We start from the raw sequence: 43545 nt of genomic DNA, 5'->3' as shown, positions 1-43545 counted from the left end.
GGGGTGGACTGGGTCTCGATGGCGGAGCTCTCCGAGCCGGGGCGGTACGCCGGCGGGGCGTCGGCGCGATGGTGACGGCGCTGCCGGGCCTGAGCCCGGCGCAGGAGGACGGCGTCCGGGAGGCGCTGCGCGCCGCGGGGTGCCGCAGCGGCCTGCGCTTCGCCGCCTACCTCGGCCCGGCCGTCGGCCCGCGCCGTCATTTCTCCGAACGGCTGCACGCCGCGCTGGGGGAGGAGGCGGCCAGGGCCGTGCTCGTCTTCGTGGATCCGGGAGACAGGGCCGTGGAGATCGTCACGGGCCCCCACGCCAGACGTAGGCTTCCTGACAGGGAGTGCCGCCTGGCCGCGATGTCGATGGCGGCCGCCTTCGGCGAGGGAGACCTGGCCGACGGGCTCGTCGCCGGACTGGGGCTGCTCGCGGATCTGGCTTCCCGCCGTAGGTGATCTTCTCTCATAATCGGGTGGTGCTGGAGATCGTGGGTGACACGCCGGCGGGTCACGTCTCGGGGGGAGACACGGTGCGGCAGGAGCGGGACGAGGCCCTCGGCTACATCACGACGGTCCTCGCCGATGTGCGCGCCGACATCGGCAGGGCCGACCGCAGGGCCGTCGCCCTGCTGGTGGCGGCCGTCCTCGGCGGGCTGCTGGGCAACGGCTGGCGGCCGGAGGCGCTGCCGAGCCAGGTGGAGTGGCTCTGGTGGACCGGCGTCTTCTTCTGCGCGATGGGAGTCCTGATGCTCGCCGGCGCGCTCTACCCCCGTAGCGCGCGGCTCGCCGGGCAGACGGTGGAGCGCCGCCGCTCCTACGCCGGCCTCGCGCATGCCGAGAGCCCGCATGACGGCGACTCCCCGGTCGAGGACTCCCGCGCCGGCGCCTTCGCCCGCAGCGCGCTCGCGGACCTGAGGGCCCGCATGGCGAGCCAGGACACCCGGGTCCGGGCCGACGAGCTCGTGCGGGGGATCAGGAGGCTCAGCGCCCTCGCCGACGCCAAGAGGCGCTACGTCCGGAGGGGGACGATCCTGCTGGTGGTCTCCGTCATCTGCTGCGCGCTGTCGGTGATCGTCGGCCAGGCCATCACGTCGTGGGACTTCTTCGGCAGGCCCATGGCCCCGGCGGTCCAGCCGACGCCCGCAGCGGGCCACTGCGCCCCGTCCGCGGCCTGCGACGCCCCCTCCTGAGCCTCGGCGGACCTTCCGAGTCCCGGCGGACCCCTGTTCTGAGCCCGCGGCGGCCCCTTCCGAGCCCCGGCGGACCCCTGTCCTGAGCCGGCGGCGGAGCGTTGCGAGCCTCGGCGGATCCTCCACCCCGGAGCCCGCGGCGGGTCCTCCCCAGCCTCGGCGGACCTCCCGGTCAGCGCCGCAGGAGCTTCACCAGATGGGTGGTGATGTCGGTCAGCAGCGTCGAAGGGGGCACGGGCGCGGCGGCGACGGCGGAGAACAGGCTGGGCAGGCCCGGCAGGGGGAAGCCGTCCTCCCTGGTGGCCTCGTCGCCCACCTCGTTCTTGCTGAGGATCGCCCGGCTGCGCTGCCAGGCCTCAAGGACCTCCTCGGGGGAGGGCACGCCGAACCCGTGGCCCACCGGGGCCGCGTGGCGCAGCCGTACCAGGGGGGTGTCGGCGAAGGTCAGCGCCACCCGGGCGCGCGTGGCGAGGTCCTCGCGGCGCTCCGGGGCCACCCAGTCCATCGCGGTGCAGGGGGTGCGGCAGCCGGCCACGCAGGTGGCGAGCGCGCCCGCCACCTGGCTGTGCTGCCGGTCGAAGTAGGCCCGCCAGCCCTCGGCCGGCTCCCCGGCCACCCGCAGGGTCCGGTTGACGGCCGACTGCTCCGACTTGGTGTGGTCGCACTCACGGTCGCCGATCACGCCGAACCTGCTGCCCTCCGCGCTGAGGCCCTGAGGCCAGCGCGCCGGGTCGCCGGCGTTGCCCAGCAGCGGCTCGAAGGCGAGCAGCGGCAGATACTCGCTGGCGATGTGGATGGCGGCGACCATGGGGCTCAGCTCGCGCCGGTGCCACCGGACCGCGATCGTCTCCAGCAGCAGCCCGTAGGCGGGCCGCAGCGACTCCAGCGCGCCACGCGGCTGCTCCCGGGGGGTCTGCGGCATCGTGCACGCCCGGGCCCGGCGCCTCAGATCGTTGGGCACGGCCCGCGCCTCGGCGGCGAAGTCCTCCGCGTCGAGCGAGAGCAACCGCTGCCCGAACTCGCACACCGCCTCGATGTCACCCGCGTCCTCGACGACGTCCGAGGCCAGTGCTCCGAGGTCGGCGAAGGCGTATCTCCGCGCCAGGGAGACGAGTAGATCACGTGCCGATTCCACTTGATCACCTTCTCACGGCGTGCGGATGCTGGAGGACATTGTCTGTGCAAAGTGGGATTTCAATACGTTCCCGCAGGTAGAGCCTATTTTTACCATCATCTGGCCGTGGCAGCCGCATCGATCGCGACGTCCCGGGTGGCCGCCGGCAGTCCGGCGGCGGGGACGCGAAGACGCCCCCCGCCGCGATGGCGGGGGGCGTCAGGGATGGCCGGGTCAGGCCGTCCGGGTGTCCTTGGCCTGGGCGCGCAGGGCGCGGCTGATGCCGTCGGCGCCCTCCAGCAGGAGGCGCTTGAGGGCGTGCGGAGGCTGGTCGGCGGAGATGAAGTCCTGGGTCCTGGCGACGGTCTCCGGGGAGATGGCCAGGGCCGGGTAGCAGCCGTTGGCGAAGCTCTGGGCGCTGTCGAAGGTCCAGGTCTTCCAGATCCGGCCGATCTCCTCGAAGTACTTCGCGGCGTACGGCTCCAGCAGGTCCGGGTGCCGGGGGTCCATGAAGCCGATGACCGTCGAGCGGAGCAGGGCGCCGCTCAGCTTGCCCTCGGTGATCGTGCTCCAGGCCTTCGCCTTGCCCTCGGCCGTCGGGAGGGAGGCGCGGCAGAGCGCGGCGGAGCGCTCGCCGGTGGCGGTGGCGTCGCGCAGGAGCTCCTCGGCGATGTCCTCCTCGCCGAGCACGCCGCCGGAGACCAGGGCGTGGATCAGCGTCCAGCGCAGGTCGGTGTCCACGGTCAGCCCGTCGAGCGCGGTCGAGCCGTCCAGCAGGCCCTTGAGGAACGACAGGTCCCCGGCGGAGGTCGCCACGCCGGACAGCGCGTTGACGTAGGCGAGCTGGTGGTCGGAGCCGGCCTCGGCCCCGGCGACCAGGGAACGCAGGGAGGAGGCCAGCAGGGCCAGACCTTCGGCGCGCCAGGCCGGGTCGGCGTACTGCTGGACCGCCTGGCGGGCCTGGCGGAGCACCGTCTGCGTGACGGTGATGTCCTTGATCGACGCGATGCCGGAGACGACCAGGGCGACGTAGTCGCGGGTGGACATCTCCGCGTCACGGGTCATGTCCCAGGCGGCCGACCAGCACAGGGCGCGCGGCAGCGACTCGTTGAACCTGGCGATGCCGCCGTTCACCAGCGTCTGCAGCGAGCGCTCGTCGAGCCGGACCTTGGCGTAGGTCAGGTCGTCGTCGTTGATCAGGATCAGGTCCGGCTGGACCTCGCCGACCAGCTCGGCCACCGCCGTGCGCGCGCCGACCACGTCGAGCTCGACCCGCTTGGTGCGGACCAGCTCCTCGCCCCGCAGGGAGTACAGGCCGATGGCGACGCGGTGCGAGCGCAGCGTCGGGTAGTCGGCCGGGGCCTCCTGCAGCACCTCGAAGGAGAGGAAGCGGCCCTCGGGGTCGGTGGTGAACGACGGGCGCAGGGTGTTGACCCAGGAGGTCTCCAGCCACTCCTTGGACCAGGAGGACAGGTCGCGGCCCGAGGTGCGCTCCAGCGCGCCGAGCAGGTCCGCCAGCGTGGTGTTGCCCCACGCGTGCTCGTTGAAGTAGTCGCGGACGCCGGCCAGGAAGTTGTCCAGCCCCACGTAGGCGACGAGCTGCTTGAGCACCGAGGCGCCCTTGGCGTAGGTGATGCCGTCGAAGTTGACCTCGACCGCGTGCATGTCGACGATGTCGGCGGCGATCGGGTGGGTCGAGGGCAGCTGGTCCTGGCGGTAGGCCCAGGCCTTCTCCACGTTGGCGAAGGTCGTCCACGCGCCCTGGCCCCAGCGGGTGGCCTCGGCCTGGCAGAGCACCGAGGCGTAGGTGGCGAACGACTCGTTCAGCCACAGGTCGTCCCACCAGCGCATGGTGACCAGGTCGCCGAACCACATGTGCGCCATCTCGTGCAGGATCGTCTCGGCGCGGCGCTCGATGATCGCGTCGGTGACGCGGGAGCGGAAGACGTAGTCCTCCAGGAAGGTCACGCAGCCGGCGTTCTCCATCGCGCCCGCGTTGAACTCGGGCACGAAGAGCTGGTCGTACTTCCCGAACGGGTAGCGGACGCCGAAGACCTTGTGGAAGAAGTCGAACCCCTGCCGGGTGATCTCGAAGAGGTTGTCGGCGTCGAGGTGCTCGGCGAGCGAGGCCCGGCAGTACAGGCCCAGCGGGATGCCGTCGTGCTCGGAGGTCACCTTGTGGTACGGCCCGGCGCACAGGGCGGTGATGTAGGTGGACATCACCGGGGTGGCGGGGAAGTGCCAGCGTCTGGCGGCCTGGAGCGCGCCGTGGCGGCCGCGGTGCTCCTGGAGCTCCTCGGCGGAGTCGGGCGCCGCGTTGGAGATGACCTCCCAGTAGGAGGGCGCGAGCACGGTCAGCTCGAAGGTGGCCTTCAGGTCGGGCTGGTCGAAACAGGCGTACATCCGGTGGGCGTCGGCCGTCTCGAACTGGCTGTGGAGGTAGACGCTCTTGTCGACCGGGTCGACGAAGCGGTGCAGGCCCTCGCCGGTGCGTGTGTAGGAGCAGTCGGCGTCGACGCGCAGCTCGTTGGTCTCGGCCAGGGCGGGCAGCGGAAGCCGCCCGGTCTCCGGGTCGTAGCCGCTCACGTCGAGCTCGGTGCCGTTCAGCACGGCCCTGCGCACCTTCGCGTCGGCCAGGTCGATGAACGTCTCCGCACCCGCCTGGGCGCTGGTGAACCGGACCGTGGTGACGCTCTCGAAACGCTCCTCGCCCTCCGTCAGGTCGAGCTCCACCGCATATGACTGCACACTGAGCAGACGTGCGCGCTCGCGGGCTTCGTCACGGGTCAGATTGCCTGCCACTACCGCTCCCTCGTCACAACTTCCCCCGCTCCGTTGCGCAGGGATCCCTGAATCCTGCCATGTGAGACAGAAGATCGCCGCCCCGGATGCCGGGGGACGGGCCGCCCGCTCCATCCGAGGATAAAGCCGCTAGTCAACGTGGTAATCCCCACGCGGAATAGGAAACTCGGCCTCCTGGGTTGTCGTTATGCGAAGAAGCTTCACGATCAGAAAGCTGAGAGATGACTGAGCGCACCCCGGTGGACCTCTGGTTCGACCCCTTCTGCCCGTACGCGTGGATGACCTCCCGATGGCTGCTGGAAGTGGAGAAGATCCGGCCGATCGAGCCGCGCTGGCACATCATGAGCCTCAACGTGCTCAACGAGGGCAAGGATGTGCCCGACAAGTACCGCGAGCAGATCGCCAAGGCCATCGGCCCGGTCCGGGTGGTCGCCGCCGTGCAGGAGAAGTACGACTCCGAGACGGTCGGCCGGCTCTACACCGAGCTCGGCACCCGCTTCCACAACCAGGGCAGGCTCAAGGAGCTCGACAGGCTCCGCGAGACCGTCGAGGAGGCGCTGGAGGCCGCGGGGCTCGACCCGGCGTTCGCCGACGCGATGGACTCGGAGGAGTTCGACGAGGCTCTGCGCGCCTCGCACAACGACGGCATCGACCGGGTCGGCCAGGAGGTCGGCACCCCGGTGATCGCGGTGGAGGGCGTCGCCTTCTTCGGCCCGGTCGTCTCGCCCGCGCCCAAGGGCGAGGAGGCGGGCAAGCTCTGGGACGGCGTCCGCCTGGTGGCCGGCATCGACGGCTTCTTCGAGATCAAGCGCTCCCGTACCCGGGGGCCGATCTTCGAGTGACCGCCGGACCCGCCCTGCCACCTGCGCGTCCGAGCGGGGCGGGACTGGTGTGCGAGGCGTGCGGGGGATCCGGCGGGGCCGTCCTCCGCGCGCCGTCGCGTGACCGAGACTCCCGCCGGGCATAACCTCTCCTCGCTTATCCGGATATTACGAGTTTTTAAGTATCTAGGTAATTCGCCGTTTATGAGCGTGCTTCGTCGTACCCTCCTCACAGAGGGCGGCCGAGGGCCCGCCGCAGCGAGGACGGCATACGCCTAAATTGCGATCTTCATGCGGTTGGGCAGGTATCCCGTGACCTGCCGGGCTCTCGCCTTATGACGGTCCGCACGCAAGGATGAGAGTCATGCGTCATCTTTATCTGAACGGAGCATGGCGGGCGTCGGCGTCCGGCGAGAGCGTCGACGTCGTCAACCCCGCGACCGAGGAGACAGTCGACAGGGTGCCCGCCGGGTCGCCCGCCGACGTCGAGATCGCCGTGGCCGCCGCCCGCGCGGCCCTGCCCTCGTGGTCGAGTACGGCCGCCGCCGAACGAGGCAAGATCCTCTCCGCGGCGGCCGAGCTGATACGAGAACGCTCCGATCAGATAGCCCGGATCATCACCACGGACATGGGCGCGCCCTACAACGTGGCGATGAAGGTGCAGACGCTGATGCCGGCCGGGGTGCTGGCCTCTTACGGCCAGCTCGCCGAGACCTACGACTTCGAGGGCGGCAGGGTCGGCAACTCCCGCATCTTCCGGGAGCCGGTCGGCGTGGTCGCCGCCATCACGCCGTGGAACTACCCCCTCCACCAGATCGTGTGCAAGGTGGGCCCGGCGCTCGCCGCCGGCTGCACGGTGGTGCTCAAGCCCAGCGAGGTGGCGCCGCTGGCGGCCTTCGCGCTGGCCGGGATCTTCGACGAGGTCGGGCTGCCCGCCGGGGTGTTCAACATGGTGAGCGGCTACGGCCCGGTGGTGGGCGAGGCCCTGGTCACCCATCCCGACGTGGACATGGTGTCGTTCACCGGCTCCACCAGGGCGGGGCGGCGGGTCGCCTCGCTCGCCGCCGAGACGGTCAAGCGGGTGGCCCTGGAGCTGGGCGGCAAGTCGGCCAGCGTGGTGCTGCCGGACGCCGATCTGGCCGCGGCGACCAAGGTGACGGTGGCCAACGCCTTCCTCAACTCGGGCCAGACCTGCTCGGCCTGGACCCGCATGATCGTCCACCGCGACCAGTACGACGACGCCGTCGGGCTCGCCGTGGCGGCCGCGAGGAAGTACACCGTCGGCGACCCCTTCGACGAGCTCACCCGCCTCGGCCCGCTGGTCTCCGCGGCCCAGCGCGACCGGGTCGTCCACTACATCAACCGAGGGCAGGAGGAGGGCGCCCGGCTGGTCGCCGGAGGCACCGACCGGCCCCTGGAGCGGGGCTTCTACGTGGAGCCCACGGTGTTCGCCGGGGTGGAGCCGGGCATGGTGATCGAGCAGGAGGAGATCTTCGGCCCGGTCCTGACGATCATCCCCTACACCCGTGGCGAGGACGAGGCCGTGGCCATCGCCAACGGCACGCCGTACGGCCTGGCGGGCGCGGTGTGGGCGGGTAGCGAGGAGCACGCGGTCTCCGTCGCGCGGCGGCTGCGCACCGGCCAGGTGGCCGTCAACGGCGGCCAGTTCAACCCGCGGGCCCCCTTCGGCGGGTACAAGCAGTCCGGGCTGGGGCGCGAGCTGGGCGAGTTCGGCCTTGAGGAGTATCTGGAGATCAAGTCGGTCCAGCTCTGACCTCCCGCGGGACGTCTCCCCCGGGGGCGTCCCGCGGAGCCGGGGACGGGCCCGCGCCCATGGCTGTTTTCTCCGTGATCGTCCGGCAGTGTTCTCCGGAATCACCGCCCGGCGATAACGGAGGTCGCCGGGGCGGCGTTCCGCGAAATCACCGGCCGCTGTTCTCCGAAATTGCCGATCAGCCCGAAAAGGGTTGTCATCGGCGGATCTTCTGGGTAAACCCGCCTTAAGGGAACCTTCGCCCTTCCGAAAGGCGACGAATGAAACTGGGCACCAAGCGTCTGAGCGCGTTCGACCTGGTGATAGCCGTGGGAGGACTGGCGCTGGTGCTGCTCGCCGCGCAGAACCTCGGATCGGCCCTGGCCGCGCTGCGGGGCGAGGGCGCCTGGGGGACGTTCACCGCCCACCGGGTCGAGTGCGTCCAGCACCCCGGCCACGAGCAGTGCACCTGGCTGGGGGAGTTCCGGGCGGGCGGGCAGGTACGCCCGGAGGTCGCGTTCTACGGCGCGGACCGGGAGGCGTTCGTCCCCGGCCAGACGTCGCGGGCCTTCGACACCGGCCGCCGGGGCCATGTCTACGGCCCCGGCGGCTCCAACGAGTGGATCATGGTCGCGCTGCTCCTCGTGGCCGGTCTCGGCCTGGCCGCCAGGCCGGTGATACGCCTGCGGCGCGGCACGGCCCGGACCGCCGAGACCGCCGGAGCCCCCAGGGCCCCCGGAGACTGACGGCGCGGAGCCCGGCCGGCTCGATCACGGAGCCTGGAGGAGGACCTTCCTGGCGGCGTCCTTGGCGAGGCGGTCGACGTAGAGCATCCCCTCGAGATGGTCGGTCTCGTGCTGGAAACAGCGCGCGAGCAGGCCGCGGGCCTTGATCTGGACCGGCCGGCCCAGGCGGTCGAGACCGCGGACCGTGACCCCGGCGGCCCGGGGCGTCCTGGCGTAGATCGGAGTGCCGGTCTCACGGCCCGGGACCGACAGGCAGCCCTCCTCGTCGAGGACCTCCGCGTCGTCGTCGACCGTCAGCACGGGATTGATCAGATGGCCCTTGCGGTTGCTGCAGTCGTAGACGAAGACCCGCTTCGACACGCCGATCTGCGGACCGGCCAGGCCGACGCCCTGTGCGGCGTACATGGCGTCGAACATCTCGTCGATCAGGCGGCGCAGATCACGGTCGAAGTCGACGACCGGCTCGGCCGGCGTGCGCAGGACCGGATCCCCGACCACTCGGATGTCACGCATCGGGACTCTCTCTTGTAAGGGTTCGAATAGCAGAGCGGTCGTTACTCTAGTCGGGGTGGGGGTCGAGCCGGCCACCCACACCTGCGAAACTGGGCGGGTGCGCGTCTACATCGGTGCCGACCATGCCGGCTATGAGCTCAAGAACCACGTCGTCTCCTGGCTGAAGGAGCACGGCCACGAGGTCACGGACTGCGGTCCGTTCGTATACGACCCGGAGGACGACTACCCGCCGTTCGTGCTGCGTGCGGCCGAGGGCGTCGCGGAGGACCCCGGGAGCCTGGGGATCGTCATCGGCGGCTCGGGCAACGGCGAGCAGATCGCGGCCAACAAGGTGCGCGGCATCCGCGCCGCCCTGGCCTGGAGCGAGGACACCGCCAAGCTCGCCCGCGAGCACAACAACGCCAACGTGGTCAGCCTGGGGTCGCGGATGCACACCCAGGAGGAGGCGACCCGGTTCGTCGAGCTCTTCCTGGGCACCGCCTACTCGGGCGCCGAGCGGCACAACCGCCGGATCGCGCAGCTCACCTCGTACGAGACCATCGGCCAGCTGCCGTCGCTGCCGTAGACCCCGCCCGACCGGCCCGGTCCCTTCCACAGGGGCCGGGTGCGCCTGCCCGCGCGCCACGGGCGGGCAGGCGCCTCATCTGCGACGCGGCGGTTCTTTGCGTGCCGGTTCCTTGCGCGGCGTCTCGTCGCGGAGAGGCCGCCGGTCCGCGGCCTCCTGCTGCTCCTGCGCGGGCCGGGAGACGTCCCGGGCCCGCATCGCGGTGATCGCGCTGATCTGCAAGCTCTGCAGTGCCATGCGGTCACCCTAACCCGCGCGACCGGACGGATCAGAAGATCAGACCGGCCCAGGGGGCGGGCTCCCACGACATCGCGACCGACAGCTCCCGTACGGCTCCCGCCCGAGACTCGTGCACCACCCCCGCCGCCTGCAGGGCCGCCAGCGGGCGGCCGCCCAGGTAGGCCGCGCCCAGCACGGTGACCGGAAGCGTCAGGTCAGCCGGGTCCTCGGTGGGCACGCACCGGGCGCCGGAGGCATCGGCCGTCAGCCGCCAGCGGCGGGCGTTCCACGGGCAGACGGCGTCCTCGACCTCGATGGCCACGTCCACCGGCGCCGAGTAGCGGCGCGCGGGCAGCGCCCGCTCGACGTCCACCAGGCGGATCCACAGGTCGTCCAGCCACCCCGCGTTGAGCTGGCGCGGCTCGGCCAGCAGGTGGATCAGCGGGTCGTCGACCGGCCGCTGCCAGGCCGAGACCCGCGTGACCAGGTCCCGCTCCAGAACGTGCCGCCAGAGCAGCGCGTAGGCGGCCGGGTCCAGGCCGAACAGCTCCTTGAGCCGCAGCTCGCCGTCCGGCACGTCGTGCTGGGTGAAATTCGGCTTGATCCGGAAGAGCGCGTAGCCGCGAGGGCCCCCGTCGTCCTCGACGACCACGGCGCGCAGCGGCCCGGCGCCTCCCTGATCGACCTCGTGGTCCGACAGCACCGCGTCCCAGCGCGCGGGCGTGCGGGCGTAGAGCCCCGGGCGGCTGTCGAGCACGGCCTCGAAGACCTTCTCGAAGACGGCCCTGGCCTCGGTGGGGGCGACGATGCGCAGCCGCAGCGCGGGGTCGGTCGGGGCGTGCCGGGCCAGGGCCGGACCGCGCTTGGTGATGTTGAAGAAGAGGTTGTCGGCGGCCCTGCCGTACCCGAAGCGTCCGTAGATCGCCGCCTCCGAGGCGTACAGCGCGGCGACCGCCTCGCCCCGCTCGTGGAGGTCGGTGAGCTGGCGGGTCATCAGCGTGGACAGGATGCCCCTGCGGCGGTGCGAGGGCAGCACGCCGACCGAGGTGACGCCGCCGACCGGGATCGGCCCGCCGGGCACCGTCATGGTGAAACTGCACACGGAGGTGACGCCCACGAGCAGGTCGCCTTCGAAGGCGCCCAGCGAGCGGTCGAACTCGGCGTTCCTCCTGAACAGCTCCGCCCGGTGCGGAGGGATGGCGTTGCCGAACGCCTCCTCGTCGAGCGTGATCCAGGCGGACCATTCTTTCTCGGCTATCGGACGCAGGCTAAGGCTCATTTTTCCTACGGTAGAGGGGGCAAACCGTTCCGGCCATTCAATATCCGCCCTTAATGATCAAGGCCATTGGTCAAGTGGGCTGCCCAAACGGGGGACGGGCAGATACAGTCGAACGCATCATGAGTTCTCGCCCGGTGCCGCTGATCCCTCCGGGGCTCCGCGCGTTCCTGGTGCGGGTGCCCCTTCTCGTGCCCATCGTACGGTTCCTGCGCCGCGGGCCGCTGGGCCGTGACCGCAACCTGCTCATCACGCTGATCGTGCTGACCGTGGTGCTCGCCGGCCTGGCCGCCCGGGTCTCCATGGAGTGGTTCTCCCCGGCGCTCATGATCCCGATCACTCTCGTCGGCGGCCTCCAGCTCCGGCTGCGGAGCCTGGCCAAGCTGCTGTGCGCGGTCGCGGCGGCCCTGCTCTACGTCGGCATCGCGCGCGGGGTGGGGCACATCGGCCCGGGCCTGCTGGTCACCTTCGGCTTCACCACCGTGCTGGCGGCGCTGATGGCCCGCACCCGGGGCAAGCTCGGCGTGCAGGGCCTGCGCGGCGACGCGATGCTGCTGGAGCTGCGCGACCGCCTCAAGAACCAGAGCGAGCTGCCCTCGCTGCCCAAGGACTGGGACTCCCGGGTGGTGCTCAAGCAGGCCGGCGGCTCCTCCTTCGGCGGTGACTTCCTGGTCTCCATGCGCGAGGGCGACACGGTGGAGCTCGCCCTCGTCGACGTGTCCGGCAAGGGCGTGGACGCGGGCACCAGGGCGCTGATGCTGTCGGGAACCTTCGGCGGCCTGCTCGGCTCGGTCGACGACTTCCTGCCCGCCTGCAACACCTACCTGCACCGCCAGCGTGAGGCCGAGGGTTTCGTCACGGCCGTCCACGTCCGGCTCAACCTCGTCACGGGCGAATACGTGATCACATCGGCCGGCCATCCGCCGGTGGTCAAGTTCGAGGCGGGCACCGGCACCTGGCGCGTCTCCCCGGCCAAGGGCGTGGTCCTGGGCATCGTCCCCGACCTGCACTGCGAGCCGGACCGGGGGACGCTCCGCAAGGGCGAGGCGCTCATGCTCTACACCGACGGGCTGATAGAGCAGCCCGGCCGCGACATCGACGCGGGCCTCGACCGGCTGCTCGGGGAGGCCGAGCGGCTGCTGCCCTCCGGGTTCCGCGACGGCGCCCGCAACCTGGTCACCTCGATGTCGGCGGGGCACAACGACGACTGCGCCCTGATCCTCATCTGGCGCCCCTGACGGCCCGGCGCCCGGACGATGTCACAGCCACCCGGAGTCGCTGGCGATCCGCACGGCGTCGAGGCGGTTGCGGGCATGGGTCTTGCACATGATCCTCGACATGTGGTTTCGGACCGTTCCCACGGACAGGAACAGCTGGTCGGCGATCTCGTCGGAGCGCGCCCCCTGGGCGGCCAGCCGGAGCACGTCCAGCTCCCGGCGGGTCAGCGGGTTCTCGGCCGACTCCAGGGCCGCCACCGCGAGCTCCGAGTCCACCGCCCGGCCGCCGGCCGCGACCCGCCGGACGCCGTCGACCAGCTGCTCGGGCCCCACGTCCAGGCTCATGAACCCCAGTGCCTGGACGGCGAAGGCGCGGCGCACCTGGCCGGGGTTGGGGTGACGGGACAGCAGGAGGACCCGGCAGTCGGGAGTGTTCTCGCGCAGCCGGAGCGCCGCGGTGAACCCGTCGACGTCGGGGAGATCCACGTCGATGACCGCCGTGTCGGGGCCGTGCCTCAGGACGGAGGGGACGACCTCTTCCCCGCTGCCCACGTCGGCGACGACCTTCAGGTCGGCCTCACAGTCCAGCGACGCCACCAGGCCTCGCCGGACCAGAGGGAGATGCTCGGCCACCAGGATCCCGATCAAAATTCTCCTCTCACTCTTCTTCTCGAAGGGTGATCGAATGATTGCTTACCGTCAACAAAGTGTCTCCATTCGACAAAGCTCGCGCAAGTGGCTTGATCTAGAAGGCCTGGTTTCAGGGGATCCTGACTCCGGATGGTTGGGCTAATCTCTTATGGGGCATTGTCGGTAAATCCGTGACCGGGGGTATGAACCTTGAGCTGGCTCTTCGTGATCGGGATCATCGTCTTCCTCCTGGGGCTGATGGTGTCGATCGGGCTGCACGAGATCGGTCACCTGCTGCCGGCGAAGCGGTTCGGCGTCAGGGTCACCCAGTACATGATCGGCTTCGGCCCGACCATGTGGTCGTGGCGCAGGGGCGAGACCGAGTACGGCGTGAAGTGGATCCCGTTCGGCGGCTACATCCGGATGATCGGCATGCTGCCGCCCCGGCCCACCGACGACCCCACCAAGCTGCGTTCGGCCGCCACCGGGCCGTGGCAGGGGCTGATCGAGAGCGCCCGCGAGGTCGCGCTGGAGGAGGTCCGGCCCGGGGACGAGAACCGGGTCTTCTACCGCAAGCCCTGGTGGCAGAAGGTCATCATCATGAGCGGCGGTCCGGCGATGAACTTCGTGCTGGCCTTCGTCCTCTTCGCCATCGTCATCATGGGCTTCGGCGTCCCGGTGCTCAAGCCGGTCGTGTCGGGGATGACCAAGTGCGTCATCCCCTACAGCGAGTCGCTGAAGCCGGGCCGCACGTGCACCGCGGCCGACCCGCCGACGCCGGCGGCGCAGGCGGGCATCAAGCCCGGCGACAAGATCGTCGCGTTCGGCGGCGTGCCGGTCTCCACCTGGGAGGAGGCCACCAAGAAGATCCGGGCCAACGGCGCCGGGCCCGTCACCATCGGCATCGTGCGGGACGGGAGGCCGCAGACGCTGAACGTCACCCTGATCTCCCAGGACCGCCCCGCGGTCGACGACCCCAAGAAGATCGAGAAGAACGTCGGCTTCCTCGGCGTCGCGCCCACGCAGGTCATGGAGAAGCAGAGCTTCGGCTACGTGGTCGGCCACATGGTGGAACTCACCGGCAGGGTCGCCGAGTCGCTGGTCAACCTGCCGGAGAAGATGGTCGGCGTCTGGAACGCCGCCTTCTCCGGTGAGGAACGCGACCCCAACGGCCCGGTCGGCGTGGTCGGCGCGGGCCGGATCGGCGGCGAGATCGCCGCCTCCGCCGCCCCCACCGAGAACAAGTTCGTCGCCCTGCTGAGCCTGCTGGCCGGGTTCAACCTGGCCATCGGCGTGTTCAATCTGATCCCCCTGCTGCCGCTCGACGGCGGTCACATCGCGGGCGGCCTCTGGGAGGGGCTCAAGCGGGCCTTCGCCCGGGTGACCCGCAGACCCGAGCCGGCGCACGTGGACATCGCCAAGGTGCTCCCGCTGACCTACGCCCTGGCCTTCACAATGATCATCCTGTTCGGCCTGCTCCTGTACGCGGACCTGGTGAACCCGGTCCGCCTCACCGGCTGATCGGCCGGGCCACGGCGGGCGCCGGGGCAGGCCTTACCCGCCGATAGGGTTGTTCCGTGAGGGACGGGACGCCAGGGGCGGCGATCGATGTGGCGCTGTTCCGGCTGCGACGGATCTGGGCGCGGCCGCTGCGCTCGCGCAAGATCGCAGACCCGCAACGGCCGGTGCAGCTGTCGAACGTGATGGTCGTGCACGCCGTGCACAAACTGAGCCTGGACGTGCCCGAGGTGACCGTCGGCGCCGTCGCCGAGCAGCTGGACGTGGATCCCTCCACGGCCAGCAGGCTCGTCAACGACGCGATCGGCGCGGGGTTCGTGGAGCGCGAGGAGTCCGAGGTGGACGCCCGGCGGGCCCGGCTGGTGCTCAGCGGGCGAGGGCGCCGGGTGCTGGAGGTGGTCGTCCACCACCGGCGGACCTACCTCGACGGGCTGATCGCCGACTGGGACGAGGCGGACCGTGAGACCTTCGCCCGGCTGCTCACCCGCTTCGCCGAGGCGGCCATGGCCCGCCCCGCCGACCTGGTCAACCTCGACCAGGTGATCGCCGAGGCGATCCAGGAGCCGACTACTCTCCGGTGACGCCGTCGAGCTGCTCGCGGATGATGTCGGCGTGGCCGTTGTGCCGGGCGTACTCCGCGTTCATGTGGATGAGGATCCAGCGCAGCGAGACGTCCTCCCCCCTGCGCTGCTGCTTGCCCAGGGTGTCCGGAGGCAGCCCCTCGGAGACCTCGCGGGCGTGGTCGATCTCGCCCTGCCAGCGGGCGAACGCCTCCTCGGCCGAGGCGGTGTCCACCAGGTCGAACTCCGCGTCGGGATGCAGGTCGGACCAGTAGATTCCCGGAGTGTTCTCGCCGTTGAGGATGTTGCGGAACCAGTAGCGCTCGACGTCGGTCATGTGGCGGACCAGACCCAGCAGGGAGAGCGTGGACGGCGCGGCCGCGCGCAGGCGGAGCTGCTCCTCCGACAGCCCGGCGCACTTCACGGCCAGGGTCTCCCGGTGCCAGTCCAGCCATGACCGGAGCATGGGGGTCTCGTCGGCGATATACGGGGGGTCTACACGGTTGTCGGTCATGGGGTCACATCTTGCCACTCCACCATGTCGCGTCGGCGACGGTGTCGAAACCGAGGGAGTCGTAGAGCGGCTTGCCGGCCGTCGCCGAGGTCAGGGTGACGGGACCACGCAGGTGTCCCAGGACCGCGTGCATGAGTGCCCGTCCGACCCCGCGGGAGCGGTGCTCGGGCAGAGTGGTCACCCAGTAGACCCCGCCGGCCGCGTCGTCGGTGACCGTCATGCACGCTCCGGCGGGCACCCCGTCCCGGGTGGCGAGGAACAGGTCGACCCCCTGACGCTCCAGCAGGCTCCGGGGGAACACCTCGCCCGGGCGGTACGGCTGGAAGCCCGGCAGCGGGAATCCGTCGACCACGATCCGTTCTGCGGTCTCCAGCCGCCCACCCGGCTCCAGCCGCTCGACCTCCACCGCCGTCGGCGCGGGGACCGGACCGGGTCGGCGGATCATGACGGGGAGCCGCCGGGGGCTCAGCCCCAGATCGCCGAGGCCGACCGAGCTGAACGGGTCCTCGACGACCACCCCGCCGGTTGATCGGCGCCGGACCAGCTCCGTCAGTTCGGCGAGATCGTCCGCGTCCGGCTCCGGGGAGAGGAGCAGGACACGCAGGCCACCGCGCTCGCCTCCGTCCACGCCGACGAAACCGGGGCGGGTGAGCAGTCCGCGTCCACGGGTCTGCGCGAGAGCCGTCCAGAAGGCGGCGGCGTTCCGGGTGGCCAGGTGGAGCGAGGCCATGCGCACGGCGGGGACGACATGTGCCGGTTCAGCGGTCATGGGGGCAACCCTACGAGGCGGCCGGACCTGCGCCGAGGTCCGACACCGCGCGCTGGGTCGAGAGCAGCCCGAGCGCAGGGCCTCGACCTGAAGAGGTTGTCGCCGGGGAGGACAGAGAGGATCCTCTCTGTCAGCGCGCGCCAGTCGGCCTCGGTGACAATCGCAGCGACAGGAACTCAGAATGCGAAAAGGGAACACGGCGAGCGGAGAGGCGTTCAGGGGTTCACCGTGACCTGTGACTGCCGGCACGGCACCCCGACCCGTAGTGGTCGCGGGACCTGCGGCCCGGACTACGAGCACGTCATCCAAAAAGTGTACGCACCATTGTGAGCCGGACAATTTGGAGACCGAGATGAATGACCTGGCCGGAGCCCGGCGGGTAGATGCGCGCGGCACCCGCTGGAGAACGTGCGCGATCGTGCTCGCCGTGCTCCTGGCCGTCTCCCTGGTCGCCGCTGGACTCGTGTGGAAGCGCGAGCGTGACAGGGGGTCGGCTCAGGAGCGTGTCGCACTGGCTCATGGGCTCGCGCTCCACGCCGCGGAACTACGTGACGCCGCCCCCGGCACGGCTCGGGACCTCGGCCTGGCCGCAGTCAAGATCCACTCTGACGGGCAGACCCGGGCGGGGCTGATCGACACGCTTGTCGGGGAACGCGGCGCCGAACTCACGCCGGACGCCTCCAGCGAGGTGGCGCTGAGCGGCGACGGGCGGATCGCCCTGACCGGTGCCGGCGACGAGGTGAGCGTATGGGACCTCACGACCTGGCTCGACCCCAAGGTCGTCGAGAAGTCCGATCGGATCGCCGCGTTGAAGGGCCACAAGGAGGACGTGGGCGCGGTGGCGCTGTCCTTCGACGGGCGGACCGCGCTGACCGGTGGCGACGAGGGCGTCACGATCGTGTGGGATCTCACCGATCCGGCCAAGCCGATCCGGACGGCCGCGTTGGCGGGCGGGAAGAACGCCGAGGACCTCGGCGGCGTGCGGGCGGCGTTGTCGCGCGACGGCCATACGGCGGTGATCGCCGACGACGACGGCGACGTGACCGTGTGGGATCTGACCGACCGGTCTCGTCCGGTGCGCCTGTCGGTGACGAGGGCGCCCACCTCCTCCGTCTTCCGCGACCTCGCTCTCAGCGCGGACGGCGGGGTCGCCGTCACCGTGGACAACGATGGGGCGGTGACGGTCTGGGACCTCGCCGACCCCTCGCGTCCGGCCAGGTCGGCCGACCGCGTCCTGCCCGCGAAGTCCGCGGAGATGGCGATGAGCGCGGACGGGCGCGCCGTCCTCGTCGGGAACGCGCATCGGGCCGGGCTCTGGAACCTCGCTGACCGGTCGCGCCCGGTCAGCACGGCTGTGTTCGACGTGCCCCTCGCCGACATGTACGACATGGCCTTGACCTCCGACGGGAAGACCGCCCTGCTCGCCGGACCGAGCGATTCCGCGATCCTCTGGGACCTCTCCGTCCCGTCCAGGCCGGCCCGGCTGGCCGCGTTGAAGGGATACGCGCGGGAGATCGATTCCGTGGCTCTCAGCGCCGATGGCGGCATCGCCCTGGCGGCCGGTCCCGGCGGGGTCTCCCTGTGGGATCTCAGGGGCCTCGCCGAGGTCGTCGCCGACCCTGAGCTGGCGGCCTGCCGCGGTAACCCCGGCGCGGAGATCGACAAGGCGGACTGGGCCCGCTACGCGGGCGGTGCGGACTGGTCGGACTACGGGGGAGAGGGCATGGACTTCCTTGCCGTCTGTTTGATCAACTCGGGCTCTGATGCCCTGTCCGCGAGCGTACGGCGGGGCGGTACGCAAAGTCCCACGTGACCGGGAGAGGTAGATATCTGCCAGATCTACGATGATCCGTTGGTGGCTGGGTGGCTCTTGAGGTAATCGCCCACCTGTTGGCTGGTAACCGCGCGGCACACCCGTCAACCCCGTGTCCGGCCATGTCGCTGACGGGTGCCACCGTTCGACGACGGGGCCGGGCGCCACCCGGTGATCGAGCAGCTCGGGAATGTCGGCGGCGGAGAACGCGTCATGTGTCCGGAGAGCCACCCGCGACGCGTTCACCGCAGGTCACCGCCCCAGCAGCTCAGTACATCGAGATGTGGACGTGGTCGAAGTGGTTGGCGGTGATGCCGCCGCGGTTGGACATCGGACGCCAGCCGGAGCCGGTGTCGATGCGCTGGCGCCAGATGACGTATTTGACGCCGAGGGCGGCCTTGTTCTTGATGGCCCAGGCGGCGATCTCGTCGCCGAGCTTGACGTGGGCGGCCGAGGGCATCGAGCCGCCGGTGCTCATCATGAAGTCGCAGGCGCGGCCGAGCGGGTGTTCGCCGCCGTCGTTCGCGGCGCGGTAGCAGCCGACCTGGTAGGGCAGGGGGAAGCGCTTCTTGATGGCTTCGCGCATGATCTGGGTGCGGTCGGTGATGTTGTCGGCGCCGGCGGGGAGCTGGGGGGCCCAGCTGCCGTCGGCGCGGCGGCCGGAGCCGGTGGGTACGAGCGCGTCGAGTTTCTTCTCGATGTCGCCGATCACCTGCTCGGCCTCCTCACGCTGGTTCTCCACCGCCGCCGCCTCCTCGCCGATCGTCTTGGTGAGCTGGGCGGCCTTGTCCGCCGCCTGCTTCCTGAGGTCCCGGCTCAGGGCGAAGCCCTGCAGGTAGCTGCTCTGCTGGGCGCTGAGCTGCTCCATGATCGTGGCACCGTCGAGGTTGGTGGAGAACAGCAGGGAGGGCAGGTCGCCGGAGTTGCTCTGGTAACGGAACTGGGCGAGGGCGTCGACCTGTTTCTCGGCCTCGGCGTAGCTCTCCTCGGCCTTGCGCAGGTCCGACTTGGCGACGTTCTCGGCGGCCCTGGCCTTCTTGAGGGATTCGCGCTTGGCCGCGTAGGCCTCGATGAGCTTGTCGACCTTCTTGTTCAGCTGGGCCAGCTCGGCGCGGAGCTGGGACTCCTTCGGTTTGGGGGCCGCGTTGCCCGCGGTCGCCGTGCCGAGGGTGAACGCCAGGGCCGAGACCATGGAAATGGTCAAAGCCGCATGGCGACGGAACGTGGGGGATAGAGCCGCCACGACTCTCCTCTCCTTCCGCCTACCGGGTTAGCTGACGGGTTCGGGCTGGAGGAAGCCCTTCCACCGAAGTGGTTCACCCCAAGTGCGGTGGGTCCCCGGCTCCCGGACGACGCGCCCGGAATTAGGCATATCGGACATTGGGTCCGATGTGTGAGGATAGTAGTGGTAAACCCAGGGTAACGCGACCCTAATCTGAGACTAATAAGTGATCATACTGTGACAACGGAACGTAAAAGGCGGGCCGCCTCCTCGGGCAGGACGTCGTTCACGAAAGCCCCCATGGCCGACTCCGATCCGGCGAGATACTTCAGCTTGTCCGGCGCCCGGCGGATGCTGAACAGCTCCAGGTGCGCGTACGACAGTTCCCGGCCGACGTTCACCGGCGCCTGGTGCCAGGCCGCGACGTACGGCATCGGCACGCCGAAGAGCCCGTCCAGGCGGCGGAGCACCTCCGTGTAGAGCGGTCCGAACGCCGCGCGCTCGGCGGGCTCCAGCCCGCCCAGGTCGGGGACCTGGCGGTGCGGGTAGAGGTGGACCTCCACGGGCCAGCGCGCCGCGGCGGGGACGAAGGCCGTCCAGTGCTCGTTCGAGGCGACCACGCGGATCCCGGCCTCCCGCTCGGCGGCCAGCACGTCGGCGAACAGGTTGCCCCCGGTCCGCTCCCGATGGCGCTCGGCCGCGCCCAGGGAGAGCCTGGTGCGCGGGGTCACGTAGGGATAGGCGTAGATCTGGCCGTGCGGGTGCGCCAGGGTGATGCCGATCTCCGCTCCCCGGTTCTCGAAGCAGAACACCTGCTCCACGCCGGGCATCGCGGACAGCTCCGCCGTACGGTCGATCCAGGCCTCCATGACCAGCTCGACCTGGCCGGCGGAGAGCTCGGAGAAGGACGAGCCGTGGTCGGAGGTGAAGCAGACCACCTCGCATCGCCCGACCCCCGGACGGACCTCGCTCAGCCCCCCCACCTGGTGGTGCTCGCCCGTCTGGGCGGAGAAGGAGGGGAAGCGGTTCTCGAAGACGACGACGTCGTAGGCGCTCGACGGGACCTCGGTCAGATTGCCGGGGGTCGACGGGCACAGCGGGCACTCGCTCGCCGGCGGCAGGAAGGTGCGACCCTGACGGTGCCCCGCCACCGCGATCCACTCCTCGGTGAGCGGGTCGTATCGCAGCTCGGAGGCCGGGGGGCGGGGTGGCAGGTCGCGCATGTCGGTCGCGCCGCGGTCGGCGTCGTCACGCCGGTCGAAGTAGAACAGTTCCCGGCCGTCGGCCAGGTGGGTGATCGTGCGCTTCATCGGCCCAGCGCCTCGCTCGCCGGCCGCGCCTCGGCGACGATCAGCTCGCCGACCTGGGCGGTGAGCTCGTCGCGGGCCTCGTCCGGCAGGCCGGAGTCGGTGATCACGACGTGGGCCTGGGACAGCCCGGCGATCGTGCTGATCCCGACCGTCCCCCACTTGGTGTGATCGGCGGGCACCACCAGGCGGTGCGCGGAGGCGACCAGCGCGCGGTTGGTCTCCGCCTCCAGCAGGTTGGGCGTGGTGAACCCGGCGCGGGCGTCCATCCCGTGCACGCCGAGGAACAGGGTGTCCACGTGGAGCCCGCGGACGGCCGCCACGGCGACCGGGCCGACCAGCGCGTCCGAGGGGGTCCGGACGCCGCCGGTCAGCACGACGGTGCGGTCGGCGCGGGGGGAGCGGTGGAAGACGTCGGCGATCCGGATCGAGTTGGTGATCACGGTCAGGTCGGGCACGTCGACCACGCAGTGGGCCAGCGTCCAGGTCGTGGTGCCGGCGGAGAGCGCGATGGCCGTGCCGGGCCGGACGAGCTGGGCGGCGTACTGGGCGATCGCCTCCTTCTCCGGCTGCTGGCGCATCGACTTGGCGGCGAATCCTGGCTCCTCGGTCGAGCCGGGGCCGGCGGCGGTGGCCCCGCCGTGGACCTTCTCCACCAGCCCGCGCTCGGCCAGCACCTCGAGGTCCCTGCGGATCGTCATGTCGGACACCCCGAGTTCGCGGACGAGGTCGGCGACCCTGACCCCGCCGCTGCCGCGCACCCGCTCCAGAATCGCCTGCTGCCGCTGTTGGGCGAGCATTGACCCACTCCTTAATCAAACAGATTCCACCAAATTATCACAGGAGATTTGGGTGAACGCTGTTGGATCCTGGTGAATAGCGGCTCACAGCCGCTCAAGCTCGGCGTGGATGTTCGCCCTGGCCGCTGCCTCCGGACCGGCGATCCGGAAGATCGTCGGCAGGTCGAGCAGCGAGCGCAGCACGGCTGCCCGACCGGCCCGGAAGGCGTCGTCCGGGACGAAGGAGTACTCCTGGCGCACGGCCGCCGCGTAGGCCGAGTAGATCTCGGGCGGGGCGGCCAGGATCGCCAGGTCGGCGTCGCACAGCACGGCGCCGTCCATGTCGTCCGGCGCGGGGTCGTGCGTCAGGGTGAGCCGCACCAGGCGGGCCACCGTGGCCACCGCCGCGGCGGGCAGACCCATCTCGGGCAGCATCCGCTCGGCCAGCCGGGCGCTGCGTTCCTCGTTGTCGCCGCGCCGCGGGTCGTAGACGGCGTCGTGGAACCAGGCCGCGAGCCGTACGAGGTCGGGAGCCGTCGCGTTCTCCGCCAGCGTGTCGATGTGGTCCAGTACGGCCTCCAGATGGTCGGCCGTGTGATATCTGCGGTGCGGCTCGCCGTACCGGGTGATCAGATCCCGCCCGAGGCTCTCGGCCTCGGGCCCGGCCAGCGACCGCCAGCGGTCCATCAGATTCGCGCTCATGCGGGGAGCCTAGAACCACGGCCGGCCGCCGTGCCGGCCGCCGCCGGACGGCTCGTCCCCCGTGTCCCGTACGGCGCGCCTCAGGCCTTGTACGGCACGCGTCAGGTCTTGTACGGCGCGCGTTCGAGGAGGAATGTGAAGGCCGGACCCGACGGAAGGGGTGCGGCATGGGCAGACGCGCGCGCAAGAGCCGGTCACGCAGGAAGCGCAGGGCCAACCACGGCAAACGGCCGACTGCCCGCTAGCTGCGGCGCCCCCACGAGGCGAGCAGCCTGGTCTGGGAATCGGTGTCCGAGGGCACCGGCTGTTGCTCTCCTATCACTCCCGCCTGGCGATAACCCTCCTCCGCGCCGGCGAACCAGGTCGCGCAGGCCTCGACCAGCTCGGGGTCGAGCCGCTCGTCGGCGCCGATCGCACGGGCCAGGTCCCAGGTGTGGATGAGCGCGTCGGCGAACAGCTCGGTGATGTACTCCTCGCCGGGCACGTCGCCGAACGACAGGTGGACGACGCATGTCAGGGAACGCTCGCCACCCGCCGCCTGGGCGGCGGCCACCGCCGAGGTGTCGAACGCCTTCAACGGGTCGTCGCCGAGCAGGTCGCCGTCGAGGGCGTCGCCGAGGTCCGGGACGCTCCGTCCGGCGAGCAGTTCCGGGGCCCAGCGGTTCTCCCCGACCACGTGGTTGACCAGGGCGCGCACGTCCCAGTCCACACACGGCGTCTTGTTCTCCCACTGGTCCGGTCGGATCTGGTGCACAAGAGCACCGAAGTCATCCAGGGTGCGTCGGTAGGCCTCACGTATGTCGATAGTCATCATGTCCTCCCGAGTCGTCATTTCGACCGTAACTCCTGAGGGGCACCCCGTCATCGGGCCCGTGGGGCATGACCGGCCGGGGCGCGGCACCCGACCACGGGGGTTCATCCGGTGGCCATCGCGGCGTCGGTCCGCCGAAGGGCCGGGTCGCGGGAGGAGGCGACGCTGCGGCGCGGTTGACGCTCTCCGTGAGAGTGTCACGCCATAGTGTCACCATGGCCGAAGTGTCCGGACCCGCGAGATCGTCGAGTGGCTTCAGGCTGTTGCTCGGGCTGGCCGCCGCGGTGGTGGCGCTGGCCGGGGTCAGGGCGGTGGCCGGCATCGCCGGCCCGGCCTTCCTGGCACTCACCCTCACCATCGCGGTGAGCCCGCTCAGGGTCTGGCTGCGCCGTCGCGGCGCGGCACCGTGGGTGCTGGTCGCGGTCCCGCTTCTCACCGTCCTGCTGCTGCTCGTCGCGCTGGTCGGCTCGCTGGTCGTCTCGGCGGCGCAGCTCGTGGCCCTGTTGCCCGCCTATGCCGCGCAGTACCAGCGGCTGCTGTCCTCGATCGCCCAGGGCATCGACCACCTCGGCATCACCCAGGAACAGGTCAGGTCGGCGCTGAGCAAGCTCGACCCCAGCTCGCTCATCGGACTGGTGCAGGGTTTCCTGGGAGGGCTGCTCAGCGTCGGCTCGGCCCTCATCCTGATCACGCTGCTGCTGTTCGGGATGAGCCTGGACGCCACCGTGACGCACGACGCGATCGGGTCGCTGAGGGCCTCGCGGCCCCACATGGTCCAGGCGCTGAGCGAGTTCGCCCACGGGACGTGCAACTATCTGATCGTCTCCACGGTCTTCGGGCTGATCGTGGCGGTGCTCGACACCATCGCCCTGTGGATCATGGGTGTGCCGCTGCCGCTGCTCTGGGGGCTGCTGGCGTTCATCACCAACTACATCCCCAACGTCGGGTTCGTCATCGGGGTCATCCCGCCCGCGCTGCTGGCGCTGCTGGACTCCGGGCCGAGCACGATGGTCGCCGTGGTGGTCGTCTACTCGGTGCTGAACTTCGTCATCCAGTCGGTGATCCAGCCCAAGTTCGTAGGGGAGTCGGCCGGTCTGTCCACCACGGTCACCATCCTGTCCCTGCTCGTGTGGGCCTACGTGCTCGGCGCCCTGGGGGCGATTCTGGCGGTGCCGCTCAGCGCCTTCGCCCGCGCGCTGCTGCTCGACTCCGATCCTGCGGCCCGCTGGGCCACCCCGCTGATCAGCGGCCGGCTCCCCGGCCGCCCTTGACGGACGCCGGAGCTCACCGGCCCGCCGGAGTGACGGAACAGGTGGTGTCGCCGGCGGGCAGGACGCCGTCGATCAGATAGCGGTTGACGGCTTTCTCGACGCAGGCGTTCCCGGGGGAGAAGAGTCCCCCGTACACGGTGTGGCGGAAGGCGCCACGCAAGGTGACCAGGCGGGAGCCGGTCAGGGCGCGGTGCGCGGCCTGCTGGCCCGGATAGGTGGCTGCCGGGTCGCCGGTGGCGCCCACCATCAGGACCGGGACGTCGTTGCGGACCCGGGTGGGGGGCTCGGCGGGAGTGGTCGGCCAGAACGAGCAAGGAGTGAGGTTGCGGGTCAGCGGGCCGAACAGGGGCTCGTCGGCGCGATGGGCCTGGATGTCGCGGTAGTAGGTCTCGGGGTCGCGGGAGGCGTCCCGGTCCGCGCACTGGATCGCGGTCTGGACGCTGGCGGATCCATCCGCGTCCGGGGACGACAGGCCGGTCAGGACCTGCTCCAGGACCGGGGTGGGGGTGACCGCGACGCCGCCGGCGGCGTCGCGGAGGACCTTGACGTCGGCGGCGAAGCTTGCGTACGCCTCGTCGCTGTCGCCGGCGGTGACGTTCCACAGGAGCTGGGGCAGGGTGCCGCTGTCGACGCGGTGGCGGCCGACCCGCAGCGGGCCGCGGGCGACGGCCCGGTTGATCCGGTCGACGGTGGCCAGGACCTCGGCGGGGGTGGCGCCCAGACGATGGCGGCCGTGGTGGCGGGCCGCCCAGGCCGCCCAGTCCTCCAGGACCGCGGTGGCGGCCGGTCCCGCCGTGCGTGTCAGGTCGGGGCCGAACAGGTCGGGGTTCAGGGCGCTGTCGAGAACGACCCGGTCGGCGCGGCGGGAGAACAGCTGCAGGTAGACCTCGCCCAGGTAGGTGCCGTAGGAGGAGCCGAGGTAGGACAGTTTCGGCTCGCCGAGGACGGCCCGGATCACGTCCATGTCCCGGGCGGTGTTGCGGGTGGAGGCGTGGGGCAGCACGTCCCGGTGAGCGGCGCAGCGGGCCGCCAGATCCTTGGCCAGCGCCACGCTCCGATCGAAGGTGCGCCGGTCCGATCCGGCGGAGCCGATGCCGACAGTGGGCCACTTGCAGTTCAGGGGGGTGCTGCGCCCGACGAAGCGGGGGTCCATCCCGATCAGGTCGTAGCGGGCCGCGACCGCGGGCTCGGCCTGCTTGACCTTGAGCGCGAGGTACGTCGCGGGAACGCCGGGGCCTCCGGGGTTGTACAGCAGCGCCCCCCGCCGGCGCCCGGGATCGGTGGCCTTCAGCCGGGACATCGCGACCTTGATGGTCCGCCCGCCCGGACGGCTGTAGTCCAGCGGCACGGTGACTTCGGCGCACTGGGCCTTCGCGTCGTCCAGTTCCTTGCCCATCGCGTCGTCCGGGCCGGTCTGGCAGCGATGCCAGGTGACCTCCTGCCGCTGGAACCGGGCCGCCCCGTCCTCCTGGGCACGGCCGCCGGCATCTGCCTGGGCCGTCCCGGACGCCGGCCGCACGCCGATCACGGCGGTGCCCGCCAGGGCCGCCATCACGACCCCGGCCACAGTCATCCTTCGTCCACGCATCGAATTCTCCTCTTGCCCTGTTTCTGGACACGACGGTTGCCTTGTTTCCGGACCTGACGGTCGTCCTGTTTCCGGACCTGACGGGTCCCGGCGGTTCCGGACCTGATGGGTCACGGCGGTTCCGGGCCCGACGGCACGGCGCGCGGGCGGCTCCCCGGCGGCCTGAACGGCCCGTGGAGATCACGGGCCGCACCGTCACGGGTACGAAGCTAGGCCGCACGGCCGGTCCGGCGCGTCAGTCCCCGGTCGGGGTTTCCGCGGCTGTGCGCGATCGCCGTGCGCTTTCGGGGGGCTGTCGGCCGCCCTACCTCTGACCAGCGGTTCCTTCGGGACGGAGCCGCGCCGGATATCCCATCCGGGGAATCCGTGTACGACTCCAGGCTGACGCGATCGCGGTCCGGCGGGCCTTCCGGTGAGCTCGCGGGAGGGCTCGCCGGTCATCTCGCGCGGGAGAGGACCCCGCCCTGCCGGTCGCCCGAAAGGCCGGGCCGGACGTGTCGTCCTCCAGCCGGAGCCGACTATGTTGGCGCCATGAACCGGGTCCCCACCCTTTTCGGCTCCGCACGGAGAGCGCGACCGGTACGGACCCTGCTGCGGTTGGGTGCGCGGCTCCCGCCGGTGGCGTTCGACGCCTCACTGGCGGCCGTGATCTTCCTTGGGAGCGTCGGCCTCACCGGCCAGGTCTACCGGGACCCTCCCGGAGCCCTGATCCTCCAGGCGGCCCTGTCGCTGCCCCTGGTGTGGCGGCGTCGCGCGCCCCTGGCGGTGTTCTTCGCGGTGGCCGCCGTGGCGTCCGTCCAGTGGCTCGCCGACGTCCAGTTGCTGACCGATGTGGCGCTGCTGGTGGCCCTGTACACGGTGGCCGCGCGTTCCACCTGGCACCGCACGCTCATGGCCGGGGCCGTCCTCGAAGCCGGCATCTTGCTGGCCTCCGCCCGCTGGGCGGCACCCGACGGGAGATTCCTCAGCTCAGCCGTCTTCCTGACCGCCGTGGCCGTCGCCGTCGCCGTCACCGGTACGAACGCGCGGATCCGGCGCGCCCACCTCGCTTCCCTGGAGGACCGCGCGGTCCGCCTGGAGCGCGAACGCGACCAGCGGGCCCGGCTCGCGGTGGCCGACGAACGGGCCCGTATCGCCCGAGAGATGCACGACATCGTCACCCACAACCTGTCCGTCATGGTCGCGCTCGCCGACGGCGCGGTCTTCGCGCAGCACCGCTCACCGGACAAGGCGACCACCGCCATGCACCAGATCTCCGGCACCGGGCGGCAGGCCCTCACCGACATGCAGCGCTCCCTCGGCGTCCTGCGGGCCGACGGACCGGACGCGCTGCGCCATCCGATGCCCGGCATCGCGCAGCTGGAGTCCCTCGCCGGCCAGATGCGCGCAGCCGGGCTGCCGACCCGCCTCGACCTGGAGGGCGATCCCATCCCCATCCCCGCCGCCGCACAGCTCACCGCCTACCGCCTGGTGCAGGAAGCCCTGACCAACGTCCTCAAGCACACGCCGCCCGGCACCCGCGCCGAGGTCCGGGTGCGCTGCTCGTCCGACGCCGTCACCATCGACGTCACCGACGACGGCCGCACCGCGCGGGCCCCCGGCCCACGCTCCGGACACGGCATCCCCGGCATGCGCGAACGCGCCGCCGCGTACGGCGGGACCCTGGACGCCGGCCCCCTTCCGGGCGGCGGCTGGCAGGTCTCGGCCACCCTCGACCTCGGCCCGGCCGGCGGCGACGCGTGACGATCCGCATCCTGCTCGCCGACGACGAACCCCTGCTCCGCATGGCGTTCACCATGGTCCTGGAAGCGCAGCCGGACATGGAAGTGGTCGGCGAGGCCGGGGACGGCGTCGAAGCCGTGCAGCTCGCACGGCGGTTCCGTCCCGACGTCGTCCTGATGGACGTACGCATGCCCGGCACCGACGGAATCGAGGCGACCGGCCGGATCGTCCGGCAGTGCCGGCAGACCCGGGTCCTCATCCTCACCACCTTCGACCTCGACGAGTACGCCTTCGCCGGTCTGAGGGCCGGAGCTTCCGGTTTCCTCCTCAAGAACGCCCTGCCCGAGGAACTGCTCGCGGCGATCCGGAACGTCGCCGCGGGCGACGCGGCGGTCTCGCCGCGGATCACCCGCCGCCTGCTGGAGAACTTCGCCCACCAGCTCCCCACCGGCGGCGTCCCGGCGAGCGACGAGCGCCTGGGACGGCTCACCCCCCGCGAGCGAGAGGTGCTCATCGAGGTGGCCCGCGGCCTGTCCAACACCGAGATCGCCGCCGGCCTGCACCTCGCGGAGGCCACGGTGAAGACGCATCTGGGCCGGATCCTGCTGAAGCTGGAGCTGCGCGACCGGGTGCAGGCCGTGGTCTTCGCCTACGAGGCCCGGCTCATCCGCCCGGCGTGAGGACGGCCGGGCCGCACCTGGACGCCCTCTGCCCCGAACGGCGTCCCTGCCCCGGGGCGCGAGGCCTTCTCCCGACCTCGCGCCCCGGGCCGGCGGGCCTCACGGCAGGCTCTGCTCCACCCAGACGACCTTGCCCTTGGGCGTCAGCCGGGAGCCCCACCGATGCGCGAGCCAGTTGATGAGGTGCAGCCCGCGGCCGGTGTCGTCCCCGCTGCCGGCCTCACGCATGACCGGCATCGCGAGGGAGCGGTCGGCCACCTCGCACACCAGCGTGGGACCGCGCAGCAGGCGCAGGCCGACCGTGCCCGAGCCGTGCTTGATGGCGTTGCTGACCAGCTCGCTGATCATGAGCTCGGTGGCGTCGGCGATCGAGTCCAGCCGCCACTCGGTCAGCGTGGCCCGGACGAAACGGCGCGCCTTGGAGGCGGAGCGGGGATCCGACGGGAAGTCGATCTCGACGATGTCGTCCTCGTCCAGCTCGCGCACCCTGGCCAGCAGGAGCGCGATGTCGTCGCGCTCGTGTCCCGGACGCTGCGCGCTGATCGTGAGATCGCACACCTCCTCCAGGTCCCGGTTCTGGCCGGCGAGCAGATCGCAGACCATGCCGATGCCCTCGTCGATGTCCCGCTCGCGGCTCTCCACCAGGCCGTCGGTGTAGAAGGCGAGGACGGCGTCGTGCGGGAGGACGAGCTCGCGCATCTCGACCGGCTCGTTGCCGATGCCCAGGGGGAGCCCCGGCGGCAGCTCCAGCAGCTCGGGCTTGCCGCCGGGCCGTACCAGGATCGGCGGCACGTGCCCCGCGGAGGCGAGCGCGCAGATCCGGGTGACCGGGTCGTAGGTGGCGTAGACGCACGTCGCGATCTGGGTGGCGTCCAGGTCCTGGCTCATCCGGTTGAGGCGGAACAGCACCTCGGCCGGGCTGAGGTCGAGACTGGCCAGCGTGCGGGCGGCCGTGCGCAGCTGGCCCATCGTGGCCGCCGCCCTGATGCCGTGCCCCATGACGTCGCCGACCACGAGGGCGACGCGGCAGCCGGGCAGCGGGATCACGTCGTACCAGTCGCCGCCCACCCCCACCAGGTCGCTCGCGGGCAGGTAGCGGGAGGCGATCGTCAGGCCCAGCGGCTGGTAGAGGTCGGCCGGGAGCAGGCTGCTCTGCAGGGTCAGCGCGGTACGGCGCTCGCGGTTGTAGAGCCGGGCGTTGTCCAGGCAGACCGCGGTCCTGGCCGCCAGCTCCTCGGCGAGGCCGATGTCCTGCTCCTCGAAGGGCTCGCTGTCGGGCCTGCGGGTGAAGACGACGAAGCCCAGCACCCGGCCGCGCGCCTTGAGCGGGACCACCAGGAAGGAGCTGTCCTCCAGCACCCTGGACACCGAGTCGCGCTTCCAGAACCGCCCGATCTCCTCGGCGGTCCGGCGCCCCAAGCGGGGATAGAGGATCGGGTTGCCGGTGGCCATGCACCTGGCGTAGGGCGTCCACGCCTCGTAGACCGCGACCTCGTCCACCGGGAACGCCCTGGCGTACTCGCCGGGTGCGGGATCGGACACGCCGACCGCGATCCGCCGCACCAGCGCCGTGCCGTCGGTGCTGCGCTGCGGGAACTCCCCGTCGGTCATGAGCCGGTCCTGCACCAGGATGCCCGCCGCGTCCGCGAAGCGCGGCACGGCGACGTCCATCAGCTCCCTGCCGGTCTCGAACATGTCCAGGGTGCTGCCGATCCGCTTGCTCGCCGCGTTGAGCAGGGAGAGCTGCTCGTTCATGGTGGCGGGGCTGCTCATCCGCGGTGCGGCCGCCGCGGGGTCCTTGGCGACGAAGCGGCGGTTCACGCGCTCCACCGGGGGGCCGGGACCGGGGTCCACCAGGTGTTGAGGCCGAGGTCCTCGGCGATGGCGTTGGCGCCGTTGTAGCCGGGGGCTCCGGAGACCGAGCCGCCGGGATGGCTGCTCGCGCCGCAGAGATAGAGGCCGGTGATCGGGGTGCGATACTGCCCGAGCTCGGGGACGGGCCGGTTGCCGCCCAGCTGAGCGGGCTCGTAGGCGCCGACGTGATGACTGCCGCGGACCATGTTGACGCAGTGCCGTTCTATGTCGAGTGGAGAGAAGACCCGTTTGCCGAGCACGGCGCCCCGGGCCAGGTTGGGGGCGTACTCCGACCATTCGGCGAGCAGCCGCTCGCCGACCTCCTCACGCTGCCGGTCCCAGTTCCCCGCGTCGCCGCCGAGGTCGTAGGGGGCCCACGGCCACCAGAAGGCCACGTGCTTGCCGTCCGGGGCGTAGGAGGGGTCGAACAGTGAGGGACAGGCGCCGTTGCCCGCCAGCCGGTCGGGCAGCCGCCCCTGGTGGATCTGGTCGAAGGTACGGCCGAGCTGCTCGCTGTCGTCGGCGCCCAGGACGACCAGGAAGGCCCGGTCCACATCGGGCTCGAACTCGGCCGCCAGGTAACGCGGCGCCTCGTCCAGCGCGAGGTGCAGGGTGACCAGGCTGTGCCCGGCCCACTTGTAGTCCTCGACCTTGGCCGCGACGTCGGCGCCGAAGTTCTCCGGGCCCGCCAGCCGTACCGTCTGGGGGGCGTCCACCGCGCTGGCCACGAACCGCCGCGCGCTGAGGACGTCGCCGGTGGCGAGCCTGACCCCGACGGCGCGGCCGTCGTCGACCAGGATCCGCTCGGCGTGCGCGCCGGTGACCACGATGCCGCCGTGCTCCTCGATGACGCCGCGCAGCGCGTTCGCGACGTTGACGGCGCCGCCCACGGGCACGCCGAGCCTGGCGATGCGGGAGAGCAGGCGCGGCAGGAAGCCGCCGGTCCCGGGCACGTTCTCGATCGAGATCGCGTGCAGGAAGGACTTGAACAGCACCCTGACCTGTTCGCTCTCGAAGTTCCTGTCCACCGCCTCGTACAGCGACAGCGGCATGTAGCTCAGCAGGTCCCGGCCCAGGTCGCCCTGGAGCCGTTCGGCGAGCACGGGCGGCGGCAGCGGTCTGGAATACAGGAAGCCGTTCATCAGGTCCCTGGCCGCCTCGGCGTAGCGCTCGTACAGCTCCAGCCACCGGTCGGCGTCGGCGCGGGAGAAGCGCGCGAAGGACTCGGCGGTGCGCTTGGGATCGGTGTAGACCGTGATCGCGCGGCCGTCCCGGAAGATCGTGGAGTGCTGGGTCTCGGGGTAGACGTAGCGCAGGCCGTACCGCTGGAGTTCGAGGTCGGCCGGGACCGGGCCCTCTTCCAGGAAGTGGTAGCTGCTGTGGGTGTTGTGCCGGAATCCGGGGAGGGTGAGCTCCTGGGTGCTGCAGCCTCCGCCCGCCTCGTCGTTGCGCTCGACGACCGCTATGGACAGGCCCGCCCTGGCGAGATAGGCGGCGCACGTGAGCCCGTTGTGACCGCCACCGATGATCACGCCGTCGAACCCCGTCACATTCTCCTCCAGTGCGACTTGACTGCCGTTCAGGAGAATCGTAAAGAATGATCTACGCCTGGGTCCGTGTTTGACGGAGATTCATCGATATTTCTTGATCTCAACCATATGGTCCCGATATGTGGCGTCACAGTCAAGATCGACCTGCCGATGCCCGTCTGGTGCCTCCCGCAGCCGCACGATCCCGCCGGCGGTCCGCCCCGGGGGAGCGGGAACCCCTCGCGCGATCCTCCGGACCGTCGCGCAGGATGGTGATCGTGACTCCTCGAAGGCTTTATCACGGCACCGGCCCAGGACCGATCACGCCGGACGGCTGCGCGGTCGACCACTACGCCATCCTCACCCCCAAGGGTGAGCCGGAACACATCCACGCGGCGATCCCCGAGGGGGCGTCCATCCTGGAGCTCGGTGCGGGCGCGGGACGGATCACCCACAGCCTCCTGGCACTCGGGCACGAGGTGGTCGCCGTGGACGAGTCGCCGGAGATGCTCGCGCACATCAAGGGGACCGAGACGGTCTGCTCGTCCATCCAGACGCTGGCGCTCCACAGGAGGTTCGACGTCGTCCTGCTCATGTCGTTCGTGATCGAGACGGCCGACGACGGACTCCGCCGGGCGTTCCTGCGCACCTGCCGGGAGCACGTCGCCGACGACGGGTGCGTGATCCTGCAGCGTCAGCCCCCCGAGTGGTACGACACGGTCCAGCCTTTCGAGCGGGACGGCGGCGACGGCCGTGTCGTCCGCCTGGCCGAGGTCGTCCGGCCCGAGCCCCATCTCCTCGACCTCACCCTGGAATACACGGTGGGGGAGCGGAAATGGACCCACTCCTACCTCAGCAGGCGCCTTGACGACGACTTCCTGGAGGCGGAACTCGGCGAGGCGGGCCTGACGATGTCCGGATTCCTGAACGGCGACCGGGGATGGGTGCGCGCGGTGCCGCGCTGACGGCCCACCGCCCGGGAGGGCGTCGTCCTGCCGGTGCGCGAGCAAGGACCGGGACGAGGCCACCGCTCGGGCAGGCCCTCACAAAGGCGCGAGGCCACCGGCACAGAAACCATCGGGCACGCCAGGGGAACGGAAGATCGTAAAGTTTTAGGGAAAAGCAGAAGGCCAGGTCTCCCGGTATCGGTTGACCTGGCCTTCTGCCATCTGAGCGGACGACGGGAATCGAACCCGCGTAGCCAGTTTGGAAGACTGGGGCTCTACCATTGAGCTACGTCCGCGCGAGCCGGTGTCAGTCTGGTCTAGACTTCATCCGGTCGTCAGGGCGTAATCGTACCGGAGTTCCGGAGCGAGCGCGTACCCGACGGACCGGGGTGTGGCGCAGTTTGGTAGCGCACCTGCTTTGGGAGCAGGGGGCCGCAGGTTCAAATCCTGTCACCCCGACACGTAATACGAGCTAGAGGCCGTCTCCGATTTCCGGAGGCGGCCTTTTCCGTTCTCCGGGCGGCGGATCGCATGGCCGGAAACGGCAGTTCGGCGGGGGTCAGCGGCGGGTCATGCGGCGAGACGCTGTGAGAAGGAGGGGGATGTGCGGGAAGGCTCGGTGGAGGGCCCTGCGCGGGCGGAGCGTGCCGGGAGCTTTACGGGAGCGGCCGTACGGCGAGCGGATCAGTCGGTGCCGCTGAAAAGGGCCCAGACGGCCTTGCCGCCGCGGTCGAGGTGGTCCCAGCCCCAGCACTGGCTGTAGGTCTCCACGATGTAGAGGCCCCTGCCGTTCTCGGAGATGAAGTCCGGCTCCTTGGGGGTGGGGACCTCGTCGCTGGGGTCGGCCACGGCGAGCAGCACGTGGGGCGACAGGTGCAGCAGCATCAGGGTGATCGGGGTGGCCTCGACCTGACTGGCCGGGCACAGTGCGTAACGGACAGCGTTCGTCACCAGTTCCGAAACCACTAGCGCTGCGTCATCACTCAGTTCCGACAGACCCCAGTCGCTCAGTGTCGATCGGGTCACATCCCGGGCGGTCTTCACGGAATCGGCCTGTCGGGGGAGCGGACACGCCGTGGCGTCGGAGTGGTTGGCCCCGAGCAGCTCGTCGAAGCCGACCTCGCGAGTCGCCTGCAGGTAGTCGGCAGCCGATTTTGGCTCCTCCACCATCCTGCCGGTACCTCCCGCTGTCATCGTGAGTCTCCGTGCCAGTTGTGAGTTTTCAGAGCCTGTGCACCATAAGCCCAATATGCACTAGGCCATCATGGGTCACCGGAACGCCCGCTGCAAGACCCAAATGCACGTGCAGTTGCAATGTGCAGCAGCATGGGCAGTTACGACAGGAAGTTGGCGAATCGGACACGGTGTTGAGACCTTGTCATCGAGGCCGGAAGTGGTGACACTGTGTGCGCTGGCCCAAGTGAAGAGGGAGGCGAAGTGACGCAGGTTCAACAGGGATCAGGTCCCACAGCTCTGCGTATCCTTTTGGGCTCCCAACTGCGCCGGCTGCGCGAGACCAAGGGTCTGTCACGGGAAGAGGCCGGCCACCTGATCCGGGGCTCCGAATCCAAGATCAGCAGGATGGAGCTCGGACGGGTCGGCCTGAGAGAGCGCGATGTCGCCGACCTTCTCACCTTCTACGGGGTGGAGGACGAGGCGGCCCGTTCGGCGGTGATGGACCTCCTGCTCAGGGCCAACGAGCCCGGCTGGTGGCACCGGTTCAACGACCTGCTGCCCTCGTGGTTCCAGACCTACGTCGGCCTGGAGGAGGCGGCGTCCCGGATCCGCACCTACGAGGTGCAGTTCGTGCCGGGCCTGCTCCAGACGGAGGAGTACGCCAAGGCGGTCATCACCGCGGGGAGCGCCGGAGTCGCCCCCGAGGAGATCGTTCGCCGCGTCGACCTGCGGATGGAGCGCCAGCAGGTGCTCGACCGGCCCGACGGGCCGTTCTTCTGGGCGGTCATCGACGAGGCGGCCCTGCGGCGTCCCATCGGAGGCTCCGAGGTGATGCGGGCCCAGCTGGAACACCTGCTGGACCTCATGCGCCGGCCCAACATCACGATTCAGGTGATGCCGTTCAGCTTCGGCGGCCACAGCGCGGAGGGCGGGGCCTTCAGCGTGTTGCGCTTCCAGGACCAGGAGCTCCCCGACGTGGTCTACGTCGAGCAGCTCGCCAGCGCCCTCTACCTGGACAAACGAGAGGAAGTCGACCGCTACAGCGAGGTCATGGAGCGGTTGTGCGCGGTCAGCACCACCCCGGGTGAGACCACCGACATCCTGAGGCGCATCATCAAGGAGAACTGAACAAGCAGCGGTCGCTCCGAGGTGTAGGTCTGCCCTAGACTGGCCAGCGGCGCTGGACACCCGCCACAGTGGAGCATGCCCTAATCTCGCATGTCTCGACGGCTGTGCCCGGTGCCGCTCATGTGGGCGCGGCGCGCGAGCTTGCCGCGGTAGCCGTACGACTTGACGCGCCCGCGATCACTCGAAGCTTGATCAAGGAGACCACCCCGTGAAGACCGCTGTGGAGGAGCTCAGCCCGACTCGGGTCAAGCTCACTGTCGAGGTGCCGTTCGAGGAGCTCGGCGAGAGCCTGCAGGCGGCGTACAAGAAGGTCGCGCAGCAGGTGCGCGTTCCCGGCTTCCGCCCCGGCAAGGTTCCGGCCCGGATCATCGAGCAGCGTTTCGGCCGCGCGGTGGTGCTGGAGGAGACCCTCAACGACGCCGTGCCGAAGCTGTACGGCCAGGCCGTCGACGCGAGCGACATCTTCCCGGTCAGCCAGCCGGAGATCGAGGTCACCAAGATCGAGGACGGCGAGCAGGTCGAGTTCACCGCCGAGGTGGACATCCGCCCGAACTTCGACGTTCCCGACTTCCAGGGCCTCGAAGTGACCGTCCCGGTCGCCGAGGTGTCCGACGAGGACGTCGACGCCCAGCTGGACGGCCTGCGCCAGCGCTTCGCGACGCTGACCGGCGTCGAGCGCGCCGCCGCCAACGGCGACTACGTCGTCATGGACCTCGCCGCCGCGATCGACGGTGTGAACATCGAGGAGCAGCAGGCCAACGACGTCTCCTACGAGGTCGGCGCCGGCTCGGTGCTGCAGGGCCTGGACGACGCGCTGGTCGGCATGTCCGCCGGTGACACCAAGGAGTTCACCACGAGCCTGGTCGGCGGCGAGAACGCCGGCGAGGAGGCCGTGGTCACCATCACCATCAAGAGCGTCAAGGAGAAGGTCCTCCCTGAGCTCGACGACGAGTTCGCCCAGCTTGCCAGCGAGTTCGACAGCCTCGACGAGCTCAAGGACAGCATCCGGGAGCAGGCCCGTCGCAACAAGCTGATCGACCAGGTCGTCCAGGCCCGCGAGAACGCCCTGGACGCCCTCCTCGCCAAGATCGACATTCCGCTGCCGGAGAGCGCGCTCAAGGCCGAGGTCGACAGCCGCAAGCACAACCTCGAGCACCAGATCTCCGAGAGTGGCCTGAGCAAGGAGGCGTACTTCCGCCTCTACCAGACCACCGAGGAGGAGCGTTACGCCGAGTTCGACGACAACGCCGCCAAGGCGCTCAAGACCGGCTTCGTCCTCGACAAGATCGTCAAGGCCGAGGAGCTCGGTGTCAGCGAGCAGGAGCTGACCAACTTCGTGGTGCGCCGCGCCATGCAGATGAACGTCGCCCCGAACACGCTCGCCCAGCACCTCGCCGACAACGACCAGCTCACGCTGGCCATGGTCGAGATCGTCCGGGACAAGGCCAAGAGTGTCGTCGGTGACGCCGCGAAGGTGACCGACGAGGCCGGCAACGAGGTGGACCTCAAGGCCATCTACACCGAGATCAACGGTGAGGAGCCCGCCGAGGAGGACGCCGAGGAGTCGGTTGAGGACTCGGCTGACAAGCCCGCCGAGGCCGAGGCCGCCAAGTAGGCTCCGCCGCGACGCGCCCGACGCCCCCCGACGTGCCCGGCACGGCGGGGGGCCTCGTCGTTTCCCGGTGCCGCCTCTTCCCGCCCCGGTGAGGGGGCGGGCGCCGTCTGGACGGCGCTGAGGGGCCGCGAGCCGTACCCGAGGACGGTACTCGCCCCGGGAAACGGCTGTTCCGCGCCCGGGACCCGGCGTCGACACGCTGGCCGGCCCGGGCGGAAACTGGTCCCGAGGGGTCGTGCGAAAGAGCTTGGGACGGGGTGACGAGCATGCGCCGTCAGCGAACAGCACTCGGAGGGGGCATGTCCGGTGGGCGGCGCGCGTTAAGGTCACAAGCAAAGCCAATCGATTACGACGCATCGGAAGGTGACGCTGTGACCAGCCCGCCGACCTTCTACCAGCCGACCGGCTCCGGGCCCGAGTCGATGAGCCAGCCGAACGGCTCGTTCAGGCTCGAAGACCAGCTCTACCAGCGGCTGCTGCGTGAGCGCATCATCGTGCTGGGCACCCAGGTCAACGACGAGATCGCCAACCGAATCTGCGCCGAGCTGCTCCTGCTCGCCGCGGACGACCCGGACCGGGACATCTGGCTCTACATCAACTCGCCAGGCGGATCGGTGACCGCCGGTATGGCGATCTACGACATGATGGAATACGTGCCGAACAATGTGTGCACGGTCGCGATGGGTCTGGCCGCTTCCATGGGCCAGTTCCTGCTCTGCGCCGGCGAGAAGGGCAAGCGTTACGCCCTGCCGCACGCCCGCATCATGATGCACCAGCCATCCGGAGGCATCGGCGGTACCGCCGCCGACATCGCCATCCAGGCGGAGCAGATGCTCTACGTCAAGAAGACTCTTGCCGAGCGCATCGCCTTCCACACCGGTCAGCCGCTCGACCAGATCGAGGCCGACTCTGACCGCGACCGCTGGTTCACGGCGGAAGAGGCCAAGGACTACGGCTTCATCGACCAGGTCGTCCGTAGCGCGCGGCAGGTGCCCTCCACGGGCGCCGTCTCCTGAAGGGGCACAAGGTGAGTGAGTTGATCCGGCCGGGAGACATCAACGGCCGTTATGTTCTTCCCTCCTTCGTCGAGCGCACGTCCTACGGCGTCAAGGAGATGAACCCGTACAACAAGCTGTTCGAGGACCGCATCATCTTCCTCGGCGTGCAGGTGGACGACGCGTCGGCCAACGACGTCATGGCCCAGCTGCTGACGTTGGAGTCCCTCGACCCCGACCGTGACATCAGTGTCTACATCAACTCGCCGGGCGGGTCGTTCACCGCCATGATGGCGATCTACGACACGATGCAGTTCGTCCGGCCGGAGATCCAGACCGTCTGTCTCGGGCAGGCGGCCTCGGCCGCGGCGATCCTGCTGGCCGGCGGTACGGCCGGCAAGCGGTTCGCCCTGCCGAACGCCCGCATGCTGATCCACCAGCCCTCCACCGAGGGCGGCGGCCAGGGAAGCGACATCGAGATCCAGGCGCGGGAGATCCTGCGCATGCGTTCGCAGATGGAGACGATCCTGGCCCGGCACTCGGGCAAGACACCCGCCGAGGTCCGCAAGGACATCGAGCGCGACAAGATCCTCGATGCCGAGGAGGCCAAGGCGTACGGGCTGATCGACGACATCATCCCGTCCCGCAAGAAGCTGGCCAAGGCCATAGCCTCTTAATGAGGCCTATCGCACCGGAACGGTGCCCAATTGGGCACGTTCCGGTGCGACTCGCCGCTAGGGGGCTCACTGAGGGCTCAGAAGACGGTAACGTCGAAACCTGAGCGGGATGACTTTTCGTACCGGGTATCGGGCCGGTCGGAAGAAACGGACCGCGGCAGCCAGAGCGGTCCCACGCAAAGGAGTATCTGGGGTGGCACGCATCGGCGACGGGGGAGACCTGCTGAAGTGCTCTTTCTGTGGGAAGAGCCAGAAGCAAGTCAAGAAGCTCATCGCCGGACCCGGCGTATACATCTGCGATGAGTGCATCGATCTCTGCAACGAGATCATCGAAGAGGAGCTCAGCGAGTCCTCGGAGCTCAAGTGGGACAGTCTGCCCAAGCCGAGGGAGATCTACGAGTTCCTCGACGCCTACGTCATCGGTCAGGACCAGGCGAAGAAGGCACTCTCGGTGGCGGTGTACAACCACTACAAGCGGGTGCAGTCCGGTGAGCGCGGGCGTGACGACGGCATCGAACTGTCCAAGTCCAACATCCTGCTCCTGGGCCCGACCGGATCCGGCAAGACACTGCTCGCCCAGACGTTGGCGAAGATGCTGAACGTGCCGTTCGCCATCGCCGACGCCACCGCCCTGACGGAGGCGGGCTACGTGGGCGAGGACGTCGAGAACATACTTCTCAAGCTGATCCAGGCCGCTGACTACGACGTCAAGAAGGCCGAGACCGGCATCATCTACATCGACGAGGTGGACAAGATCGCTCGTAAGAGCGAGAACCCCTCGATCACCAGGGACGTCTCCGGTGAGGGCGTGCAGCAGGCCCTGTTGAAGATACTGGAGGGCACCACGGCGAGCGTGCCGCCGCAGGGCGGGCGCAAGCATCCCCACCAGGAGTTCATCCAGATCGACACCACCAACGTGCTGTTCATCTGCGGTGGCGCCTTCGCGGGCCTCGAAAAGATCATCGAGTCCCGGGTCGGCAGGAAGGGCATCGGCTTCAACGCCATCATCCACTCCAAGGAGGACGTCGACTCCTCCGACATCTTCGGTGACGTCATGCCCGAGGATCTGCTGAAGTTCGGCATGATCCCCGAGTTCGTCGGCCGTCTTCCGGTGATCACCAGCGTGCACAACCTCGACCGTGACGCGCTCATCCAGATCCTCACCGAGCCGCGCAACGCCCTGGTGAAGCAGTACCGGCGCCTGTTCGAGCTGGACAACGTCGAGCTGGAGTTCACCGACGACGCCCTGGAGGCCATCGCCGACCAGGCGATCCTGCGCGGCACCGGCGCGCGTGGCCTGCGGGCCATCCTGGAGGAGGTTCTCCTGTCGGTGATGTACGAGGTGCCCTCCCGCCAGGATGTGGCCCGTGTCGTCATCACCCGCGAGTCGGTGCTGGAGCACGTCAACCCGACGCTCGTGCCGCGTGACCAGCTCAACAAGCAGCAGCGGCCGCCGCGGGAGAAGTCCGCGTAACCCGTCCGCACGGCGACGCCCCCGCAGAGTCACTCTGCGGGGGCGTCGCCGTCTCCGCCGGCACGGCCCGCCCCCACCTGACCGGATCAGCCTGTGAGCGGCGAGAGGGCGGGCGTCTCAGCGGGAGGGGGCGGAGGAGCGGATGAGAGTGCTGGCCCGCACCGAGTTGTGCACGGTGAAGGCGACGGCGTCGCCGAGATAGCGGTCGTCGGACCACTCCAGCGGGCGGTTGTCCGGGTCGGTGGTACGGCGGAGCTCGCGCAGCAGGGCGCTGTGGGGGCGGACGCCGAGCAGCCGGGCGTCCTCGGCCTCGGCTGTGATCGCGCTGACGGTGTGCTCGGCGTGGGCGAACACCACGCCGAGCTCCTCCAGCCGGGCGGTGACGGACTCGTCGCCGGCGTCGGCGGCGATCCCGCCGACGAGGGCGCCGATCCGTTCCACGTAGGCGGTGCGCTCCACCATCACCGGCCGGCCGGACAGCAGCCGGACACGGGTCAGGTGGTAGATCCGGGTGCCGGGAGAGAGCTCCAGCCGCTCGGCCTCCAGATCCGTCGGCTCGCGCCGGACCAGCTCCACCATCCGGACGCCCGGGGTCTCGCCGATCGACGCCGCCCACCGGGAGAAGCTGTGCAACTGGCTGAAGCTCTGCCTGAGGGCCGGCCCCAGGACCAGCCGCCGGGTGCCCTTGCGCGAGGAGATCAGCCCATCGGCCGCGAGCACGGTGAACGCCTGACGGACGGTCCCCCGCGCAGCCCCGTGCCGCTCTGCCAGCTCGCTCTCCGACGGCAGCCGAGAGCCCGGCGGGTAGGTCCCGTTGGCGATGCCCGCACGTAGTTCGTCGGCAAGCCGCCGGTAAAGAGTCGACATGTATGGATAAGCTAGAAGATGTATAGACACCTTTCAAGTCTTGAGACCATGGGACATCGACCACCCGGACGTCCCTAGAATTGGACATCGTGACGACGCCAGAGCTGCCTACCCAGTACACGCCCGCCGACGTGGAGACCCGGAGCTACGAGCGCTGGGTGTCGGAGGGATATTTCACCGCGGACCCGAGCAGCGAGCGCGAGCCGTACAGCATCGTCCTGCCCCCGCCGAACGTGACCGGTGTCCTGCACATCGGCCACGCCCTCGACCACTCCATCCAGGACGCGCTGACCCGCCGCGCCCGCATGCGCGGCCAGGAGACGCTCTGGCTGCCGGGTATGGACCACGCCGGCATCGCCACTCAGAACGTCGTCGAGCGTGAGATCGCCAAGGACGGCCTGTCCCGGCACGACCTGGGCCGGGAGGACTTCGTCGGGCGTGTGTGGCAGTGGAAGGAGGAGTCCGGCGGCCGGATCCTCGGCCAGATGAGGAAGCTCGGCGACGGCGTCGACTGGTCGCGCGAGCGCTTCACCATGGATCCCGGGCTCTCCCGCGCCGTCCAGACGATCTTCAAGAAGCTCTTCGACGACGGGCTCATCTACCGCGCCGAGCGCATCATCAACTGGTGCCCGCGCTGCCTGACCGCGCTGTCGGACATCGAGGTGGAGCACAGCGAGGACGAGGGGGAGCTCGTCTCGATCCGGTACGGCGACGGCGACGACTCCATCGTCGTCGCGACCACCCGTGCCGAGACCATGCTCGGTGACACCGCCGTGGCCGTCCACCCGTCCGACGAGCGTTACGCGCACCTGATCGGCCGAGAGGTGGAGCTCCCGCTCACCGGGCGCCGGATCCCGGTCGTGGCCGACGAGCACGTCGACCCCGCCTTCGGCACCGGCGCGGTCAAGGTCACCCCGGCGCACGACCCGAACGACTTCGAGATCGGCCGTCGCCACTCGCTGCTGTCCATCACGGTCATGGACGAGCGAGGCGTGGTCACCGCCCACGGCCCGTTCCAGGGACTGGACCGCTTCGAGGCCCGGCCCGCGGTCGTGGCCGCCCTGCGCCAGCAGGGCCGGATCGTCGCGGAGAAGCGGCCCTACCTCCACTCGGTCGGCCACTGCTCGCGCTGCAAGACCGTGGTGGAGCCCCGGCTCTCACTGCAGTGGTTCGTCAACGTCTCCCCGCTGGCCAAGGCCGCCGGTGACGCGGTCCGCGACGGCCAGACGAGGGTCCACCCGCCGGAGCTGGCCAAGCGCTACTTCGACTGGGTCGACGACATGCACGACTGGTGCATCTCCCGGCAGCTGTGGTGGGGCCACCGGATCCCGGTCTGGTACGGCCCGGCCGGCGAGGTCGTCTGCGTCGGGCCGGACGAGGAGCCGCCCGCCGGTTACGTCCAGGACCCGGACGTCCTCGACACCTGGTTCTCCTCCGGCCTGTGGCCCTTCTCCACCCTGGGCTGGCCGGACAAGACACCGGAGCTGGACAAGTTCTATCCGACCTCCGTCCTGGTCACCGGCTACGACATCCTGTTCTTCTGGGTCGCCAGGATGATGATGTTCGGCCTGTACGCGATGGACGGCCGGCCTCCGTTCCGTACGGTGGCCCTGCACGGCATGGTCCGCGACCAGTACGGCAAGAAGATGTCGAAGTCGTTCGGCAACGTGGTGGACCCGCTTGACTGGGTCGAGCGCTTCGGGGCCGACGCCACCCGCTTCACGCTGCTGCGCGGCGCCAACCCCGGCTCCGACGTGGCGATCAGCGAGGAGTGGGCCGGAGGCTCCCGCAACTTCTGCAACAAGATCTGGAACGCCACGCGCTTCGCGCTGATGAACGGCGCCGCGGTCGGCGAGCTCCCGGTCGAGGAGCTGACCGCGGCCGACAGGTGGATCCTGTCCCGGCTCCAGGAGATCGTCGCGTCGGTGGACGCGGCCTTCGAGGACTTCGAGTTCGCCAAGGTCTCCGACCTGCTGTACCACTTCGCCTGGGATGAGGTCTGCGACTGGTACGTGGAGCTCGCCAAGATCCAGATCGCCTCGGGCCAGGAGCACACCCGGCTCGTGCTGGGCCACGTCTTCGACTCGCTCCTGCGGCTGCTCCATCCGCTGGTGCCGTTCGTGACCGAAGAACTGTGGCGAGCGGTCACCGGAGGCGAGTCGATCGTCGTCGCCCCGTGGCCGACGGTCCAGGAGTCGTTGCGCGACCCCTCGGCCGAGGAGGAGGTCCTCGCCGTCCAGGGGCTGGTCACCGAAGTCCGCAGATTCCGCTCCGATCAGGGCCTCAAGCCCGGTCAGCGGGTCGCCGCGCGCCTGTCCCTGACCGGTACGGCTCTCTCCTCGCACGAGGGCGCGATCCGATCGCTCCTCCGGCTCGATCAGCCGTCGGAATCCTTCGCCGCCACCGCCCGCCTCGATGTGGGCGGGATCGTCGTGGAGATCGACACGGCAGGGACGATCGACGTGGCGGCCGAGCGCAAGCGCCTGGAGAAGGACCTCGCCGTGGCGCGGAAGGAGGCCGCCCAGGTGGCGGCCAAGCTCGGCAACGAACAGTTCATGTCGAAGGCGCCTGACGACGTGGTGACCAAGGTCCGGGCCCGTGCGGCTCAGGCCGACCAGGACATCACGCGGCTGGCCGCCCAGCTGGCCGCGCTCCCCGCCGGCTGAGCACGCGTCCGAGGCGCGTTCTTGATCGGGAGCCCGGAGTCCGTTGACTCCGGGCTCCCGCGTTTGGGAGCCCCTGGCCCAGGGAAGACCTAGTTGTTACCGCGAAGTGGGTCATGGCAGCCCGAGTGGACTGCTAGAGTTCATCAAGCAGGACGAGCTCCTGCACTCCCCTCTAAAAGATCACCGAGAATCCGGTTCTGTCTGAACGGTTGGACAAGGCCTGAATGTCGGAGTAAGTTAGAAGGGTTGCTCCGGAGACGGGGCGGTCGGAATTCCGGTAAGACCAGCTAGATCAAGTCAAGTGGCTCCGAACGGGCCGGTTTGACACGAAAAAGCGGGCCTGAAAGAATAAAGACACAACGGAACGAACGAAACGCACCGGACGCCGGGCCAGTTGGCCGGGAAGATGGAGAACGCGTCCGTTGCTTGAGAACTCAACAGTGTGTTAAAAGCCAGTGCATGAAGCACAACCCCGTCCAACCCGCCTTCGGTGGGGGACGGATTCCTTTGGTTGATACATCCGACGCG

General features: G+C 70.0%; 39 protein-coding genes, 2 tRNA genes and 1 riboswitch. Of the genes, 22 read left to right on the top strand and 19 right to left on the bottom strand.

Going from position 1 to position 43545, the window contains the following annotated elements; all coding sequences use genetic code 11:
* Together CA984_RS12145 and CA984_RS12140 are read left to right on the top strand one after the other, a co-directional pair.
* A partial coding sequence (locus CA984_RS12145) for a DUF5130 family protein (RefSeq protein WP_108724565.1) occupies window positions 1–443 on the top strand: 443 nt, incomplete at its 5' end.
* 20 nt (window positions 444–463) lie between these two features.
* The gene (locus tag CA984_RS12140; RefSeq protein ID WP_133061640.1) at window positions 464–1177 is read left to right on the top strand and encodes a Pycsar system effector family protein; all 714 of its coding nucleotides are present in this window, start codon (window positions 464–466) and stop codon (window positions 1175–1177) included.
* 172 nt (window positions 1178–1349) lie between these two features.
* Here CA984_RS12140 and CA984_RS12135 read toward each other — a convergent pair whose 3' ends face one another.
* Window positions 1350–2312 (bottom strand): hypothetical protein, encoded by a 963-nt coding sequence (locus CA984_RS12135; RefSeq protein WP_086571332.1) that lies wholly within the window; start codon window positions 2310–2312, stop codon window positions 1350–1352.
* A 213-nt stretch (window positions 2313–2525) separates the two neighbouring features.
* The gene (pepN, locus tag CA984_RS12130; protein WP_086571331.1) at window positions 2526–5093 is read right to left on the bottom strand and encodes an aminopeptidase N; all 2568 of its coding nucleotides are present in this window, start codon (window positions 5091–5093) and stop codon (window positions 2526–2528) included.
* 221 nt (window positions 5094–5314) lie between these two features.
* Here pepN and CA984_RS12125 point away from each other — a divergent pair, with 221 nt between their 5' ends.
* The 3 genes from CA984_RS12125 (at window position 5315) to CA984_RS12115 (ending at window position 8413) form a co-directional block, all read left to right on the top strand.
* The gene (locus tag CA984_RS12125) at window positions 5315–5935 is read left to right on the top strand and encodes a mycothiol-dependent nitroreductase Rv2466c family protein (RefSeq protein WP_086571328.1); all 621 of its coding nucleotides are present in this window, start codon (window positions 5315–5317) and stop codon (window positions 5933–5935) included.
* Window positions 5936–6278: 343 nt separating this feature from the next.
* Window positions 6279–7688: an aldehyde dehydrogenase family protein gene (locus CA984_RS12120; RefSeq protein ID WP_086571326.1), complete on the top strand. Its 1410-nt coding sequence runs from the start codon at window positions 6279–6281 to the stop codon at window positions 7686–7688.
* A gap of 260 nt (window positions 7689–7948) precedes the next feature.
* The gene (locus CA984_RS12115) at window positions 7949–8413 is read left to right on the top strand and encodes a hypothetical protein (RefSeq protein WP_086571324.1); all 465 of its coding nucleotides are present in this window, start codon (window positions 7949–7951) and stop codon (window positions 8411–8413) included.
* A 24-nt stretch (window positions 8414–8437) separates the two neighbouring features.
* Here the strand turns inward: CA984_RS12115 and def are convergent, their stop codons facing one another.
* Complete coding sequence (gene def / locus CA984_RS12110; protein WP_086571322.1) at window positions 8438–8926, bottom strand: peptide deformylase; 489 nt, start codon at window positions 8924–8926, stop codon at window positions 8438–8440.
* 97 nt (window positions 8927–9023) lie between these two features.
* Between def and CA984_RS12105 the strand changes: the two genes are divergently transcribed.
* Window positions 9024–9491 carry a ribose-5-phosphate isomerase gene (locus CA984_RS12105; RefSeq protein ID WP_086571320.1) on the top strand — a complete coding sequence of 156 codons (468 nt, stop codon included), beginning with the start codon at window positions 9024–9026 and terminating at the stop codon, window positions 9489–9491.
* A gap of 75 nt (window positions 9492–9566) precedes the next feature.
* Here the strand turns inward: CA984_RS12105 and CA984_RS46035 are convergent, their stop codons facing one another.
* Both CA984_RS46035 and CA984_RS12100 read right to left on the bottom strand, forming a co-directional pair.
* Complete coding sequence (locus CA984_RS46035) at window positions 9567–9728, bottom strand: hypothetical protein (protein ID WP_156056322.1); 162 nt, start codon at window positions 9726–9728, stop codon at window positions 9567–9569.
* Between the two features lie 31 nt (window positions 9729–9759).
* On the bottom strand, window positions 9760–10989 hold the full coding sequence (locus tag CA984_RS12100; protein WP_086571317.1) for a GNAT family N-acetyltransferase: 1230 nt from the start codon (window positions 10987–10989) through the stop codon (window positions 9760–9762).
* Window positions 10990–11108: 119 nt separating this feature from the next.
* Here CA984_RS12100 and CA984_RS12095 point away from each other — a divergent pair, with 119 nt between their 5' ends.
* A complete protein-coding gene (locus CA984_RS12095; protein WP_031166414.1) occupies window positions 11109–12224 on the top strand; it encodes a PP2C family protein-serine/threonine phosphatase in 1116 nt (371 codons plus the stop codon).
* A 21-nt stretch (window positions 12225–12245) separates the two neighbouring features.
* On the opposite strand, the gene CA984_RS12090 is transcribed toward CA984_RS12095, so the two are convergent.
* Window positions 12246–12851: a response regulator transcription factor gene (locus CA984_RS12090; RefSeq protein ID WP_086571315.1), complete on the bottom strand. Its 606-nt coding sequence runs from the start codon at window positions 12849–12851 to the stop codon at window positions 12246–12248.
* 192 nt (window positions 12852–13043) lie between these two features.
* Here CA984_RS12090 and CA984_RS12085 point away from each other — a divergent pair, with 192 nt between their 5' ends.
* Window positions 13044–14354 (top strand): M50 family metallopeptidase, encoded by a 1311-nt coding sequence (locus CA984_RS12085; protein ID WP_165781212.1) that lies wholly within the window; start codon window positions 13044–13046, stop codon window positions 14352–14354.
* A 56-nt stretch (window positions 14355–14410) separates the two neighbouring features.
* Complete coding sequence (locus tag CA984_RS12080; protein WP_133061639.1) at window positions 14411–14932, top strand: MarR family winged helix-turn-helix transcriptional regulator; 522 nt, start codon at window positions 14411–14413, stop codon at window positions 14930–14932.
* On the opposite strand, the gene CA984_RS12075 is transcribed toward CA984_RS12080, so the two are convergent.
* Together CA984_RS12075 and CA984_RS12070 are read right to left on the bottom strand one after the other, a co-directional pair.
* Entirely contained in the window at window positions 14919–15425 is a 507-nt protein-coding gene (locus tag CA984_RS12075) for a DinB family protein (protein ID WP_086571310.1), read from the bottom strand. The genes CA984_RS12080 and CA984_RS12075 overlap by 14 nt on opposite strands.
* 4 nt (window positions 15426–15429) lie before the next feature.
* Window positions 15430–16194, bottom strand: a complete 765-nt coding sequence (locus CA984_RS12070) for a GNAT family N-acetyltransferase (RefSeq protein WP_207620831.1) — start codon at window positions 16192–16194, stop codon at window positions 15430–15432.
* Between the two features lie 352 nt (window positions 16195–16546).
* On the opposite strand from CA984_RS12070, the gene CA984_RS12065 reads away from it, so the two are divergent.
* Window positions 16547–18007: a WD40 repeat domain-containing protein gene (locus CA984_RS12065; protein WP_133061638.1), complete on the top strand. Its 1461-nt coding sequence runs from the start codon at window positions 16547–16549 to the stop codon at window positions 18005–18007.
* 268 nt (window positions 18008–18275) lie between these two features.
* Here the strand turns inward: CA984_RS12065 and CA984_RS12060 are convergent, their stop codons facing one another.
* The 4 genes from CA984_RS12060 to CA984_RS12045 form a co-directional block, all read right to left on the bottom strand.
* Window positions 18276–19211 carry a coiled-coil domain-containing protein gene (locus CA984_RS12060; RefSeq protein ID WP_242675900.1) on the bottom strand — a complete coding sequence of 312 codons (936 nt, stop codon included), beginning with the start codon at window positions 19209–19211 and terminating at the stop codon, window positions 18276–18278.
* Between the two features lie 41 nt (window positions 19212–19252).
* A riboswitch (cyclic di-AMP (ydaO/yuaA leader) is annotated at window positions 19253–19388 on the bottom strand.
* 71 nt (window positions 19389–19459) lie between these two features.
* Complete coding sequence (gene galT, locus CA984_RS12055; protein ID WP_086571300.1) at window positions 19460–20539, bottom strand: galactose-1-phosphate uridylyltransferase; 1080 nt, start codon at window positions 20537–20539, stop codon at window positions 19460–19462.
* Window positions 20536–21336: a DeoR/GlpR family DNA-binding transcription regulator gene (locus CA984_RS12050; protein ID WP_086571298.1), complete on the bottom strand. Its 801-nt coding sequence runs from the start codon at window positions 21334–21336 to the stop codon at window positions 20536–20538. Before CA984_RS12050 ends, galT begins: the two co-directional genes overlap by 4 nt.
* A gap of 84 nt (window positions 21337–21420) precedes the next feature.
* Entirely contained in the window at window positions 21421–22017 is a 597-nt protein-coding gene (locus CA984_RS12045; RefSeq protein WP_086571295.1) for an HD domain-containing protein, read from the bottom strand.
* A gap of 167 nt (window positions 22018–22184) precedes the next feature.
* On the opposite strand from CA984_RS12045, the gene CA984_RS49245 reads away from it, so the two are divergent.
* Window positions 22185–22262 (top strand): 50S ribosomal protein bL37, encoded by a 78-nt coding sequence (locus CA984_RS49245; RefSeq protein ID WP_399517414.1) that lies wholly within the window; start codon window positions 22185–22187, stop codon window positions 22260–22262.
* Here the strand turns inward: CA984_RS49245 and CA984_RS12040 are convergent.
* A complete protein-coding gene (locus tag CA984_RS12040; protein ID WP_242675899.1) occupies window positions 22259–22849 on the bottom strand; it encodes a TIGR03086 family metal-binding protein in 591 nt (196 codons plus the stop codon). The two genes, CA984_RS49245 and CA984_RS12040, sit on opposite strands and share 4 nt — an antisense overlap.
* Window positions 22850–23043: 194 nt before the next feature.
* Here CA984_RS12040 and CA984_RS12035 point away from each other — a divergent pair, with 194 nt between their 5' ends.
* Window positions 23044–24099 (top strand): AI-2E family transporter, encoded by a 1056-nt coding sequence (locus CA984_RS12035; RefSeq protein ID WP_086571293.1) that lies wholly within the window; start codon window positions 23044–23046, stop codon window positions 24097–24099.
* Window positions 24100–24112: 13 nt separating this feature from the next.
* On the opposite strand, the gene CA984_RS12030 is transcribed toward CA984_RS12035, so the two are convergent.
* Window positions 24113–25687, bottom strand: a complete 1575-nt coding sequence (locus CA984_RS12030; protein ID WP_086571290.1) for an alpha/beta hydrolase — start codon at window positions 25685–25687, stop codon at window positions 24113–24115.
* Between the two features lie 531 nt (window positions 25688–26218).
* Between CA984_RS12030 and CA984_RS12025 the strand changes: the two genes are divergently transcribed.
* Both CA984_RS12025 and CA984_RS12020 read left to right on the top strand, forming a co-directional pair.
* Window positions 26219–27430: a sensor histidine kinase gene (locus CA984_RS12025; RefSeq protein ID WP_086571288.1), complete on the top strand. Its 1212-nt coding sequence runs from the start codon at window positions 26219–26221 to the stop codon at window positions 27428–27430.
* Window positions 27427–28089 carry a response regulator gene (locus CA984_RS12020; RefSeq protein ID WP_086571286.1) on the top strand — a complete coding sequence of 221 codons (663 nt, stop codon included), beginning with the start codon at window positions 27427–27429 and terminating at the stop codon, window positions 28087–28089. Before CA984_RS12025 ends, CA984_RS12020 begins: the two co-directional genes overlap by 4 nt.
* A 99-nt stretch (window positions 28090–28188) precedes the next feature.
* Here the strand turns inward: CA984_RS12020 and CA984_RS12015 are convergent, their stop codons facing one another.
* Window positions 28189–29910 (bottom strand): ATP-binding SpoIIE family protein phosphatase, encoded by a 1722-nt coding sequence (locus CA984_RS12015; protein WP_086571338.1) that lies wholly within the window; start codon window positions 29908–29910, stop codon window positions 28189–28191.
* A complete protein-coding gene (locus CA984_RS12010; protein ID WP_086571285.1) occupies window positions 29907–31493 on the bottom strand; it encodes a phytoene desaturase family protein in 1587 nt (528 codons plus the stop codon). Before CA984_RS12010 ends, CA984_RS12015 begins: the two co-directional genes overlap by 4 nt.
* A gap of 257 nt (window positions 31494–31750) precedes the next feature.
* Between CA984_RS12010 and CA984_RS12005 the strand changes: the two genes are divergently transcribed.
* A complete protein-coding gene (locus tag CA984_RS12005) occupies window positions 31751–32437 on the top strand; it encodes a class I SAM-dependent methyltransferase (protein WP_207620830.1) in 687 nt (228 codons plus the stop codon).
* Between the two features lie 207 nt (window positions 32438–32644).
* Here CA984_RS12005 and CA984_RS12000 read toward each other — a convergent pair.
* Window positions 32645–32715: transfer RNA gene (locus tag CA984_RS12000), tRNA-Gly, on the bottom strand.
* 89 nt (window positions 32716–32804) lie between these two features.
* Here CA984_RS12000 and CA984_RS11995 point away from each other — a divergent pair.
* A tRNA-Pro gene (locus CA984_RS11995) sits at window positions 32805–32878 on the top strand.
* A 225-nt stretch (window positions 32879–33103) separates the two neighbouring features.
* Here CA984_RS11995 and CA984_RS11990 read toward each other — a convergent pair.
* Window positions 33104–33589, bottom strand: a complete 486-nt coding sequence (locus tag CA984_RS11990; protein WP_086571280.1) for an ATP-binding protein — start codon at window positions 33587–33589, stop codon at window positions 33104–33106.
* A 267-nt stretch (window positions 33590–33856) separates the two neighbouring features.
* Between CA984_RS11990 and CA984_RS11985 the strand changes: the two genes are divergently transcribed.
* The 5 genes from CA984_RS11985 (at window position 33857) to clpX (ending at window position 39484) form a co-directional block, all read left to right on the top strand.
* Complete coding sequence (locus tag CA984_RS11985) at window positions 33857–34723, top strand: helix-turn-helix domain-containing protein (RefSeq protein WP_086571278.1); 867 nt, start codon at window positions 33857–33859, stop codon at window positions 34721–34723.
* 208 nt (window positions 34724–34931) lie between these two features.
* Entirely contained in the window at window positions 34932–36338 is a 1407-nt protein-coding gene (gene tig / locus CA984_RS11980; RefSeq protein ID WP_086571276.1) for a trigger factor, read from the top strand.
* 371 nt (window positions 36339–36709) lie between these two features.
* Complete coding sequence (locus tag CA984_RS11975; RefSeq protein WP_012893708.1) at window positions 36710–37354, top strand: ClpP family protease; 645 nt, start codon at window positions 36710–36712, stop codon at window positions 37352–37354.
* Between the two features lie 11 nt (window positions 37355–37365).
* Window positions 37366–38010 (top strand): ATP-dependent Clp protease proteolytic subunit, encoded by a 645-nt coding sequence (locus CA984_RS11970; RefSeq protein WP_012893707.1) that lies wholly within the window; start codon window positions 37366–37368, stop codon window positions 38008–38010.
* 193 nt (window positions 38011–38203) lie between these two features.
* Window positions 38204–39484, top strand: coding sequence for an ATP-dependent Clp protease ATP-binding subunit ClpX (gene clpX, locus CA984_RS11965; RefSeq protein WP_012893706.1), 1281 nt, complete (start codon window positions 38204–38206; stop codon window positions 39482–39484).
* A gap of 117 nt (window positions 39485–39601) precedes the next feature.
* Here the strand turns inward: clpX and CA984_RS11960 are convergent, their stop codons facing one another.
* The gene (locus tag CA984_RS11960) at window positions 39602–40351 is read right to left on the bottom strand and encodes a GntR family transcriptional regulator (protein ID WP_086571274.1); all 750 of its coding nucleotides are present in this window, start codon (window positions 40349–40351) and stop codon (window positions 39602–39604) included.
* Between the two features lie 80 nt (window positions 40352–40431).
* Here CA984_RS11960 and CA984_RS11955 point away from each other — a divergent pair, with 80 nt between their 5' ends.
* Window positions 40432–43017, top strand: coding sequence for a valine--tRNA ligase (locus CA984_RS11955; protein WP_086571272.1), 2586 nt, complete (start codon window positions 40432–40434; stop codon window positions 43015–43017).
* Window positions 43018–43545 lie beyond the last annotated feature (528 nt).

This window comes from Streptosporangium minutum (genome assembly GCF_002149035.1).
In the GTDB taxonomy this organism is placed as follows: domain Bacteria; phylum Actinomycetota; class Actinomycetes; order Streptosporangiales; family Streptosporangiaceae; genus Streptosporangium; species Streptosporangium minutum.
Note: the sequence above shows the minus strand (reverse complement) of the source record. Positions and strands in the feature narration are given on the sequence as shown.

Bases quoted from the DNA above. Each gene is read 5' to 3' on its own strand.
- CA984_RS49245 (WP_399517414.1), top strand. From the start codon at position 22,185: ATGGGCAGACGCGCGCGCAAGAGCCGGTCACGCAGGAAGCGCAGGGCC.
- CA984_RS11990 (WP_086571280.1), bottom strand. From the start codon at position 33,589: ATGGTGGAGGAGCCAAAATCGGCTGCCGACTACCTGCAGGCGACTCGC.
- CA984_RS12030 (WP_086571290.1), bottom strand. From the start codon at position 25,687: ATGCGTGGACGAAGGATGACTGTGGCCGGGGTCGTGATGGCGGCCCTG.
- def (WP_086571322.1), bottom strand. From the start codon at position 8,926: ATGCGTGACATCCGAGTGGTCGGGGATCCGGTCCTGCGCACGCCGGCC.
- CA984_RS12050 (WP_086571298.1), bottom strand. From the start codon at position 21,336: ATGCTCGCCCAACAGCGGCAGCAGGCGATTCTGGAGCGGGTGCGCGGC.
- CA984_RS12065 (WP_133061638.1), top strand. From the start codon at position 16,547: ATGAATGACCTGGCCGGAGCCCGGCGGGTAGATGCGCGCGGCACCCGC.
- CA984_RS12025 (WP_086571288.1), top strand. From the start codon at position 26,219: ATGAACCGGGTCCCCACCCTTTTCGGCTCCGCACGGAGAGCGCGACCG.
- CA984_RS46035 (WP_156056322.1), bottom strand. From the start codon at position 9,728: ATGGCACTGCAGAGCTTGCAGATCAGCGCGATCACCGCGATGCGGGCC.
- CA984_RS12100 (WP_086571317.1), bottom strand. From the start codon at position 10,989: ATGAGCCTTAGCCTGCGTCCGATAGCCGAGAAAGAATGGTCCGCCTGG.
- CA984_RS12040 (WP_242675899.1), bottom strand. From the start codon at position 22,849: ATGACGACTCGGGAGGACATGATGACTATCGACATACGTGAGGCCTAC.
- CA984_RS12120 (WP_086571326.1), top strand. From the start codon at position 6,279: ATGCGTCATCTTTATCTGAACGGAGCATGGCGGGCGTCGGCGTCCGGC.
- CA984_RS12045 (WP_086571295.1), bottom strand. From the start codon at position 22,017: ATGAGCGCGAATCTGATGGACCGCTGGCGGTCGCTGGCCGGGCCCGAG.
- galT (WP_086571300.1), bottom strand. From the start codon at position 20,539: ATGAAGCGCACGATCACCCACCTGGCCGACGGCCGGGAACTGTTCTAC.
- CA984_RS12115 (WP_086571324.1), top strand. From the start codon at position 7,949: ATGAAACTGGGCACCAAGCGTCTGAGCGCGTTCGACCTGGTGATAGCC.
- CA984_RS12035 (WP_086571293.1), top strand. From the start codon at position 23,044: ATGGCCGAAGTGTCCGGACCCGCGAGATCGTCGAGTGGCTTCAGGCTG.
- CA984_RS12095 (WP_031166414.1), top strand. From the start codon at position 11,109: ATGAGTTCTCGCCCGGTGCCGCTGATCCCTCCGGGGCTCCGCGCGTTC.
- CA984_RS12125 (WP_086571328.1), top strand. From the start codon at position 5,315: ATGACTGAGCGCACCCCGGTGGACCTCTGGTTCGACCCCTTCTGCCCG.
- CA984_RS11960 (WP_086571274.1), bottom strand. From the start codon at position 40,351: ATGTCGACTCTTTACCGGCGGCTTGCCGACGAACTACGTGCGGGCATC.
- CA984_RS12075 (WP_086571310.1), bottom strand. From the start codon at position 15,425: ATGACCGACAACCGTGTAGACCCCCCGTATATCGCCGACGAGACCCCC.
- CA984_RS12070 (WP_207620831.1), bottom strand. From the start codon at position 16,194: ATGACCGCTGAACCGGCACATGTCGTCCCCGCCGTGCGCATGGCCTCG.